The 56,690-nt window shown below is 72.4% G+C and carries 49 protein-coding genes (1 of these 49 cut by a window edge); 25 read left to right on the plus strand and 24 right to left on the minus strand.

All coding sequences use genetic code 11. The features are described from left to right. Positions 1-702 carry the 3' end of an endo-1,3-alpha-glucanase family glycosylhydrolase gene (locus tag ABZX61_RS24655; protein ID WP_355197950.1) on the plus strand. The gene continues 1,254 nt to the left of window position 1, outside the view, so the window shows 702 of its 1,956 coding nt (coding positions 1,255-1,956); the start codon falls outside the window, past its left edge; the stop codon is at positions 700-702. A gap of 65 nt (positions 703-767) precedes the next feature. Here ABZX61_RS24655 and ABZX61_RS24660 read toward each other — a convergent pair whose 3' ends face one another. The 4 genes from ABZX61_RS24660 to ABZX61_RS24675 form a co-directional block, all read right to left on the minus strand. Beyond that, the gene (locus tag ABZX61_RS24660) at positions 768-1,997 is read right to left on the minus strand and encodes a hypothetical protein (protein ID WP_355197952.1); all 1,230 of its coding nucleotides are present in this window, start codon (positions 1,995-1,997) and stop codon (positions 768-770) included. Then, a complete protein-coding gene (locus ABZX61_RS24665) occupies positions 1,994-2,659 on the minus strand; it encodes an ABC transporter ATP-binding protein (protein WP_355197954.1) in 666 nt (221 codons plus the stop codon). The genes ABZX61_RS24660 and ABZX61_RS24665 overlap by 4 nt, the downstream gene beginning before the upstream one ends. After that, on the minus strand, positions 2,652-3,158 hold the full coding sequence (locus ABZX61_RS24670) for a PadR family transcriptional regulator (RefSeq protein WP_355197956.1): 507 nt from the start codon (positions 3,156-3,158) through the stop codon (positions 2,652-2,654). The genes ABZX61_RS24665 and ABZX61_RS24670 overlap by 8 nt, the downstream gene beginning before the upstream one ends. Positions 3,159-3,220: 62 nt before the next feature. Then, a complete protein-coding gene (locus ABZX61_RS24675) occupies positions 3,221-3,787 on the minus strand; it encodes a TetR family transcriptional regulator (protein ID WP_355197958.1) in 567 nt (188 codons plus the stop codon). A gap of 80 nt (positions 3,788-3,867) precedes the next feature. On the opposite strand from ABZX61_RS24675, the gene ABZX61_RS24680 reads away from it, so the two are divergent. The 8 genes from ABZX61_RS24680 to ABZX61_RS24715 all read left to right on the plus strand — a co-directional run bounded on the left by ABZX61_RS24680 (position 3,868) and on the right by ABZX61_RS24715 (position 10,661). Next, a complete protein-coding gene (locus ABZX61_RS24680; protein WP_355197960.1) occupies positions 3,868-4,599 on the plus strand; it encodes an SDR family oxidoreductase in 732 nt (243 codons plus the stop codon). Positions 4,600-4,705: 106 nt separating this feature from the next. Then, positions 4,706-5,281: a tripartite tricarboxylate transporter TctB family protein gene (locus ABZX61_RS24685; RefSeq protein ID WP_355197962.1), complete on the plus strand. Its 576-nt coding sequence runs from the start codon at positions 4,706-4,708 to the stop codon at positions 5,279-5,281. Continuing rightward, complete coding sequence (locus ABZX61_RS24690) at positions 5,281-6,792, plus strand: tripartite tricarboxylate transporter permease (protein ID WP_355197964.1); 1,512 nt, start codon at positions 5,281-5,283, stop codon at positions 6,790-6,792. The genes ABZX61_RS24685 and ABZX61_RS24690 overlap by 1 nt, the downstream gene beginning before the upstream one ends. A gap of 28 nt (positions 6,793-6,820) precedes the next feature. Next, positions 6,821-7,825, plus strand: coding sequence for a tripartite tricarboxylate transporter substrate binding protein (locus ABZX61_RS24695; RefSeq protein ID WP_355197966.1), 1,005 nt, complete (start codon positions 6,821-6,823; stop codon positions 7,823-7,825). Positions 7,826-7,837: 12 nt separating this feature from the next. Further along, positions 7,838-8,428, plus strand: a complete 591-nt coding sequence (locus ABZX61_RS24700) for an RraA family protein (protein WP_350739434.1) — start codon at positions 7,838-7,840, stop codon at positions 8,426-8,428. 37 nt (positions 8,429-8,465) lie between these two features. After that, entirely contained in the window at positions 8,466-9,227 is a 762-nt protein-coding gene (locus ABZX61_RS24705) for an IclR family transcriptional regulator (RefSeq protein WP_350739431.1), read from the plus strand. 37 nt (positions 9,228-9,264) lie between these two features. Next, a complete protein-coding gene (locus ABZX61_RS24710) occupies positions 9,265-10,038 on the plus strand; it encodes a DUF1932 domain-containing protein (protein ID WP_355197969.1) in 774 nt (257 codons plus the stop codon). A gap of 38 nt (positions 10,039-10,076) precedes the next feature. After that, positions 10,077-10,661, plus strand: a complete 585-nt coding sequence (locus ABZX61_RS24715) for a putative glycolipid-binding domain-containing protein (RefSeq protein WP_355197971.1) — start codon at positions 10,077-10,079, stop codon at positions 10,659-10,661. A 218-nt stretch (positions 10,662-10,879) separates the two neighbouring features. On the opposite strand, the gene ABZX61_RS24720 is transcribed toward ABZX61_RS24715, so the two are convergent. Beyond that, entirely contained in the window at positions 10,880-11,782 is a 903-nt protein-coding gene (locus ABZX61_RS24720) for a slipin family protein (RefSeq protein WP_355197973.1), read from the minus strand. 790 nt (positions 11,783-12,572) lie between these two features. Here ABZX61_RS24720 and ABZX61_RS24725 point away from each other — a divergent pair. Further along, on the plus strand, positions 12,573-12,914 hold the full coding sequence (locus ABZX61_RS24725; RefSeq protein ID WP_185077364.1) for an Lsr2 family protein: 342 nt from the start codon (positions 12,573-12,575) through the stop codon (positions 12,912-12,914). 78 nt (positions 12,915-12,992) lie between these two features. On the opposite strand, the gene ABZX61_RS24730 is transcribed toward ABZX61_RS24725, so the two are convergent. Continuing rightward, on the minus strand, positions 12,993-14,183 hold the full coding sequence (locus tag ABZX61_RS24730) for a serine hydrolase domain-containing protein (RefSeq protein WP_355197975.1): 1,191 nt from the start codon (positions 14,181-14,183) through the stop codon (positions 12,993-12,995). Between the two features lie 122 nt (positions 14,184-14,305). Here ABZX61_RS24730 and ABZX61_RS24735 point away from each other — a divergent pair, with 122 nt between their 5' ends. Next, positions 14,306-14,857: a helix-turn-helix domain-containing protein gene (locus ABZX61_RS24735; protein ID WP_355197977.1), complete on the plus strand. Its 552-nt coding sequence runs from the start codon at positions 14,306-14,308 to the stop codon at positions 14,855-14,857. A gap of 165 nt (positions 14,858-15,022) precedes the next feature. Here ABZX61_RS24735 and ABZX61_RS24740 read toward each other — a convergent pair whose 3' ends face one another. Then, complete coding sequence (locus ABZX61_RS24740; RefSeq protein ID WP_355197979.1) at positions 15,023-16,120, minus strand: hypothetical protein; 1,098 nt, start codon at positions 16,118-16,120, stop codon at positions 15,023-15,025. 67 nt (positions 16,121-16,187) lie between these two features. Here ABZX61_RS24740 and ABZX61_RS24745 point away from each other — a divergent pair, with 67 nt between their 5' ends. After that, positions 16,188-18,722, plus strand: a complete 2,535-nt coding sequence (locus tag ABZX61_RS24745; RefSeq protein ID WP_355197981.1) for a LuxR C-terminal-related transcriptional regulator — start codon at positions 16,188-16,190, stop codon at positions 18,720-18,722. Positions 18,723-18,729: 7 nt separating this feature from the next. Here ABZX61_RS24745 and ABZX61_RS24750 read toward each other — a convergent pair whose 3' ends face one another. From ABZX61_RS24750 to ABZX61_RS24780, 7 genes are all read right to left on the minus strand, one after another. Further along, on the minus strand, positions 18,730-20,088 hold the full coding sequence (locus ABZX61_RS24750) for a hypothetical protein (protein WP_355197983.1): 1,359 nt from the start codon (positions 20,086-20,088) through the stop codon (positions 18,730-18,732). Continuing rightward, positions 20,088-21,092 carry a hypothetical protein gene (locus ABZX61_RS24755; protein WP_355197985.1) on the minus strand — a complete coding sequence of 335 codons (1,005 nt, stop codon included), beginning with the start codon at positions 21,090-21,092 and terminating at the stop codon, positions 20,088-20,090. The genes ABZX61_RS24750 and ABZX61_RS24755 overlap by 1 nt, the downstream gene beginning before the upstream one ends. Then, positions 21,089-22,066: a hypothetical protein gene (locus tag ABZX61_RS24760; RefSeq protein ID WP_355197987.1), complete on the minus strand. Its 978-nt coding sequence runs from the start codon at positions 22,064-22,066 to the stop codon at positions 21,089-21,091. The genes ABZX61_RS24755 and ABZX61_RS24760 overlap by 4 nt, the downstream gene beginning before the upstream one ends. Beyond that, the gene (locus ABZX61_RS24765; protein ID WP_355197989.1) at positions 22,056-23,891 is read right to left on the minus strand and encodes a hypothetical protein; all 1,836 of its coding nucleotides are present in this window, start codon (positions 23,889-23,891) and stop codon (positions 22,056-22,058) included. Before ABZX61_RS24765 ends, ABZX61_RS24760 begins: the two co-directional genes overlap by 11 nt. A 2-nt stretch (positions 23,892-23,893) precedes the next feature. Then, entirely contained in the window at positions 23,894-27,004 is a 3,111-nt protein-coding gene (locus tag ABZX61_RS24770) for a tubulin-like doman-containing protein (protein ID WP_355197991.1), read from the minus strand. Positions 27,005-27,011: 7 nt separating this feature from the next. Then, entirely contained in the window at positions 27,012-29,183 is a 2,172-nt protein-coding gene (locus tag ABZX61_RS24775) for a vWA domain-containing protein (RefSeq protein ID WP_355197993.1), read from the minus strand. Between the two features lie 290 nt (positions 29,184-29,473). Beyond that, complete coding sequence (locus ABZX61_RS24780) at positions 29,474-30,091, minus strand: TetR/AcrR family transcriptional regulator (RefSeq protein WP_355197995.1); 618 nt, start codon at positions 30,089-30,091, stop codon at positions 29,474-29,476. A 74-nt stretch (positions 30,092-30,165) separates the two neighbouring features. On the opposite strand from ABZX61_RS24780, the gene ABZX61_RS24785 reads away from it, so the two are divergent. From ABZX61_RS24785 to ABZX61_RS24795, 3 genes are all read left to right on the plus strand, one after another. Then, entirely contained in the window at positions 30,166-31,644 is a 1,479-nt protein-coding gene (locus ABZX61_RS24785) for an FAD-dependent monooxygenase (RefSeq protein ID WP_355197997.1), read from the plus strand. Between the two features lie 100 nt (positions 31,645-31,744). Continuing rightward, positions 31,745-32,275 carry a hypothetical protein gene (locus tag ABZX61_RS24790; protein ID WP_355197999.1) on the plus strand — a complete coding sequence of 177 codons (531 nt, stop codon included), beginning with the start codon at positions 31,745-31,747 and terminating at the stop codon, positions 32,273-32,275. Beyond that, positions 32,272-34,554: a bifunctional polysaccharide deacetylase/glycosyltransferase family 2 protein gene (locus ABZX61_RS24795; protein WP_355198001.1), complete on the plus strand. Its 2,283-nt coding sequence runs from the start codon at positions 32,272-32,274 to the stop codon at positions 34,552-34,554. The genes ABZX61_RS24790 and ABZX61_RS24795 overlap by 4 nt, the downstream gene beginning before the upstream one ends. A 6-nt stretch (positions 34,555-34,560) precedes the next feature. Here the strand turns inward: ABZX61_RS24795 and ABZX61_RS24800 are convergent, their stop codons facing one another. Then, positions 34,561-35,085 (minus strand): helix-turn-helix domain-containing protein, encoded by a 525-nt coding sequence (locus ABZX61_RS24800; protein WP_350739386.1) that lies wholly within the window; start codon positions 35,083-35,085, stop codon positions 34,561-34,563. An 81-nt stretch (positions 35,086-35,166) separates the two neighbouring features. Between ABZX61_RS24800 and ABZX61_RS24805 the strand changes: the two genes are divergently transcribed. Beyond that, positions 35,167-36,540: an MFS transporter gene (locus ABZX61_RS24805; protein WP_355198003.1), complete on the plus strand. Its 1,374-nt coding sequence runs from the start codon at positions 35,167-35,169 to the stop codon at positions 36,538-36,540. A gap of 29 nt (positions 36,541-36,569) precedes the next feature. Here ABZX61_RS24805 and ABZX61_RS24810 read toward each other — a convergent pair whose 3' ends face one another. Then, the gene (locus tag ABZX61_RS24810) at positions 36,570-37,505 is read right to left on the minus strand and encodes an NADP-dependent oxidoreductase (RefSeq protein ID WP_355198005.1); all 936 of its coding nucleotides are present in this window, start codon (positions 37,503-37,505) and stop codon (positions 36,570-36,572) included. 308 nt (positions 37,506-37,813) lie between these two features. Between ABZX61_RS24810 and ABZX61_RS24815 the strand changes: the two genes are divergently transcribed. The 5 genes from ABZX61_RS24815 to ABZX61_RS24835 all read left to right on the plus strand — a co-directional run bounded on the left by ABZX61_RS24815 (position 37,814) and on the right by ABZX61_RS24835 (position 42,428). After that, the gene (locus ABZX61_RS24815; RefSeq protein ID WP_355198007.1) at positions 37,814-39,181 is read left to right on the plus strand and encodes an ATP-binding protein; all 1,368 of its coding nucleotides are present in this window, start codon (positions 37,814-37,816) and stop codon (positions 39,179-39,181) included. A 131-nt stretch (positions 39,182-39,312) separates the two neighbouring features. Next, entirely contained in the window at positions 39,313-39,513 is a 201-nt protein-coding gene (locus ABZX61_RS24820; protein WP_355198009.1) for a hypothetical protein, read from the plus strand. A gap of 76 nt (positions 39,514-39,589) precedes the next feature. Continuing rightward, positions 39,590-40,192 (plus strand): TlpA disulfide reductase family protein, encoded by a 603-nt coding sequence (locus ABZX61_RS24825; protein WP_355198011.1) that lies wholly within the window; start codon positions 39,590-39,592, stop codon positions 40,190-40,192. After that, on the plus strand, positions 40,189-41,976 hold the full coding sequence (locus ABZX61_RS24830; RefSeq protein ID WP_355198013.1) for an ABC transporter ATP-binding protein: 1,788 nt from the start codon (positions 40,189-40,191) through the stop codon (positions 41,974-41,976). The genes ABZX61_RS24825 and ABZX61_RS24830 overlap by 4 nt, the downstream gene beginning before the upstream one ends. Continuing rightward, the gene (locus ABZX61_RS24835) at positions 41,973-42,428 is read left to right on the plus strand and encodes a S26 family signal peptidase (RefSeq protein WP_355198015.1); all 456 of its coding nucleotides are present in this window, start codon (positions 41,973-41,975) and stop codon (positions 42,426-42,428) included. The genes ABZX61_RS24830 and ABZX61_RS24835 overlap by 4 nt, the downstream gene beginning before the upstream one ends. 24 nt (positions 42,429-42,452) lie before the next feature. Here the strand turns inward: ABZX61_RS24835 and ABZX61_RS24840 are convergent, their stop codons facing one another. Both ABZX61_RS24840 and ABZX61_RS24845 read right to left on the minus strand, forming a co-directional pair. Then, positions 42,453-42,935, minus strand: coding sequence for a hypothetical protein (locus ABZX61_RS24840; protein WP_355198017.1), 483 nt, complete (start codon positions 42,933-42,935; stop codon positions 42,453-42,455). 57 nt (positions 42,936-42,992) lie between these two features. Next, complete coding sequence (locus tag ABZX61_RS24845; protein ID WP_355198019.1) at positions 42,993-44,513, minus strand: serine/threonine-protein kinase; 1,521 nt, start codon at positions 44,511-44,513, stop codon at positions 42,993-42,995. A 118-nt stretch (positions 44,514-44,631) separates the two neighbouring features. On the opposite strand from ABZX61_RS24845, the gene ABZX61_RS24850 reads away from it, so the two are divergent. After that, positions 44,632-45,072: a hypothetical protein gene (locus tag ABZX61_RS24850; protein WP_355198021.1), complete on the plus strand. Its 441-nt coding sequence runs from the start codon at positions 44,632-44,634 to the stop codon at positions 45,070-45,072. Positions 45,073-45,111: 39 nt separating this feature from the next. Next, on the plus strand, positions 45,112-45,840 hold the full coding sequence (locus tag ABZX61_RS24855) for a winged helix-turn-helix domain-containing protein (RefSeq protein ID WP_355198023.1): 729 nt from the start codon (positions 45,112-45,114) through the stop codon (positions 45,838-45,840). A 3-nt stretch (positions 45,841-45,843) separates the two neighbouring features. Here the strand turns inward: ABZX61_RS24855 and ABZX61_RS24860 are convergent, their stop codons facing one another. From ABZX61_RS24860 to ABZX61_RS24870, 3 genes are all read right to left on the minus strand, one after another. Beyond that, complete coding sequence (locus ABZX61_RS24860; RefSeq protein WP_355198025.1) at positions 45,844-46,506, minus strand: class I SAM-dependent methyltransferase; 663 nt, start codon at positions 46,504-46,506, stop codon at positions 45,844-45,846. A gap of 299 nt (positions 46,507-46,805) precedes the next feature. After that, entirely contained in the window at positions 46,806-47,762 is a 957-nt protein-coding gene (locus tag ABZX61_RS24865; protein ID WP_355198027.1) for a cyclase family protein, read from the minus strand. A gap of 228 nt (positions 47,763-47,990) precedes the next feature. Further along, positions 47,991-50,321 (minus strand): WD40 repeat domain-containing protein, encoded by a 2,331-nt coding sequence (locus tag ABZX61_RS24870; protein WP_355198029.1) that lies wholly within the window; start codon positions 50,319-50,321, stop codon positions 47,991-47,993. Between the two features lie 152 nt (positions 50,322-50,473). Between ABZX61_RS24870 and ABZX61_RS24875 the strand changes: the two genes are divergently transcribed. Next, positions 50,474-50,695, plus strand: a complete 222-nt coding sequence (locus ABZX61_RS24875; RefSeq protein WP_355198031.1) for a hypothetical protein — start codon at positions 50,474-50,476, stop codon at positions 50,693-50,695. A gap of 41 nt (positions 50,696-50,736) precedes the next feature. Here ABZX61_RS24875 and ABZX61_RS24880 read toward each other — a convergent pair whose 3' ends face one another. The 3 genes from ABZX61_RS24880 to ligA all read right to left on the minus strand — a co-directional run bounded on the left by ABZX61_RS24880 (position 50,737) and on the right by ligA (position 55,087). Then, a complete protein-coding gene (locus tag ABZX61_RS24880) occupies positions 50,737-51,078 on the minus strand; it encodes a hypothetical protein (RefSeq protein ID WP_350739345.1) in 342 nt (113 codons plus the stop codon). Positions 51,079-51,836: 758 nt separating this feature from the next. After that, complete coding sequence (locus ABZX61_RS24885; protein ID WP_355198033.1) at positions 51,837-52,493, minus strand: HNH endonuclease family protein; 657 nt, start codon at positions 52,491-52,493, stop codon at positions 51,837-51,839. Between the two features lie 518 nt (positions 52,494-53,011). After that, positions 53,012-55,087 (minus strand): NAD-dependent DNA ligase LigA, encoded by a 2,076-nt coding sequence (ligA, locus tag ABZX61_RS24890; RefSeq protein WP_355198035.1) that lies wholly within the window; start codon positions 55,085-55,087, stop codon positions 53,012-53,014. Between the two features lie 805 nt (positions 55,088-55,892). Between ligA and ABZX61_RS24895 the strand changes: the two genes are divergently transcribed. Next, a complete protein-coding gene (locus ABZX61_RS24895) occupies positions 55,893-56,663 on the plus strand; it encodes a hypothetical protein (protein WP_355198037.1) in 771 nt (256 codons plus the stop codon). The last annotated feature ends 27 nt before the right edge of the window (positions 56,664-56,690 follow it).

A 56,690-nucleotide genomic window follows, 5' to 3' on the forward strand; every position in this document is an offset into this window, starting at 1 on the left:
ATCAGCTACGGCTTCTCGAACTGGGGCAGCCGCAGCCCCGCGGCCAACGCCGCTCTGACGACGAACATCGACCGCGCGCACGGCATGGGCAAGATCTGGATGCAGCCGGTGTCCGTCCAGGACGAGCGTCCCAACCAGAGCATCTTCGACGAGGCGGGCAACACCGAGAACCTGCGGGCCACCTGGAAGGGGGCCATCGACGGCAAGGCGGAGTGGGTGCAGCTCACCACCTGGAACGACTACTCGGAGAACACCCAGTTCGCCCCTTCCAGGAACGCCGGCTGGACTTATCTCGACATCAGCGCCTATTACCTGACCTGCTACAAGCTCGGCTGCCCGAAGATCACCAACGACACGGCGTACCTGACCCACCGGGTCCAGCCGGTCGCGGCCGAGCCGTCGTACGCGCAGACCAAGCTCATGAAGCTGCGTGACGGCAGCACCGCGGCCCGCGACACCGTCGAGGTGCTCACCATGCTGACCGCGGCGGGCAAGGTGTCGGTCACGATCGGCGGCACGACGCAGACCTACGACGCGCCCGCGGGGGTGTCCGCCAAGACGTTCCCGCTGAAGGCGGGCACCGCTTCGGCCTCGGTCACCAGGAGCTCGGCCGTGGTGGCGAAGGTGGTCTCGCCGTACGCGATCAGCGCGACGCCGTACGTGCAGGATCTGCACTACCGCGCGGCCTCCAGCGAACGCTGACACGGCCCGCCGGATCCCCGGGCATCCGGCCCGGGGATCCGGCGGGTCCACGGCCGGCGCCTCTCTCAGGCGCGCAGCCTCTCCAGGCGGAGTGTGTCGCGCAGCAGCGGGCGTGCCGCCAGGGCCACGAGCACCGCGGTGAGAACCCCGATGCCCGCCATGGCCACGGCCCTGCCGACCGCCCAGCCGAGCCACCCCACCTGGTAGTAGTCGGCGAGGGGCAGGATCACCACCACGGTTCCCCCGACCGCCGCCACGACGCAGATCGGCAGCGCGGCGATGACCGCCTGCCGTACGAGGACCCCGCCCAGCGCCCGCTCCGGCACTCCGGAGGCGGCCAGCGCGGCGAACGAGCGGCGGTGATCGAGCAGCTCCTCGGCCTGGTGCACCACGAGGGCGGCCGCCGACGTCACCAGGGCCACCAGGAGCGCGGCGTCGACGAGCGCATGGGCGTGGTGGTAGCCGATGCCCGCCTGCTGGGCCCCGGCGGCCGCGCCGAAGAACACCGTCAGGCCCACCACGGACAGGGCTCTGGCCCGGGCCCTCGGGTCCGCCTCGACCAGCCGCGCGGCCAGCAGCATCTCGGGCGAGCCGGCCCGCCGGGCGGCGCGGCGCGCGTACACCCTGATCACCCAGGTCGTGGCCAGTGTCGCCCCGAACAGCATGAGCACCGCCCCGGCCGTGAGGGCCACGGTCGCCCCGTACACCCCACCGGGCAGAGAGCGCCCTCTCGTCACGTATCCGAGAAAGAAGAGGCAGGAACCGGCCACGAAGCGGTACAGGTCCGCCGCTCTCGGCCCCCGCAGGCGTGAACGGCGAACCAGGCCCAGCGGTGAGGCGATGACGTTCCGGCCGGCGCGCGCCCCTGACAGGGCTCCGCCCAGTGCCATCACGGCCACGACCACCGGCACCTGGGTCAGCGGCCCGGAGAGATGGGTGACCACGTAGACCGCTGCGCCGGCCAGCGAGCCGGTCAGCGCCTGCCCGCCGCCTTCCAGGGTGCCGAGCAGGCGCACGTCGCCCGGCGTGGCGCCGGCCAGCCGCAGGCCGGCCAGCCGTCGTTCCCTGGTGGCCGTGCCCAGCCGGTTGGACTGGTGCACCAGGCCGGCGACCGGCAGCGCCAGCAGGGCCAGGGCCAGCCCGGTCAGGGAGCCGCCGTCGTCGTTGAAATCGGCCAGGCTGACGGCCGTGCAGACCAGGAACGTCGCCAGCCCCGTGCCGGCGGCGACCAGCCAGGCGCGGGCTCGCTCGGCTCGCGACCGTCCCCTGTTCAGCATGCGCAGGACGGTGATCATTGGCTGATCCCCGTCAGCAGGGCCCCGTCGCGCAGGGCGAGTTCGCGGTCGGCGTAGGCCGCCACCCGGTTGTCGTGGGTGACCAGGACCACGGCGGTGCCGCCGGCGCGGGCCGCGCCCAGCAGCGCGCTCATCACCTGCTCGCCGCCGAGGGTGTCCAGCGCTCCGGTGGGTTCGTCGGCGAAGACCACGCGCGGGCCGGTCACCAGCGCCCGCGCGACGGCCACCCGCTGCAGTTGGCCCCCGGACAGCTCGCCGGGCCGCTGATCGGCGCAGTCGGACACCTCCAGCCGGGCCAGCAGGTCGGCCGCGGCGGTCATCGACTCCTGCCGGCCGTGCCGGTTGAACAGCATCGGTAACGCGACGTTCTCCGCCGCCGTGAGCTCGGGCACCAGCTCCCCGAACTGGAAGACCACGCCGAAGCTCTCGCGGCGCAGCTTGGTGAGCTTCGCCTCGGCCAGCGTGTCGATCCGCCTGCCGTCCAGGACGACCTCGCCGGACTCCGGGCGGATGATCCCGGCCAGGCAGTGCAGGAGGGTCGACTTGCCCGATCCGCTCGGCCCGGTGACCGCGAGGATCTCGCCCTCCGCGAGCCGGAGGGAGACGCCTGTCAGCGCCCTGGTCCTGCCGTACGACTTCACCAGGCCTCTGGCCTCAAGCATCGTTGTCCCCCTTCAGCCGCGACAGTGCGGTCTCGATCCAGCGCAGGTCGGCGTCGAGGTGCTGGAGCGCGAAGTCGGCCGCCAGCACCTGGGCGGGCGGGCCGGCCGCCTTCTCGGCGGTCAGCTCCCGCATGCGGGCCAGATGCGCCTCGCGCTGCCGCAGCAGATAGCCGTCGGCGCTTCGTCCCGCGACGGCGACCCGGGCGAACAGCGAGCTGGCGACATACGGCGCCGGCGGCTCCACGGTGTTCAGCCACCGGGCCAGCTCCTCCCGGCCGCTACCGGTGATCGCGTACATGGTCCGCTCGGGGCCGCCCTCCTGCTGCGTCTCCGCCACCTCGGCGAAGCCGTCGCGTTCCAGCCGCTGCAACGTGGCGTAGACCTGCCCGTAGGCCAGCGGCTTGGCGCCGGCCAGGCGATGATCGTGCTCCTTCTTGAGCTCGTAGCCGTGTTTCGGGCGCTCCGCGAGCAGCCCGAGCATCACATGAGCCGTGGACATGATCGCAACTATACATTCAATGAATAGTCAGGCGAACGGCGGACTTCGAGGAGGCGGACGGCTCAGCCCGCGAGGCCGTCGAGCAGGTCGTCCAAGGCGGACTTCACCCGCTCCACGCCCGTCTCCCCGAGCCGGTGGGCCAGCAGTGGGGCGGCGAGGGGCGCGAGGAGGGCGTCGGCGAGGCAGTGGGCGTCCGCGCCGGGGCGGAACTGGCCGATCAGCATCGACAGGTGACCGTGGTAGGCGTCGTACGCGCCGCCGAAGCGGGCCAGCGGGCTCGCCGTCTCGGCCATGAGCAGCAGGTCGAGCTGCTCGGCCGTCCTGTCCGCCAGGGCCCGCAGGAACGCCTTGGCGCGCGCGGCCGGCTCCGCGCCGGGGCCGAGCGGCGGCGGCCCCTCGATGAACGCCGCCTGGAACTCCCGCTCCCGCCGGTCGATCAGCGCGTACGCCAGCCCGGAGCGGTCGCCGAAGCGCCGGTAGAGCGTGCCGACGCCGACCCCGGCGGCCGCGGCCACGTCCGCCATCTGCAGGCCCTGCACACCGCGGGTGGCCACGATGCCCTCGGCGGCGGCGAGGATCTTCGCGCGATTGCGGGCCGCGTCGGTGCGCTCGCGTGTCACGGCTCCCATCCTGGCACCTCTTGTCAACCGGAACTGATTCCGGTTACGTTGAAACGGAATTGATTCCGCTTCAACGGGATGGAGGACGCATGGCACGGAAGGTAGCCCTGGTCACCGGGGGCAGCAGGGGGATCGGCGCGGCCGTCGCGCGGCGGCTGGCGGGTGACGGGTTCGACGTGGCTCTCACGTACCGGAGCGCGGGCGACCGGGCGGCGGCGATCGTCAAGGAGGTCGAGGCGGCCGGCGCACGGGCGCTCGGGCTACGGGCGGAGGCCGCCGACGCCGGGACGCTGGTCGCGGCCGTGGAGCGGACGGTCCGCGAACTGGGCCGGCTGGACGTCCTGGTCAGCAACGCGGGCATCGCGCCGTACGGGGCTCTGGAGGAGGTGACGCTGGAGGAGGTCGACCGGCTGCTGGCCGTGCACCCCAGGGCCTCGTTCGTGCTGGCGCAGGCGGCGGCGCGGCACATGCGGGACGGCGGCAGGATCGTCCTCATCGGCAGCAGTCTGGCCGAACGCGTGCCCTACCCCGGCTGGACGGCGTACGCGATGAGCAAGTCGGCGCTGACCGGGCTCGCCAAGGGGCTGGCCAGGGACCTCGGGCCGCGCGGCATCACCGCGAACGTGGTCCACCCCGGATCCACCGACACCGAGATGAACCCGGCGGACGGGCCGGACGCGGACGAGGAGCGGCGCCACACGGCGCTCGGCCGCTACTGCTCGCCCGACGACATCGCCGCCACCGTCGCCCACCTGGCGGGAGACGGTGGCGGCGCCATCACGGGCGCGGCCATCTCCGTCGACGCGGGTGTCACCGCCTGACGCGTTACGTCACCTTCCGGTCATCGCCGGAAACCTCCGCGTAACCCTTGACATGTCCGCACGCCTCCCAGCACGCTTGTCATGAAATGGAAAGACTTTTCACTGTGTGAAAAGACTGGAAGGCGGCTACACCCCCATGAGCCATGAACAGGCGTTCGCCGAGCATGCCCCCGCCCCTGACGACCAGGCCGCGGCCGCGGCGGCGCGGGCTTCCGACGCGAGGCTGAGAGCGGGCGCGCACGTGGTTCTTGTCGCGCTCGCGTGCTACGTCGCCGTCGAATCCCTGGGGCTCGGCCTGTGGACCTCGTTCGGTCCCGGGCCGGGGTTCTTCCCGTTCGTGCTGGCCATCGCGCTCGGGCTGCTCGCGCTGGCCTGGGCCGCCCAGACGAGGCGGGCCCGTGCGGACGAGGACGGCCCGGCCGAGCGCACCGACGTGGGCCACGCCGCCGCCGTGCTCGGCAGCCTGGTGGTGCTCGCGGCCGCCATGGACCTGGCCGGCTACCAGATCAGCGTGTTCGCGTTCCTCATGTTCCACCTCAAGTGGCGCGCGGGCCGGAGCTGGGCGCTGTCGCTCGTGCTCTCCCTCGCCGGCAGCGTGGGCATCTACCACGGCTTCGACCAGGGGCTGATGGTGCAGCTGCCGCCGTCGGCGATCCCGCTCCTGGCCGGCTGGGGCCTGTGATGGACGTCCTGGCCGACCTGCTCGGCGGGCTCGCCACGGCCCTGTCGCCGCAGAACCTCCTGTACGCGTTCATCGGCTGCCTGCTCGGCACCCTGATCGGGGTGCTGCCGGGCATCGGGCCCGTCGCCGGGGTGGCGCTGCTCATCCCGCTCACCCTCAACCTGGACCCGACCAGCGCCATCATCATGCTGGCCGCCATCTTCTACGGCACCCAGTACGGCGGCACCATCACCAGCGTCCTGCTCAACACCCCGGGCGAGGCCGCCTCCGCGATCACCACGATCGACGGCTACGCCATGACCAAGCAGGGCCGCGCGGGGGTGGCGCTCACCATCGCGGCGGTCGGGTCGTTCGTCGGCGGCACCGTCGCCACCGTCGGGCTCGTCGTCGCCGCCAAGCCGCTCGGCGACCTGGGCCTGCGGATCGGGCCGCCGGAGTTCTTCGCGCTCATGGTGCTCGGCATCTCCCTGCTCGTCGCGCTCGCCGGCCGCTCGATGACCAAGGCGCTCATCTCCGGCGTGCTCGGCCTGCTGATCTCGATGGTCGGCATCGACCCGGTGGCCGGGGCGCCGAGGTTCACCTTCGGCAGCGAACGCCTGCTCGACGGCATCAGCTTCGTCGCCGTCATCATCGGGCTCTTCGGCCTGTCGGAGATCCTCGTGGCGGCCAGGGGCGGCACCGCCCAGGCGGTGGCCCCAGGGCTGCGGGCGCTCCTGCCGGGCCGTGCCGACCTGCGGCGCAGCGTTCCGGCGATCGCCAGGGGCACCGGGATCGGGTTCGCGCTCGGGCTCGTCCCCGGGATGACCGGCTCGGTCTCCTCGCTGCTCGCCTACGGCGCGGAGCGCAGGTTCAGCAGGCACCGCGCCGAGCTGGGGTCGGGTGCGGTGGAGGGCGTCGCGGGGCCGGAGACGGCCAACAACGCGCACGCGAACGGCGCGCTCGTGCCCCTGTTCACCCTCGGCATCCCGGCCTCCCCGACGATCGCCGTGCTCATGGGCGCGTTCCTGCAGCAGGGGCTGACGCCGGGGCCGACCCTGTTCGCCGAGCACGCCGACGTCGCCTGGGGGATCATCGCCAGCCTGTTCGTCGGCAACGTCATCCTGCTGGTGCTCAACGTGCCGCTGGTCCGGCTGTGGACGTCGATCCTGCGCATCCCGTACCCGGTGCTGACCGCGCTGATCCTCACGTTCATGGTCGTGGGCGCGTACACGATCAACTTCTCCGTCTTCGACGTGTTCGTCATGGTCGCCTTCGGGCTGCTCGGCCTCGTGCTGCGCCGCCTGGACATCCCCCTGGCGCCCCTGGTGCTCACCCTCGTGCTCGGGCCCCTCATGGAGCGTTCCCTGCGCGAGTCGCTGGAGCTGTCGCAAGGCGACCTCACCGTCTTCCTGACCCGTCCGATCTGCGTCGTCCTGCTGGTGATCGCGCTCGCCATCGCCGTGAGCCCGCTGCTGAGCCGGCTGCTGGGGCTGCGCAAACCCGCCGTCCTGGCCGAGGACCCCGAGGCCTGAGGCCACCACCCCCCTAGAAGGAGCCATCGTGAAAGTCAAGATCGCAGCCAGGGCCACAGTCACAGTCGTGGCCGTGGCGACGGCGCTCGCCGCGTGCGGAGCCCAGCAGTCCGGCGGCGCCGCGGGCGCCTGGCCGCGCAAGGGGAAGCCGGTCACGCTGATCGTCTCGTTCGCGCCCGGGGCGGCCGTCGACGCGGCGGCCCGCGTGGTCGCACCCGTCCTGGAGAAGGAGCTGGGTACGAACGTCGAAGTGCTCAACAAGCCGGGCGCCGGGGGACAGATCGGCTACACCGCGCTCACCAAGGCCAAGCCCGACGGCTACACCATCGGCGCCACCGGCTCGCCGTCCGTCGTCGTCTCGCCCCTCGACCCGAGCCGGGGCGCCACCTACACCCGGCAGAGCTTCCTGCCGCTGGGCATGCAGGTGCTCGACCCGATGCTGGTCGGGGTCGCGCCCGGCAGCCCGTACAAGGACCTGAAAGGCCTGATCGAGGCCGTCAAGGCCAAGCCGAAGAGCGTCACCGCGACCACGACCGGGGTGCAGACCGGCGAGCACTTCGCCCTGGCCGACATCCAGCAGAAGACCGGGGCGGAGTTCGCCCCCGTGCACTTCTCGGAGGGTGCGTCGTCGGCCATCGCCGCCTTCCTCGGCAAGCACGTCGAGGCGTACGTCGGCAACGTCAGCGACGTCAAGGACCTCGTCGCCCAGGGCAAGATCCAGGTGCTCGGCGTCATGTCGGCCGAGCGGAGCCCGTTCCTGCCGGACGCGCCCACCTTCGCCGAGCAGGGCTACCAGGTCGAGGGGGCGACCGCCCGCGGCTACTCGGCGCCCGCCGGGCTGCCGGACGAGGTCCGCGTCAAGCTCGAAAGTGCCCTGAAGAAGGCGATCGAGGACCCGGCGGTCGTCGCCAAGATGAAGGACCTCGGCCTGGCCACCGCGTACAAGTCCGGCCAGGACTACAGCACGTACTGGGCCGACCAGGAGACCACGGTCAAGCAGGCCCTCCCCCTCGTCCGCAACACCAAGAGCTGAAAGGCGCCTTCAATGAGCGAGACCTCCCAGGACGCGCTGGCCCGGCTGGCCGCCCTGCCCACCGCCAACATCGGCGACGCCATGGACCGCCTCGGCGTCCTCGACTCCCGGATCCGCCCCATCTGGCCGGGCGCCCGCGTGGCCGGGCGCGCCTTCACCATCTGGACCCGATCGGGTGACAACGCGCTCATCCACCAGGCGCTCGACGTCGTCGAACCCGGCGACGTCATCGTGGTCAACGGCGGCGGCGACGAGTCCCGGGCGCTGATCGGCGAGCTGATCGGGCAGCGCGCCAAGAACAAGGGCGTGGCCGGGTTCGTCATCGACGGGGCCGTCAGGGACGCCGACGGGCTCGGGGAGATGGGCATGCCCGTCTTCGCCCGCGCGGTGACGCCCGCGGGGCCGTACAAGAACGGGCCCGGCCATCTCGGCCGCACCGTCGCGGTCGGCGGCGTCGCCGTCGCGCCGGGCGACCTGATCCTCGGTGACGCCGACGGCGTGGTCGTCGTCCCGCTCGCCGAGGCCGAGCGGGTCGCGCAGGCGGCCGAGGCCGTCTTCGTGACCGAGGAGGGCAAACGGGCTGCCATCCTTGAATCCGCGTGACGACAGGTTCATCCGCGTGCGAGAAAGGGTTCCGCCGATGACCGCCGGACAGCCGCAGCCGTCCATGCGCTCGGTCGAGCGCGCGTTCGACGTGATCGAGGTGCTGGAGCGCAGCGACAAGCCGCTGCGGCTGTCGGAGATCGCGCGGCGGGCCGGGCTGTCCCCGGCCACGACGCTGCGCCTGCTCGGGGTGCTGCAGCGGCGCGGGTTCGTGGTCGCCGGGCAGCAGGCCTACCACCTCGGCCCGGCCGCCCTCGCCATCGCGCACGGCTTCCTCGTCACCGACGGCCTCAGCCGCGCGGCCACCCCCGTGCTCCAGGAGCTGGCCGCCACCACCGGCCTGACCACGACGCTGCACATCAGGTCGGGCCTGGAGCGCATCGTCATCGCCCGCGTCGACGGCGCCGACCCGCTGCGCTACCAGCTCCCCATCGGTCGCCGGCTGCCGCTGCACCTGGGCGCGGGCAAGGTGCTCGCGGCGGCCATGCCGGACGACGAGCTCGACGCCCTGATGGCCGCGGTCCGCGACCTGGGCACCGCGGGCGGCAAGCCGGTCAGCGAGGCCGACCTGCGGGCCGAGCTGGAGCAGATCAGGGAACGCGGCTACCACTTCTCCATGAACGAACGCGTGCTTGGGAGCTCGGGCATCAGCGCGCCCGTGCCGGCCCCGGACGGCCACTCCATGGCGTCCGTGGGCATCTCCGGCCCCGCCGAGCGCCACCCCGAGAGCGAGATGCTCGGCTGGGTGCCCGAGCTGCGCCGCGCCGCCGCCGCGCTCGGCCGGGCGCGCGACCTTTAGCCATGGTTCACATATAAGAGGACTGAAGAGATTGATCATGCGTTGCGCCGTCATCGGACTGGGCGAGGCGGGCGGCGTCTATGCCGCCGCGCTCGCCGCCGCCGGGCACGAAGTGCTCGGGTACGACCCCGGCGACACCCCCACCCCCGAAGGCGTCACCAGGACGGCGACCCTGCGGGAGGCCGTCGAACAGGCCGCGTACGTGCTCGTCCTGACGGGGGCCGCCGCGGCTCCCTCCGTGGCCGAGCAGTGCCTGCCCCACCTGGCGCGGGGCGCCTGCTACGCCGACTTCACCTCGGCCTCTCCGGAGGTCATGGAGCGGCTCGGCCGGATGGTCGGCGAGCGTGCCGACTTCGCCGACGTGGCGATCCTGGGCCCGGTGCCGTTGCACGGGCATCTGGTCCCGCTGCTGGCCAGCGGGCCGGGGGCGGCCGCGATCGCCCGGCTCGTCCGCCCGCTCGGCGGCCCGCGCGAGGTCTCCGTGGAGGTCCTCGACGGGCCTCCCGGGGCGGCCATGGGCCGCAAGCTGCTGCGCAGCGTGTTCATGAAGGGGCTGGCCTCCGTGGTCTGCGAGGCCGTCGCGGCGGGGCAGGCGGCCGGGGACGAGGACTGGATCAGGGGCGAGATCGCCAAGCAGCTCGCGGGTGACGGCCAGGCCGTCATCGACCGGTTCCTGACGGGCACCCGTACGCATGCCGTACGGCGGGCCATGGAGATGCGCGACACCGGCGCCTACCTGGACGTCCTCGGTGTGCCCGCCGAGATGACCCGCGCGGCCGAGCAGACCCTCCGCCGCCTGTCCACCGGCTGACGCGGCTTTTTGTCGGTGGGCGATGACATGATCCGGCCATGACGACCTTCGCGCCACCGCCCGGCACCGCGGCCTGGCGGCACCTCGACGCGCGCACCGGCTTCGAGGTGGTCTACTTCCGGCCGCTGCCGGACGGGCACCGCGTCGAGGGGTGCACGACCGCGGTCGAGGAAGGCCGCACCTGGGTCGTCGACTATGTCATCGAGCTCGACGCGAGCTGGGCCACCCGCTCGGCCCGGCTCGCGAGCCGTTCCGCCGAGGGCAGGCGCCAGATCCTCCTGGAGACCGACGGCGCGGGCCGCTGGCGGGTGGACGGCGCGCCGGCGTCCTGGCTGGACGGCTGCCTCGACGTCGACCTCGAGTCGTCGGCCCTGACCAACGCGTTCCCCGTGCACCGGATGCGCCTCGGCGTGGGCGCCGCCTCACCGGCTCCGGCGGCCTTCGTCCGGGCCGCCGACCTGGCCGTCGAGCGGCTCGAGCAGCGCTATGCCCGGCTGGCCGACGAGGAGGGGCGGCAGCGCTACGACTACGCGGCGCCGGTCTTCGACGTCGCCTGCCACCTGGTCTACGACGCGTCGGGCCTCGTCCTCGACTACCCGGGCCTCGCCGTCCGAGCCGTCTGAGCCGCCTGCTTCGGCTCACCCTTCGGGCTTCGGCTCACCCTTCGGGCTTCGGCTCGCACTCCGGGCGGACCGGCTGACGGCGGCGACGGGGTGGCGCTCTAACGGCGGCGCTCTAACGGCGGCGCTCTAACGGCGGCGGTCTACGGTGGCGACGGGCTGCCGGCCTGGCGGTTGCGACCGGCCGGCGGCCGTGGGTTTGGTCGTCGGTCGCCCCGAGGTCAGGAATCGGGGCGGGTCGCCGTCTCGCGCAGGCCGAGGATCTTGGTGAGCTCGTCCGGCGGCGTCAGCTGCGCAGGCGGCGCGCTCTTCTCGGCCGCGACCGGCCCCGCTGACTCCTCCCGCGCTGACTCCTCCCGCGCCGGGGAGCCCTGCGCGCCGCGGTCGAAGAAGCGCAGCACCTCCACCGGCAGCGGCATCACCAGCGTGGACGTCTTCTCGGCCGCCACCTCGACGACCGTCTGCAGGAGCCGCAGCTGCAGGGCGCTCGGCGTCTGAGCCATGATCGCGGAGGCGTCGGCGAGCTTCTGGGCGGCCTGGAACTCCCCGTCCGCGGTGATCACGCGGGCGCGGCGCTCCCGCTCGGCCTCGGCCTGGCGGGCCACGGAGCGCTTCATGGACTCGGGCAGCTGCACGTCCTTGATCTCCACGCGGTCGATGTGGATGCCCCAGCCGAGCGCCGGGCTGTCGATCATGAGTGCGAGGCCCTTGTTCAGCTCCTCGCGGTTGGAGAGCAGATCGTCCAGCTCGCTCTTGCCGATGATGGAGCGCAGCGACGTCTGCGCCACCTGCTCCACCGCGAACAGGTAGTTCTGCACCTCGACGGCCGCCCGCAGCGGGTCCTGCACCCGGAAGTAGGCGACGGCGTCGACCTGGACCGACACGTTGTCACGGGTGATGCCCTCCTGCGTGGGCACCGGCATCGTGACGATCTGTACGTTCACCTTCTTCAACCGGTCAACTCCCGGGATGAGAAAGGCGACTCCAGGCCGGCGGATCTCCTTCTGTGCCCGGCCGAAGCGGAACACGATGCCGCGCTCGACCTGATTGACGATCCTGACGCCCCCGAACCCGGTCAATATGGCGATGGCCGCGAGGAAACCCAGGATGATCTCGGTAACCATAATGGCCTCCCTCCCATACTTCGAGAGTAGGCCTGCTCGAACGGAAGAGCGTACCGAGCCGGCCGGACCTCCCGGGCGCCGGGGTCCGCCGCTTCCGGCGCAACGGCCACGGTGCCGTCAACCGTCAACCGCGATCGTGCGGGGCGCGGTGGCCCGAAACGGTTGGAAATCTACTTTGTAAAGGGCGGATCCTGCTGAGCCGGCGGATGCGTATCTGGTAAACGTCAGTGCGGTGCGTCAGGATCGAGTTGCGGTTCTTGGCCAATACCTGATATGGCCCGGCAAACCTTTGAATCGAACTTCAACATAGCGGATTCATAGCTATTGACCGCGGGGCGGACGCACTTGCGACTAGGTTGCTGACAGCGGAGCCGGGGCGCAGGATCGGCGCGGGTGCGGGCGGTCCGGGGCAAGGGCGTCCCGCGCTCGCGAGGGCGCGCTGCGCGCGAGAGGAGGCGGGAGGGCGGCCGTGGTCTTGCCATGCCGGGGATGTCGCCGGTTGTTGATGGCTTATCACTGGTGAGAAGGGCAGAAGGGATCTCGTGCAGGTCTTTGGGCGAGCCTCGCGCAGGTCGGGTCCTGGTATGTTCCCCGCCCGGCCATGGGCCGGGGTGGCGTCGATGAATGCCGGGCACGAGAAGCGCGAAAACCGCGTCACAACAGCGAAAGGCGTTGTAGTGCGAGACGCGATCGTGAAGTTCGATTGTGTCAGCACGGCGCCGCAAGGAGGTGCGTGATCTGCTGAAGGGGGCTACAGTACCTGCAACCATAACGTAATCGGAGCAGCATCATGGCGAAACGCATTGTTGAGTCCTTTGTCGATGACATCGACGGCAGTGACGCCGAGGGGACCACAAGGTTCGCTCTCGACGGCACCAGCTACGAGATCGACCTGTCGGGCTCTAACCGGGAGAAGCTGGAGAAGGCTCTCGCTCCCTTTATCACCAAGGCTCGCGCGGTCCGCGCCGAGCGGGGTGTTCGCGGCCGCCGCGGTGGCGCCGGCACCTCGCGGGCCGTCACCCGTGAGAAGTCCACTGAGATCAGGCGGTGGGCGAAGGCCCAGGGGCTGCCGGTGAGCGAGCGTGGCCGCATCGCCGCCACTGTCGTGGAGCAGTACGAGGCGGCCCACTGAGGGAGCGATCCGGCTTCCGGTAGGGCTTTTCAGGACAAGAGCACGGGCGGTCGGGTCCTGGCCGGCCGCCCGGCTCGGTCATCGAATGTCGTCCAGGGCCGCGTACAGCATCTCGACCAGGGAGCGGACGCGGAAGTCGCCGCCTTCCAGCAGTTCGGAGCCGCGGTTGGGGACGTAGCCGAAGGCGAGGCCGCGGTCCGGGTCGGCGAAGGCGAACGAGCCGGTGGCGCCGCCCTGGCCGAACAGCCCGGTGATGTGCCCGGGCGCGGGCCAGAAGGGGCCGCCGGGCACGGCGAAGCCGATGCCCCAGGCGGTGTGGACCCGCAGGGTCTGGTCGATCCCGTCGGCCTGCGGGGTGCGGATCCGGTCGACGAGTTCGGGCCCGAGCAGGCGGATGCCGTCGACCTCGCCGCTCAGGGCGGCGAGATAGCGGGCCAGGGAGTGGGCGGAGGCGACGCCGTCCATCGACGGGCTCTCCACCTGGTACGTAAGGGGATCGTTGGTGCTGTCCCAGCCGATGGCGACGCTGCCGTAGAAGGCGCGGTAGGACAGGGTGGCGGGGTCGTTGAGCGCTTCGGCGAAGTCGGCGAGTTCGGGGACCTCCATGCCGAGCCGCATGGTCTCGGCGTCGGGGACGACCATGGTGGCCATGCGCGGCATGGCGCTGTCGGGGACGCGGACGTGGCAGTCGAGGCCGAGCGGGCCGGTGATCTCGCGTTCCAGGAATTCGCTCAGCGTGAGCCCGGAGACGCGGCGGACGATCTCCCCGGCGAGGTGGCCGATGCTGACGCCGTGGTAGCCGTGCGCGGTTCCCGGGGGCCATTCGGGGGTGGCGGCCGCGAGGGCGTCGGTGATGGGGGTCCAGTCGCGCAGGTCCTCCCAGGTGATGGGGTGGGTGTCCAGGGTCGGCAGGCCGGCGCGGTGGCCGAGCAGCGTCCGTACGGTGATCTCGCCCTTGCCGTTCTGGGCGAACTCGGGCCAGTAGCGGGCCACGGGGGCCTCCAGGTCCACCTCGCCGCGTCCGGCCAGCACCAGCGCGGCCCCCGTGGCGAACGTCTTGCAGGTGGAGGCGATGGGGGCGATGGTGTCGCGCCGCCAGGGCCGGCGTGTCTCCGGGTCGGCGTGGCCGCCCCATAGGTCCACGATCGGGGTGCCGTGCCGGTAGACGGTGAGCCCGGCGCCGACCTCGCCTCCGTGTGTGAAGTTCCGTTCGAACGACTCGCGCACCGCCTGGAATCCGTCGGCGGTGGTTCCTTCGATCTGTGCCATCGTCGCGCTCCTCGCGCCAGAGCCGACCTACCGGTCGGTCGGGTGGCTGGCACGCTAGCCTACCGACCGGACGGTTGGCAACCGGGGTATGCTTTCAGCCTGAACCGAGAGAGGGACGGCGATTGGCACCGAACGAAACCTCCGGCACCCGGTTGCGCATCATCGAGGCGGCGCGGGAGCTGTTCACCGCACAGACCTACCGTGCGGCCAGCATGCGGGACGTCGCCGAACGGGTCGGCATCAGCAAGCCCTCCCTCTACCACCACTTCCGCAGCAAGGGCGAGATACTCGACTGCCTGGTGCGGCCCCCGATCGACCGGCTCGACGCGACGATCCAGGACGCCGCCGCCGCGCCCACCCTCGCCGAGGTGCGGCAGCGCGTGCTCGGCGGCTGCGTCGACGTCATGCTCGGCCACCGCGAGACCATGGTGCTGCTGCTGCGCGACGCCTCCGTCTACGGCGACGAGACCACCGAGCTCATGTCGCGCGTGGTGGGCATCACCAGCCGGGCCGTCGAGCTGCTGGCCGGCCCCGATCCTGACTGGCGCCGGCGCGTGCGGGCCGCCCAGGCCTTCGCCGCGGCCACCGACCCGATCAGCCATCTTCCGGACGTTCCGGACGAGGAACTCCGCGACGAGCTGCTGCGCGGCGCGAGCGCGATCCTGTCGCCGTGACGGCAGCAGCGGCCCTGCGGCCTCCATCTCCGATCGGCCCTGCTACGGCCGCTCGCCCGGCTTGTCGACGATCCCGGCCTCCAGGTGCGCGGTCCATCCGACGGGTCTCGAAGCGCTCCCAGGGGCCGGTGTAGACCAGCGCGATCCCGTGGCGGCCGGCCGCGTCTAAGGGAGCAGGGAGCGTCCCAGGTCGACGACGAACCGGGCGAGCCGGGCCCGCTTGCGGAACAGGTCGTGCAGCTCGGGGGTGGGCTCCTGGCCCAGGCGTTCGAAGGGGATCGCGGTCCAGGCGCTGCGCAGCACGAGGGTGGCGGCGTAGCCGAAGGAGACCTCGGCGGGGTCCGCGAGGCCGGCCACCGCGGCGGTGTACGCGGCCTCGATCGTCTCGTGGACGGCGGGCAGGTCCGCGGGGTCGAGTTCGCCGGTGTGGGCCCGGCCGACGAGGAGCTGGCCGAGGTCGAAGCCGACGGCCGCCGGGTACGGCCAGCTCCAGTCGATGGCCACGAAGTCCGCCGAGCCGTCGGCCGGGATCAGCAGGTTCGAGGGGCTGGCGTCGCCGTGGACGAGGGTGTGGGGGAGGCGGTCGAGGGCGTCCAGCAGCGGGTCGATGTGGTCGGCGAGGGCCAGCAGGTCGGCCTGCAGCAGGGGGTCGGCGTTCGCGGCGATCAGCGGGTGCCGCCACGTGGCCGGGTCGCGCAGGGTGGGCAGGAACAGGTTGGCGAGCGGGCCTTCGCAGTAGTAGCGCAGGCCGTGGTTGAGCGGCTCGCGCGGCGCGGACGTACGGCCCGTGACGGGTTGTGCGGCGGCCAGGCCGCCGAGCCGGTGAGCGGCGGCGCGGTAGCGGTCCAGGTCCCAGGCGGCGGGCGCGACCCGCACGTCCTCCAGCCACATGACGAGCCGGTCGTCGCCCAGGTCGTCCAGCCGGTACATCCGGGGCAGCCGCAGCCCGCCGGGGAGCCGGGGGCGGGCCAGGTAGACGTCCGCGTCGGCCCGCCAGGGGAAGTGCGCGAGCGCGGTGGCGCGCAGCGGCTCGGGGATGTCCGCGTACCAGGGCGAGTGCCTGATCTCGTGGATCGCCTTGACGAAGAACGACCAGGTCACGCCGCCGGTCGTGGTGCCGCGCACGCGGTGCAGCGAGGTCGTCGACAACGCCCCCGGGCCGGAGTCGAGGAGGTCGACGTGCTGGTCCGCGATCTCGGCGAGGGGGTCGCCGAGGCTCTCCCGTACGAGGTCCGTCAGGTCGGTGGTCAGCGCCATGGTCATGGGCCCCAGCATGGCGGGCGGGACAACTCGCTCGCATGAGCATGGCCTACTCAAATACGCTTTCGCCGTGGCAGGCTCCTGGCCGTTCATCGGGCGTGTGACGCAATTGTCGGAGATCAGGTCCGCCTCCAGGGGCGTGGTCGTGGCCGGTCCGCCGGGCACGGGCAAGAGCCGGCTGGCGGCGCAGGCCGTGCACGGTCTCGACGGGGTCGCCTGGGCGCGGGCCACGGCGGCCGCCGCGGAGGTCCCGCTGGGCGCCTTCGCCCCGCTGCTCCCCGCCACGCCGCCCGCCGGCAACCCGCTGGGCTGGGCGGCCGCCGCGGTGCGGGTGCCGGTGCTGGTGGTGGACGACGCCCACCTGCTCGATCCGGTCTCGGCCGCGCTCGTCCACCATCTGGTGACGCGGGACGGCACCCGGGTGATCGCGACGCTGCGCAGCCGGACGCCGGTGCCGGACGCGGTGCTCGCGCTGTGGAAGGACGACCTGGTGCCGCGGCTGGAGCTGGAGCCGTTCTCCCTGGAGGAGACGGCGGCCGTCCTGGAGGCCGCGCTGGGCGGCCGGGTGGAGTCGGCGACCGTGGCCCGGCTGTGGCGCGTCAGCCAGGGCAACGCCCTCTACCTGCGCGAACTCGTGCTGTCCGGGATGCTCGCCGCCGACGGTGGCGTGTGGCGGTGGAGCGGGCCGCTGACGATCACGCCCACGCTGCGCGAGACCATCGCGGGCCGCATCGGCGAGGTGACCGCGCGGGAGCGGGAGGCGCTGGAGCTCCTGGCGTACGGTGAGCCGCTCGGCGCCGACCTGCTGGCCGCCTTCGGGTCGCTCGACGCAGTCCAGCATCTGGAGGACCGGCAGCTCGTCACGGTGCAGCCGGACGGCCGGCGGCTCCAGGTGCGGCTCGCGCATCCCCTGTACGGCGAGGTCATCAGGGACGGCTGCGGCGTGCTGCGCGCCCGCACGATGGTGCGCCGGCTGGCGCAGGCGGTCTCGGAGGCCGGGCTGCGGCGGCACGAGGACGTGCTCAGGGTGGCCGTCTGGCGGCTGGACGGCGGCCTGACCGGCGATCCCGGGCTGCTGCTGGCCGGCTGCGAGCGTGCCAGGGTCATCCGGGACCTGGAGCTGGCCGTACGGCTGGGGCGCGCGGCCGTGGCCGCGGGCGGCGGGACTCCCGCGCTGGCCGCGCTGGGCACGGTGCTGTTCTACACCGACCGGTACGCCGAGGCCGAGGAGGTGTTCGCCACCGCCTGGGCCGCGGAGATGGGCGAGGCGGCCCGGACCGACCTCGGCGTGCAGCGGGCCATGAACCTGGCCGTCGGGCTCGGGGACGTCGCACGGGCGCGAGCCGTCCTGGAGGAGACCGGCGGGCTCGTCCACGAGGTTCAGCCGCGGCAGGCGACGCTCATCATGCGGGCCGTCCTGGCCGCCCTGACCGGCGACATCGCCGCCGCCGAGGACCTGATGGCGCGGGCGCGGGACATGGGCCCGTTCAGCCCGCACGGCGCGCGGATGATCAGCGGGGCGGAGGCGGCCGTCCTGGTGGCGCAGGGGCGGGCCGCGGAATGCCTGGCCCACGTGGCGGAGATCGGCGCGGGCCTGGCGAAGGAGCCGGTCGCCATGCGCAGCCTCTCGGCCGCCTTGGCCGGCCATGCCACGCACGCCGCGCTGCTGCTCGGCGATCTGGACACCGCCGAGCGGTTCGCCGGGCAGGGGTACGGCCTGGAGGGGCCTTTCCACACCTGGACGCGGGCGAACCTGGAGTTCGGCACGTGGACGGCCCGCGTGCTGCGGTTGCGCGGCCGGCTCGCCGACGCTCTCGCGTGGGCCCGCGACACCGCCGCGCGGCTGCCTGATCGCAGCGTGCTGGCGGGGTCGTGCCTGGGTGAGCTGGCGCACGCGTACGCGCTGCTCGGCGAGGTCGCGGCGGCCGAGCAGGCGGTGGAGCGGGCGGAGGCGACGGGGACGCCGATCGGCCCGTCCGTCGTCGTGCCGCTGCGCCTGGCCCGGGCGTGGACCCTGGCCGGTCGCGGCGACGCGGCCGGGGCCGTCGAGCTCTGCCTGGAGACCGCCGAGGACGCGCTGCCGTGCGACGTGCCGTTCCTGCTGCACGACGTCGTCCGGCTGGGCCGCGCCGACCTGGTGTCCGCGCGGCTGGCCGCGCTCGACGTGGAGAGCCCGCTGGTGGCGCTGTTCGCGCGGCACGCCGCCGCCCGCGACGGCGCGGAGCTCGACGCGGTCTCGGAGGGCTTCGAGCGGCTCGGCCTGCTGCTGTACGCGGCCGAGGCGGCGGCGCGGGCGGTGGCCCGCTACCGCGAGTCCGGGCTGGTACGCGGGGCGCGGGCGGCGCAGACCCGGGCCTGGCGGCTCTCGCAGCGCTGCCAGGGCGCCCGTACGCTCGCGCTGATGGACCTCGACGTGCCCAGCCTGACGCCGAGGCAGCGCGAGATCGCGGTGCTGGCCGCGCAGGGGCTGACCAACCGCGAGATCGCCGCGCGGCTCGTCGTGTCCGTCCGCACCGTGGCCAACACCCTGTACGCCGTCTACGACAAGACCGGCGTCAACGACCGCGCCGCCCTGGCCGCGCTCCTGAACCGGCTGGCCGGTTAACCGGTGGTCAGCGCAGGATCGTCGTCACGACCTGGAGGACGAGCACGACCAGCAGCACCGCGGCCAGGACGAGCCAGCGGGGATCGAGCCAGGCGGACCTGACGGCCTCGGCGGGGGCGTCGGGGTCCAGCAGGTCGCGCAGGATCGGGTTGACCTCGTCGTCGGGCAGCAGCCGCTCCAGCTCGGGCACCAGTGCGTGCAGCCGGGAGCGTACGTCGGCCGGCGGGCGCGTCCGCGCCCAGGCGTGGACGTCCCTCAGGATGCCCCGGGCCGCGCCTTCGGTGGTCGCCTCCGCCAGCTCCGTCAGGAAGTAGTCGAAGGCGTCGCGCACCGCGACGGGCTGCGGGTCGGGGCGGGCCTGCGGTGTGACCGGTGCGCGGGGCTCCGGCGCGGGCGTGGGGCGGGGCCGTTCCGCGGGCGCCCGCCTCCGCGGGCCCGATGCCACCGCGGGCGCCGGTTCTGAAGGCTCCGAAGGCTTGGGAGGCTCCGGCGGAGGAGGCGTCCGGGGCTCGTCCGGTACGGGCTTCGGCGGCTCGCGCAGCGCGGCCCCGAGTAGCTCGACCCGCTCCTCCAGCGCCATCCCGTCGTTGATCCGCAACCGCTTGACCAGCTCCGGCAGCCGCCGGCCCGCGTACGCGTCGACGACCATGGCCGCGATCTCGCCGTACAGGTCGCTCTGGTCGGGCGCCCGCAGATCCACGCGCCGCCGGTGCGAGGCCCGCGACGACGGCCCCGGCCACTGCTGCAGGAAGATGACCTCGGCCCCCTGCTTGAGGTCGTCGCTCTCGTAGGTGGAGAACGTCTCCGGATAGCGCCCCAGTACCAGGTCCAGGATGTCCACCAGCCCCCACAGCTGCACGACGGCCTCCCCCTGGGCCACCACCGAGAGCGACTCCCGGTGCCCGCGCAGCGCTTCCGAGACGATCGGCGCGAGCGTCGCCGCCTCGGCGCGGGCCCGCCGGTCGAGTGCCGCGCTCGCGTCGGCATAGGGGCGCAGCAGCACGGCCAGGTCGAGCGGCTCCGGGTCGGCGGGCAGCAGCGAGCTCCAGCCGGGCGCGAGCGCGAGCGCCTGGCGGACGTTCGGCATCGCCGAGGCGTTGGCGGCCGAGCCGCCCAGGTACGCCTGGACCCGGATGGTCCGCCTGCTGTCCGAGCCGCCGGTGCGCGTGCGCGAGAGCACCACGACGCGACCGTCCACCATGAGCCGGCAGACGCTGACCCCGGGCGCGGGACCGGGGTCGAGCCAGGGGCCGAGCTGGTGGTACCAGCCCCGGGTGTCCTCCAGGGAGGAGCGCACGGGGCCGAGGCCGGTGCGGCGCTCGTCCCACTCGAACAAGATCCAGTCGACGCTGGAGTAACGCCCCATCAGATCCCCACCTCCGGATAGCCGCGCAGGACACCGGTCATCGCGAGGAGCGAGATCAGGGGCGCCAGGACGCGTCGCGGCCGCACGCCCCTGGGGAAGCGCCCGTCGGTCGGGGCGCAGCCCGTCGCCGAGACGAAATGCAGGGTGCACTTGCGGCATTTGTCGTAGGGGCTGAGCCACGCCTGCGCGCCGCGCCCGTGCAGGAAGGCGTAGACGTCGCGGCTCTCCCGCAGGACGTCCACCTGGTCCAGCCGGTCGGGCTGGTCGTACAGCCAGGTGTCGACCGGCGACTCGAAGCGCACCGAGTCGCTCTTGGTGACCGCGATGACGGCGGGGATGTCCAGCCGCCCGCCGCTCTTGGGCAGCCGGTCGAGCACGGCGCGGAAGGACTCGTCGCCCATCCTGGCCGACCTGGTGGCGGCGTCGATCACGAAGAGCAGCCCGCCGACGGCCGGCACGAACCTGGTCGCCTCGTGGGTGGAGCTGCGCAGCAGCTCGCCGGCGATGTCGAAGAACGCCACCGCGGTGGTGTGCCGGCCGTCGTTGACGAGCAGCGCGTCGGCCGGCTCGGCGGTGGCCCGGTGGGTGGTGCGCGAGAGCGCGGTCCGCTCGACCATCAGCGGATGCACGTACGTGTTGACGTACTCGGCGTGCCGCTCGATGTCCACCGCGTCCGCGGTCAGCCCGTACGGCCGCAGGCCGCCCTGCTCGATGGCGCCGATCATCGAGGCCAGCAGGTGGGTCTTGCCCGTCTCCGGCCCGCCGACCAGCCCGATCACCAGCGGGCGGCCGTGCCGTACGTAGGTGTAGGGCAGGTGGTGTTCGAGGCTCGGGTCCGCCACCGGCGCCGGGCAGCGGACGTGGGCGGCGCGCAGCAGGTCCTCGCGGCGGGCCCCGGTCGCGTTCTCCAGGGAGAGCGGCTGGTAGTGGCCCGCGGGGGTGCGTTCGTAGAGCTCGTCCTCGCTCCAGGCGAACTCGTGCAGGCAGATCGGGCAGAGGATCATCGGATCACCATCCAGACGACCACGACGAGGGCGGCCAGCACGGCCAGCGGAAGCCAGCGGGCCCACCACTTCTGCGGCTGCTCCTGCGGCACCTGCTCGATCCGGGTGGAGGGCGGAGGTTGTTCCACCTCCTGCTCACGTTTGGCTTCGTGGGCCCGGTCGAAGGCGACGCGGCCCTCTTCGAGCCGGAGGTCCGGTTCGGCGGGGATGGACCGCATGGGGTCCGGCTCCCGCAGCCGGTCGAGCACCTCCAGCGCCGACGGCGGCTGACCGGAGAAGACGTCGTGGATCGGCTGCAGCGCCGGGGCGGCGGTGAGGTCGGGGCGGTCGGCGACCTCGCGGGCGGTGACCGTGCGGTAGATCACCATTCCGGCGCTCCAGAGGTCGTCGGCGGTGGAGGCGCGGCCGGTGCCCGCGCGCTGATCCGGGGCGGCGTAGGGGGCCTCACCCAGCCGCAGCCGGCGGCTGCCGGCCAGCGTGGCGTGGCTGAGGTCGGTGAGCTGTACGGCGGTGCCGTCCCAGCGCACGGTGCCCGGGTCGATGCGCCGGTGGACGATGTCGCAGGCCGACAGGATGCGTACGGCGCGGAAGAGGCTCGCCTGCAGGGCCCGCTGCTCGGCGATCAGGAGCGAGCCGGCGAAGCGGGTGACCGGCTCGCCCCGATGGTCGGAGAGCAGCACGAACGGCTCCTCCTCGTCCAGGCTGTAGCCCATCAGCCGGGGCAGCTCGACGGGGTAGGCCCGCCGCAGCCGGGTGAGCAGCCTGGCGCCCATCCGGGCCTCGTTCTCCAGCAGGTCGTAGAGGTGGTCGCGGTCGCGCCCCTCCGCGCGGGGCACCCGCCGCTGCACGATCTTGGTGCCCGGGACGACGAGGGTCAGCCGGCGCTCGAAGGGGTCGTGGTCCGGCTCCGCCTCCACCTCCCAGGTCACGAGGTCGCCGTCCGGAGTGAAGAAGGTCAGCGGCTCAGGTTCCATCCTCGCTCCAGTTCTCCTCGACCGTCCCGGGGCGCAGCGGCACCAGGCGCAGGGTGCCGGCGTACTGTCCTGACCGGGTCCACACGACGTCGGGCGGGTTGCCCTGCCCCCGCACGGCCCTGGGCGCGAAGCGCACCGCGTACGCCTGCCGCAGCAGCATCGCCAGGTCACGGTCGCCGCACAGTTGCAGCATCTGGCCGTTCGCCTGGGCCCGCAGCGCGCGCACGACCTGCTGGGACTGCCGCCAGACCGCGTCGACGAGCTCCTGGCGGCCCGTGTCGCCGGTGCCGAAGTCGGGGCGTTCCTGGACGCCCCGGTGGTTCAGGTGGTAGCGGTACTGCCGCAGCGTCTCGTCGACCCGGCGTTCCAACCCCACCTGCGCGTCCCGGTAGGCGCCCTGTTCGAGGGAGGTCCAGGCGGGCTCCAGCCAGCTCGTGACCGCGTCGACGAGGTCGCCGGTGATGACCTCGCGCAGCTGGCCGCCGCGGTCGCGCAGCCGTACGGTGACCTCCTCGTCGAGCGCCGGGCTCGCGGCGGCCTGGCCGGTCTCGGCCTTGTTCCAGTCGGTCAGCGTCCAGGACACCTGCGCGCAGATCTCGTTCAGGGCCGCCGCCAGCGTGCGGGACGCGTCGGAGGTGTGCATGCGGGCCTGGCCGAGCATCCACTCGCTGGCCGCGACCCGTTCGAGCATCGAGCGCAGGTCGTCGAGGGCGGTCCTGGCCGGTCCGAGCGAGAGCTGCTCGCGCCACCACGCCCGCGAGCGCCGCCAGAAGACGAAGCGGGGCAGGAACGTGGCGGGGAACTCGGCGGGCGCGTGCAGCGCGTTGAGCAGCTCGTCCGGGCAGGCCCGCCAGAGGTCGCCGACGAAGGCGCGGCTGCCGATGGGCGCGCTGTGGTCGGCCAGCAGGCGGTAGCGCGAGACCATCCGCTGCATGCTCTTGCGCTCGGCCAGGGCCGCCTCCAGGTCGGCGCGCAGCTCGCCGACGATCTGGGCGTGGCCCATGTCGGCGGGGACGGCGAACCTGATCCCGTGCGCGGCCAGCCGCTCGGCGGCGTTGTCGTCGGTGTGGTCGATCTCCTCGAAGAGCCGCGCGACGGTGTCGCGAAACTTGGCGAGCGCCCGCCCCGCGGCGATCACCTTGTCGACGACCGCGGCCCGGGCGCGGGCGTTGTGGATGTAGCCGAGGTCGTCCAGGGCGCGGACCGCCTGGTCGATCCGTTCGGCGGCGCTCCGGTGGAGCCGGTCCAGCGGGCCCTCCGGGACGAGCGCGTCGAGGAGGTCGGAGGGCAGGTCGACGGTGCCGCTGAGCACGGGCAGCGCGGTGGCCAGCGGCGAGCTGAAGGTGGCCGTGTCCTGCTGGACCGGCCCGTCGAAGCGTTCGGCCACCTCGCGGAAGGCCTGGCCGAGCACCTCGGGGTCGATCCGGCCGGCCACGATGCGCCAGCCGGGCGAGGCGGTGCCGTACGGGATGTCGCCCAGGCTGCTGACCACCTCGTCGAAGACCTCCGGCTGGGTGAGCAGGTCGATCAGGATGGCCTCCGCGCTCACCCCGGGCCCGTGGGCCGCCTCGCCGGTGTCGGCGTTCCACAGGATGCCGCAGGGGTCGCTCACCCAGAGCACCCTGCGGCTCTCCCCGTCCAGGACGGGGGGCAGGCGCAGGTCGGGTCCCACCGCCAGGACGAGCACCGACCTGACCAGGCGCGAGCTGAAGACGTCCTGGAGCACCCGCTGGGCGCCGGCCAGGCGTTCGGTGTCGGCCACCACCAGGACCTGGGCGCCGAGCCGCTCCAGCTCACCCTTGCGCAGGTCGAGCACGACGACCATGCTCACTCCCCGAGGAGCGCGTCCAGGTCGCGCAGGTTGTAGGCGACCGCCTCGGCGACCCGCTCGAACGGCAGGTCCAGGGCGGCGGGCAGGGTGTGCGCCCAGAAGGCGATCAGCTGGTCGGCCCGGTTGCGCGCGCCCGACGGCAGCTTGGGCACCATGATCTCCAGCAGGCCGAGCTGGTCGGCGGACATGCCGGTGACGAGGTGGTAGAGCGGGTCCGGCACGGTGGGGGCGCCCGCCAGGCCCTTCGGGGTGGCGTTCATGAGCTGCTCGCTGACCAGGCTGCGGAACTCCTCGTCGCCGCCGATCACCCACTGCTCGTAGGCCCGCAGCATGCTCGGCCAGGAGGAGGCCTTGCCGTACCCGGTCAGCGGGAGCGTCATCGAGCCGCCCTCGACGTCGATCCGGATCCGCGCCGGCGAGCTCAGCTCGCCCTCCACCACGCTGACCCGGCCGTTCCAGAGCAGGCAGAGCAGCCGGTGCAGGATCCGGACCCGGTGCTCCTCGGTCGTGGCCAGGTAGCCGAAGTCGTAGCCGAGCCGCTGGCGCCACTTCAGGTGGTCCTGCGGCCGTTCGTCGCGCAGCGCGTCGGCCCAGCTGTGCAGCACTTCGCGCAGCTCGCGGACCTGGGTGACGCTCATCGACGTGCGCAGCTGCACCACGGTCACCGAGTCGGCGTCGATGTTGCGGTAGTCGGGCACGCCCGGCAGGTCGATCCGGTCCTTGAGGAACCGTTCGAGGGCCGGGTCCTTGGCCGGCGCCGGATAGGAGACCAGCACCTTCAGGTCGCCGGTGCCGTCGGGGGTGAAGCCGCCCGGCACCAGGTCGGCCAGCTTGAGCTGGAACTGCCGCACGTGCGGGTCGTCGCCGCCGCCCGAGGCGGCCTGGGCGAGGATGTCGGCCAGGGAGGGCAGCAGTGGCTGTTCGCCCAGCGCGGCGGCCTCGTCCTGGTCCTTGAAGAGCTTCTTCACCTCCAGCTTGATCCGGTCGCGCACCCAGGTGAGCGCGTCGGCCGGCTTGCCCGTGCGCCAGGCCAGGTCGTAGGCGTGCCGCCAGCCGTCCGGGCCGATCAGCGCGTTGGCCACGGCGGCCTCCCCGTCGGTGGGGCGCAGCAGCTGCCGGGAGACGAAGACGTCGACGAAGCGGCGGACGACCGCGTCGTAGAAGGACTCCGCGCCCGCGGGCGGCAGCAGGTGGTAGACGCCCACGCGGGTCTCGTAGAGCTCGCCGGCCCGGCGCGCGAAGCGCTCGGCGTCGGCCTCGGCGTGCTCGACGAAGACCTGCGTGAACTCGCGCACCTCGCGGATGAGCTGCTTGCGGCGCGGCTCCCAGCGGGGCATCTGGTCGGCCCACGCCCGGTGCCAGAGCCCCTGGCTGCGCCACAGGTACCAGGCGTCCTGGTCGGCGATCGAGGCCTGGACCTCGGGGTCGGTCCACTGCGCCTTGCGCAGCAGCCGGTCGCGCATCGGCCGGGGCTGCGGCGGGGCCTCGGTCATGTTGTCGTACGGCTTGCGCGGCTGCGCCCTGCGGTGGTCCAGGAGCCCGGCGAAGCCCAGCCGGTCGGCCTCGTGCACGTCGCCGGGCAGGCCGACCACCACCCGCCGCAGCCGGAACGGGTCGACCTGGCCGAGCGCCTCGAGCGCGCCGCGGCGCACGTCCAGCTCCTGGGCCAGGGTCGGCACGACGCGGTTGAGCTGCCGTTCGAGTGAGGCCAGGTTGTCCTCCATCGCCCGCATCCGGTTGGCCAGCGACTTCTGGATCTCGGCCGCGCCGGTGGCGGGGCGCACGTCCGGCAGCGGCAGCGGCTCGCGGGTGTTGAGCGGCTCGAGGTTGGTGGTGGTGAACATGCGCCGGATCTCGTCGATGTTGCTCTCGGCGGCGCCCGGCGGCACGGCTTCGAGCTGCGTCACCGCGCGGGCCAGCAGCCGGGAGCTGACGAGGTCGGCCAGCTCCTCCACGGGGACGGTCATGGAGGAGACGAAGGCCGTCGAGACGCCCCGGTTGCCGATGCCGGAGGCCGCCGCCACCTCGCGTTCCACGGCCCGGTTGATGAAGTCGTCGGCGAAGGAGGACTCGCCGCGGTCCTCCATGCCGCCGCCGTCGCCCGTGGCGTGCGGCTGGGTGCCGGCCAGCGAGACGATCAGGGAGGCGATCGAGCGGTGCAGGTCGTCCCGCTCGACGCCGGGCGGCATGGTGAACAGGAACGCCGTCTGCACGGTGCCGGTGGCCAGCCGCACCTCGCCCCTGCCCGGATAGCGCACGCCGAGCTCGCCGGCGATGCCCTGCTCGTCGATCTGCGTGCCGGCGTGCGGCGCGTTCTGGTCGTCGACCAGCCGGAACAGGTCCAGCAGGCCGGCGCCGGCGTTCAGGCGGGCCCGGCGGCCGCCGCCCTTGCCCTCGGCGAAGGCCGACGGCATGACGACCAGCGGGTAGATCCGCGCCCTGATCTGGTTGCGGGCGAAGGCGTCGCCGATCAGGTGCAGGTAGTCGTAGAAGATGCCGCTGCCGGTGCCGCCCGCCACCGAGTAGGCCACGAAGACGTCGCAGGTGCGTCTGAGCCGGCCGCCCAGCCCGGCGAGTTCGCCGCCCGAGTTGCTGATCGCGCCGATGGCGTCGTCGATGCCCTGCACCACCGGCCCGGGGCCGTGCCGCATCCGCTCGAACAGCGCCGCCCTGGCCACGGTGGGCAGCTGCCCGGCGCCGCGCATCAGCGGGGCGACCAGCGGCTCCTGCTCACGCGGCGGCAGCCAGTCCTTGACGTGGTCGCTCAACGTCGCCCGCAGGCTGCGGGCCACCTCCGGGTAGGAGTCGAACTTCGGCACCACGTCGTGGATCAGGTGGGCGGTCCGGGCGGCCGCCGGGAACTCCCGCTCGGTCGGCACCACCCGGCGCCGGGTGCGGGTCAGCTCGGCCTCGTTGAGGTCCACGTAGACGAACTGCAGGCAGGAGGGCAATTCGTAGGGTTGGTAGTTCTGCCAGCTGAAGTTCCTGATCAGGTCCATGCCGTCCGGACCGCACAGCTCGTCCCGCAGCCGCCGTTCCAGTTCCACTCCGACCCGGCAGCCGGTGCCGCCGAGCCCCACGAACATCATCGGATCGAAGATCCTCATGCGCCCCTCACATCAGGTCGTCGCCTGGCATAGGTCTGTGGGTCCTGCTCTGGGACGGCTCCCGCGAGCCGTACACGGGTTGTTCCGCGCCCTTGCCCCGGTCGTCGTCGACGCCGAGGAACATGCCGCCGGTCAGCGGGATCGGGCGTCCCGGGCGCAGCGGCTCCAGCTCCTGTCCGGACGGGTCGCGGACCAGGACGGTCTGGCCGCCGCCCCGGCGGGCCGTGTAGCCGGTGCCGAACGTGCGCACCAGGCGGCCGGCGGAGATCTCGAAGGTGAACTCGGGCCCCTCGCCGAGCGGCGCCTGCATCTTGCTGACGTACGGCTCGCCCGGCCGGTCGAAGAGGTAGAAGGTCAGCTCGCTCGGATCGGCCGCCCGCATCCGCGCGCGCCTCCTGAGGAGCAGCAGCGGCAGGGCCACCGCCAGGATCAGCAGGAGGACCAGGAGGGCCTGGAGCAGCCGCTGCCACAGCGGCGTGGGCGGCTGCACGTCGACGTCGACGAACTCCTCGGCCACCACCTGCCCGGCCGCGTCGACGACCTGGACCGAGCCGCCGACCTGGCCCTTGGGCGCCTCCGCGCCGATGCGCAGCTTGAGGGCGTGCTCGGAGGCGCCGGCCGGCGCCTGGAGCCGCTGGACGGACAGGCTCACCGTGCCCGGGACGTCGACGAGCCGCAGGGCGAGCTGGGCGGGCTCGGCGTCGTTGGTCACGCGTACGGTGCCGGCGACCTCCCCGCCCGGCTCGACGGTGGCCGCGTCGAGCTGCACCTGGGCGCGGAGCCGGTCGGCGGGCCCGGCGACGCGGGTCGCGTACGGGCGCTCGTCGCCGGCCACGCCCGGGCCGGTGACCTTGCCCAGGAAGGACAGGGCGCCGGTGGCCGTGGCCGGGATGGTGACCTGGCTGGAGTATTCGCCGTCGCTCTGGGCGCGGTCGGGGCCGTCGCCCGTGTCGCGCAGGTCGACGGGGAGCTCCTGGAAGCCGTCGCCGGACATCCGGGCGGTGAAGCGCAGGCCCTCCAGCGCCGCCGGGTCGGTGATCGTGCCGGTCCTGGTCTGCAGGCGCAGCCGGACGGCCACCTGCTCGCCCGGACGCGGCCGGGGGTTGCTCAGGGAGATCGAGGCGCGCAGCGCGCCCTGCCAGACGACGGTCGCGCTGACGTCCTGGCGGCTGACGCCCGGCGGCGAGGCCAGCTGGACCCGCCACTTGCCGGGCAGCGGGTTGCGGATGCGCAGCGACTCGACCGGGCCGGCCTCGCCGGCGACCTGGAAGGTCGAGTCGTTCTGCTCGCCCTGTTTGGGCACCTGGTTGCCGTCGGGGTCGAAGTAGGTCACCCGGATGCGCCGATCGCGCTTGACCACCACGATCGAGCCGTCCGTCGCGATGATCGGGATGTTGACCTGGAGGTCGACGGTGGCGTTCGGCTCGAGGGAGTCGGTGACCGACTGCTCGATGCCCGCGCACCGGGCGTAGGCGAACGCCTCCAGCAGCGATCGCTCCACGTCCGCCGAGGTAGCGACCACCCTCGCGCGGGGCGTGGCCGTCTCCTGGTCGCCGCAGGGCTGCCGCCAGCCGCCCGCGGCGAAGGCGTCGAGGCTCGTCTTGTCGGCCGAGCCGAAGCCCAGCGGCCAGATCTGCACGCGCGCCTTCTCGGCGTCCCGCAGGCTCCGGTCGATCTGCGCCCGGGCGTTGCGGTTGCGCGCCTGGGCGTCGGCGCCGTACTGCGGGCTGTTCCTGACGTCGAGGACGCCGTCGGTCAGCAAGAAGACGATCTTCGCCCGCTGCTGGTCGTCGGGCGCGTTCATGATGTCGAGCGCCTGCTCCAGGGCGGCGGCGTGGTCGGTGTCGCCGCCCTCGCCGCTGTTGCGGCGGCGCAGCTTCTCCACGCACCGGCTCAGCGACTCGCGATCCTGGGCCGTCTCCACTCCGGTCAGGGGGCAGGCGATGTCCACGGCCGCCTGGCCCGGGCCGTTGGAGCTGCCGAAGCCGACCACGGCCACCTGCGACTGCGGCGAGAGCTCGCTGAGGGCGATGAGCTGGGAGGCGGCCCGTTCACGGGCGACGTCCTGGCCGGACAGGCTGCCCGACTCGTCGACCAGGACGACCACGCGGACGGGTTTGACGTCGGAGGGCTGCGAAGCGCCCGCGGCCGTAGGTAAGAGCGCCACAGCAGCGGTCACGGCCAGGGCGAGAAGGGACCTGAGGGATGAAGTGACGCGCACATTTCCTCACAGTTGCCGTTTTACCTATCCGCAGAACGGAGAGAGGCCACCAGAAGTTTCTGCCGCAGTTATGGACGCAATGGAAGTCTGATTAATGGGGTCCGAAATTTAGCCTCGACGCAGACATATGGCAATCCTAAGGGGAGAAATGGCGGGTCAGGCGGCAGATGAGCGATGTGTGAATCCGCTGGTCACATTAGCCACATTAGTCACTTGACTCACAAAGCCGACATAAGGGGCATTTCCTGTCAGGGGTGGTGGGCGCGGATGATGAGGTCGGCGGCGTCGGCGGCGATGGCGCGCCGCCGTTCGGGCCGCAGCGGCAGCATCCCGTACGCCGTCTCGACCCGTCCCTCGGTGATCACCAGGTACGAGAACTGGCGCGCCGCCCTGGCCGGGTCCGGGACCCGCAGCCGCCCGTCGGCGTCGCAGTCGCGCAGGTAGTCGGCCACCGCGCGGTCCGCCGACGCCGAACTCCCTCGCCAGGTGCGCTGGAGCTCCGGATGGTGCGCCACCTCCGCGATGGTCAGCCGGTGCAGCGCGGACACGCGGGGTGAGAGCGCGATGTCGAGGATCCGCCCGCCGAGCGCGGTGAGCCCCTCGCGCGGATCCCCGCTCAGGACGATGTCCGCCGTGCCGTCCGCGTCGCCTGCGCTCACCGCCGACCTGGCCTCCTGGATCGCGGCCAGGAACAGCTGCTCCTTGTCCCCGAAATGGCCGTACACCGTCTGCTTGCCCACCCCCGCCACCGCGGCGATGGCGTCCACGCTCGCCCGGGCGTACCCCTGGTCGGTGAACACCTTGATCGCGGCGTCGAGGATGGCCCGGCGCTTGGCCGGGGAGCGTCGCGGGCCGTGCTCGGCCATGGTCTGTACCCACTTTCTCCGGATGAGGGCTAGTCTACGAGACGAGACGGTCTAGTCTAGTTTAGGGAGCGACGATGGACGCCGACGTCATCGTGGTCGGAGCCGGGCCCGTGGGGCTGCTGCTCGCCGCCGAGTTACGGCTCGCCGGAGCCAGGCCGCTGGTGCTGGAACGGCTCGCCGAGCCGAGCGCCGAGCCCAAGGCGCGGGGGATCGGCCCGCTGGCCGCCGAGGCGCTGCGCCGCCGGGGGCTGGGCGGGGCCCTGGAGGCGTACCGGGAGCAGGGGCTCGCCGACAAGGCGCGCGACCACGGCAGCGAGAAGGGGCATTTCGCGCAGATCTTCAAGATCGACCCCGCGTTGCAGGAGGAGCCGGACCGGGTCGGCGCGCCGATCTGGCAACGGGACCTGGAACGGGTCCTCGCTTCGCTCGTCGGAGACGAGGGTGTCATGATGCGTGAGTGCGAGGTCGTCTCCCTGGCCCAGGACGACTCCGGCGTCACCGTCACCGTCGCCACCCCGGCCGGGGAGCGGCGGTTCTCCGCGCCGTACCTGGTCGGCTGTGACGGGGGACGCTCGACGGTGCGCAAGCGGGCCGGGTTCGACTTCCCCGGCACCGAGCCCACGAGCGTCGTACGGCGGGTCCTGACCGACGCCCCCGGTCTCGACCGCCTCCCCGCGTCGGGCTGGACCTCCACGGGCAGGCTGATGCGGGCGCCCGGGATGGTGGCCACGATCGAGTTCGACGGGTTCCCCGAGGATCGCGGGCTGCCGCTGACCGCCGAGGAGATGCGCCGGAGCCTGCTCAGGGTGACGGGCGTGGACGTCGAGATCGCGCGGGTGCGCGGCCCGCTGCGGTTCACCGACGGCGCGCGCCAGGCGGCCACGTACCGGATCGGCCGGGTCCTGCTGGCCGGCGACGCCGCCCACGTCCACTCGCCGAACGGCGGCCAGGGGCTCAACCTCGGCCTCATGGACGCCGTCAACCTGGGCTGGAAGCTCGCCGCCACCGTCGCCGGGCGGGCCCCCGAGGGGCTGCTCGACACCTACACGGCGGAACGCCACCCCGTCGGCGCCGCCGTCCTGCACAACACGCGCGCCCAGTCCGCGCTGTCGTTGCCGGGGGAGCACGCGGCGGCCATGCGCGACATCGTGTCGGACCTGCTCGACCTCCCGGACGTCAACCGCTACTTCGGCCGGATGCTGAACGGGCTCGGCACCCGGTACGCGTTCCCGTACCCGGCCACGCACCCGCTGGCCGGCCGCGCCTGCCCGGACCTGCGGCTGGTGACGACTCCGGGGGAGACCCGCACGATCTCGGAGCTGTGCGGGGGCGGGCGGGCGCTGCTCGTCCACGCGCCGTCGCAGCCGGAGGTCGGGCGGGCGGCGGGGCCGTGGCGCGGGGCGCTGGACGTGGTCGAGGCGACCGTGAAGGATCGCGACGATCTGGCGGCGGCGCTCGTCCGGCCGGACGGAGCGGTCGCGTGGGCGTCCGGCCCCGGTCCCGCCGACACGGTCACGCTGACGGCCGCCCTCGGCACGTGGCTGAGGCCCTGACCGCCACCGCGGCCTTGACTGGGCGTGTCTGGTGGTTTTGGGGTTGATGTCAAGAATGCCCTAGTTTCTCTAGTTTGCTCCCTGTCACTACGATTTCCGCGTGCCTCCTGAGCAACAGAACACGACAGCCGTCTTCGTCAACCAGAGCGGACGGCGTCGAAGGCTGATCATGATCGGCTCGATCGCCGCGAGCGTCCTGGCTCTCGCGCTGCTCGCCGTCGTGCTCGCCGGAATGTTCTCCAGCACCACCCTCTCGGTGAACGGCTGGCCGGGCGACCGCTCAGGAGCCGCGGACGGCACGGCTTCGCCGGATCGCACGCCGACGCCTTCGCCGAAGCGGTCCGAGCGGCCGACCCCCTCCGCGACCCGCCCGGAGACGACCCGCCCGCCGTCGCGCCGGCCGACCCCCAAAGCCACCGGCCAGGTCCGGCCGTCGGCGACGTCCGGGCAGTCCTCGCCGCAGCAGGCGCGGCCCACGCCACGTGCCAGCACGGATCCGGCGCCGAGCAGCGACCCCGCGACGGATCCCGCGGCCGATCCCACCGCCGGACCCACGGACAGCGAGCCGCCCGGCCAGACCAGGATGCCGCCGGGACTCGATCCGGACCGGACGAAGGGCCCGAAGAAGTGAACGGCCCACCCTGGCACGACAAGCTGGTCTGGCCGGCCGCGCCCCTCCCCGCCTGGCAGGACCACACCGCCCGGCAAGGCGACGAACGGCCGCCCGACCCGCCCGCGCCGACCGCGAGACCCCCGGCCGACCCCAAGGGCCACTGGTTCCCGCTCGCCGTCTGCATGCTGCTGGCCGCCGCCGCGCTGGTGCTCAACGGGTATGTGACCAACGTCGGCGGCGAGACGCAGGCGCCCCCGCCCTCCACGGACTCCCCGACTCCGGAGCTGGAGAAGGTCCGGCGCGGCGGCCCCGTCCTCAACATCACGGCGAACGGGCCCGCCAGCGCCCGCCTGCCGGCCAGGACCATCGCGCTGACGTTCGACGACGGCCCCGACCCGGCGTGGACCCCGCAGGTGCTCGACATGCTGAAGAAGTACGGCGCCAAGGCCACCTTCTTCACCGTCGGCTCCAAGGTGGCGCAATACCCCGAGCTGGCGCGGCGGATCGTCGCCGAGGGGCACGAGCTGGGCAACCACACCTACTCGCACGCCGACCTCGCGGCGCTGCCCGCCTGGCGGCTCAAGCTGGAGCTGTCGCTGACGCAGCGGGCGCTGGCCGGGGCGACCGGGCTGCACACGACGCTGGCCCGCCCGCCGTACTCCTCGACCCCCGCGGCGATCTCCGGGCCGCAGTGGGCCGGCATGAAGGCCCTGGCGGCCGAGGGCTACCTCGTCACGCTGACGGACCTCGACACCAAGGACTGGAGCCGCCCCGGGACGGCGAACATCGTGGCGTCCTCGCTGCCGGCCAGAGGCCGGGGCGCCGTCGTCATGATGCACGACTCGGGTGGCGACCGGCGGCAGACCGTCGAGGCCGTCGGGGCCGTCCTGCGGGAGCTGACCGGCAAGGGCTACCGCGCCGTCACGGTGACCAAGGCGCTCGGCATGCCCTCGGCGCACCAGCCGGCCGGCGGCGCGGAACGGTTCGCCGGCTCCGCGCTCAACCTGGCCCAGCGGGCTTCGGAGGCATTCGCCGGCGTGCTGGCATGGGTGCTGCTGGCCGCGGGAGCGCTCACGGTGGGGCGGCTTGGCTTCTTCGCCGTGCTCGCCTGGGTGCACGCAGCCCGCAACAGGGGCGGCAGGCGGCGCAAGGGCCGCGCGCCCGTGTGGTCCGCGCCCCCGCCGGTGACCGTGATCGTGCCCGCCTACAACGAGGCGGCCGGGATCCAGGCCACGGTGCGGTCGCTGGTCGAGACCACCTACCAGGGCCCGCTCGAGGTCCTCGTCGTCGACGACGGCTCGACCGACGGCACCGCCGAGCTGGCGCAGGCGCTGGGGCTGCCCGGCGTACGGGTGATCCGCCGGCCCAACGGCGGCAAGCCGGCCGCGCTCAACACCGGCATCGCCCAGGCCGCCCATGAGCTGCTCGTCATGGTGGACGGCGACACCGTCTTCGAACCCGCCACGATCGGCCACCTGGTCCGCCAGCTCGCCGACCCCGCGGTCGGCGCGGTGAGCGGCAACACCAAGGTCGGCAACCGGCGCGGCATGATCGGGCGCTGGCAGCACATCGAGTACGTCATCGGCTTCAACCTCGATCGGCGCGCCTTCGAGCTGCTCGACTGCATGGCCACCGTGCCCGGCGCGATCGGGGCGTTCCGGCGTTCGGCGCTCGTGGCCCTGGGCGGGGTGAGCGCGGAGACGCTGGCCGAAGACACCGACCTCACCATGGCACTGTGCCGGGCCGGATGGCGCGTGGTCTACGAGGAGAAGGCCCTGGCCTGGACCGAGGCCCCGACCTCGCTCGGCCAGCTGTGGAAGCAGCGCTACCGCTGGTGCTACGGCACCGTGCAGGCGATGTGGAAGCATCGGCGCGCCGCCCTCGAACCAGGCCCGTTCGGCCGCCGCTGCCTCGGCTACCTGACGCTGTTCCAGGTGCTGCTGCCCCTGCTGGCCCCCGTCGTCGACCTCATGGCGATCTACAACACCGTCCTGGGCGATCCGCTCCCGGTCGTCGCGGTATGGGCCGGTTTCGTGGTGGTGCAGGCGCTGACGGGCTGGTACGCGCTCCGCCTGGACGGAGAACGCGCCTCCGCGCTCTGGGTGCTGCCGCTCCAGCAGTTCGTCTACCGCCAGCTCATGTACCTCGTGGTCATCCAGTCCCTGGCAACGGCCCTGCTGGGCGTGCGGCTGCGCTGGCACACCGTACGGCGGGAGGGCACGTTCAGCGACCCCGGGCCCGCGGCGCCGGCCCCGCACGGGATCGACGGCGCCGAGCGGTTCGCGGACGCGAGGTGAGACACGTCAGGCGGTGTGCGGCAGGGGTTCGAGCATGCGGTGCGGACGCCGTAGGGCGCGGCTGACGGGGTCGTCCCGGAGGAGGTCGGCGTCGGGGCCGGGGCGTACCTCGATCTCGGTCAGCTCGGGACGGACGCCGCAGGCCGGGCACATGCCGTAGCCGTCGATCCTGGTGTCGCAGGGCACGTGGCAGAAGATCCGCCGCGGCTTGCCCGACAGGTGGCGTTCGCCCCAGCTGCTCAGGGCGAGGGCGGCCGGCCAGAGCTCCTGCCCCATCTCGGTCAGGACGTACTCCTCGCGCGGCGGCGACTCCTGGTAGCGGTGGCGGCGCAGGACCCCGGCGTCCACGAGCGTGGTCAGGCGCTGGGACAGCACGGCCCGCGGGATGTCCAGGTGGGCCAGGAAGTCGCCGTAGCGGCGCACGCCGTACAGGGCGTCGCGGACGACGAGCATCGTCCAGCGCTCGCCGACCAGCTCCAGAGAGCGGGCGAGCGAGCAGTCCTGGCCGTCGTAGTTCTTGCCGAGCGCCATGACCCCCAGGGTAATTCATTCATTGAACCTTGGCGTGTTAGCGTGTGCCTCTCAGTTCAATGAATGAACCAAGGAGACGCCGTGACACTCACCCGATCGGCTCCCGCCCCGACGACCCCGCACGCGGCGGGCACGGTGGCCGTGGCGGCCTGCGCCGCCGCGCTGCTCGCATTGGTCAACTACACGGTGCCGATGGTCACGCTGTCCCAGGCCGCCGCCGACCTCGGCTCGGGCCCCACCGGTCCCGCCTGGATGCTGAACTCGATCTCGCTCGGCCTGTCCTCGCTCCTGCTGGTCGCGGGCGGGCTCGCCGACGACCACGGGCGCAGGCGCGCCTACGTCGCCGGCACCTGGGCGCTGGCCGCCGGAGCCCTGCTGGCGGCGCTTTCCGTGAACACCGCGATGTTCGTCGTGGCCAGGCTGGTGCAGGGCGGGGCGAGCGCGGCCATGCTGGCGGGCAGCCTGGGCATGCTCGGCCACGCCTACCCGGGCGGCCCGGACCGCGTCCGGGTGACCGGCCGCTACGGCGCGATGCTGGGGCTGGGCATCGCCCTGGGGCCGCTGCTGTCGGGCTCGATCGCCGCCGCCTGGAGCTGGCGCGGCGTGCACGTCCTGATCGCCGTCGCCGGCGCGGTCCTGGCCGTGGCGGCCGGCCGGGTGCTGCCGGAGTCGCGCAGCGAGCGCCGCCGCCCGCACGACCTGCCCGGCGCGATCACCCTGGCGCTCGGCACCGCCGCGCTGCTCGCCGGGGTCACCGAGGGCCGGCTGGGCTGGAACCGGCCCGTCGTGTACGCGTCGTTCGCCGCCGCGGTCGTGCTGCTGGCCGCGTTCACGCTGATCGAGAACCGCCGCCGCGAGCCCCTCGTCGAGCTCGGCCTGCTGCGCCGCCCGCTCTTCCTGGTGGCCACCTCGGGCGCGTTCGTGACCGGGATCGCCGTCATCGGGATGATGAGCTACCTGCCGACCGTGCTCCAGGTGACCCGCTCGCTCACCCCGCTCACCAGCGCCGTGCTGTTCTCGCTGTGGTCGGGCATGTCGTTCCTGGCCTCCCTGCTGGCCCGGCACCTGCGCGTCCACTCGGGCGTCCGCCTCGCGCTCGGCCTGCTCCTGTCCGCCGCCGGAGCCGTGCTCACGCTCGGGGTCGCGGACGCCGCCCCCTGGACGCGGGTCGTCGCCGGCCTGGTGGTGGGCGGCGTCGGCAGCGGGCTCATCAACGCCTCGCTGACCCATCTGGCCATCGAGAGCGTGCCGCTCGCCCGGGCGAGCATGGGGTCGGGCGCCAACAACACCGCCCGGTACGTCGGCTCCTCCCTGGGTGTGGCCGCCATGGCCACCACGATCGGCGCGCTCGGCTGGCAGCACGGCACCGACGTCACCACGGTCGCCTACGCCGCCATCGCGGCCCTCGCCGCCGCCCTCACCCTCACCCTCACCCTCGGCCGCTCCCGCACATGAGCGCGTCGCGCCGTCAGACCGTGGCGGGCTCAGGGGACGAGGACCAGGCGGCCGCGCAGGCCGCCCTTGGCCAGGCGGCGGTGGGCGGCGGCGACCTGGTCCAGGGGCAGGGCCTCGGCCACGCGGAGGGTGAGGGAGCCGGCCTCGACCAGCGCGACCAGGTCCGCGAGGCGGACGCCGTCGGCGCGGATCCAGTGGTCGAACACCTGGGTGCCGCGCAACGGCAGCGGCGCCCCGCCCGCGACCAGCGCGGCGAAGACGCCGCCCGAGCGGACGGCGTCCAGGGCCGCCGCCCCGGTCACCGCGGCGTCCAGCGCCCCGTCCACGCCGCCCGGCACGAGAGCGCGTACGGCCTCGCCCAGCCGCGCCGTACGCGGCACGAACCACTCGGCGCCGAGCCCGCGCACCAGCGGCTCGTCCTCGGCGCCGGCCACCGCGACCACCCGCAGCCCGCGCGCGGCGGCCAGCTGCACGGCGAACCCGCCCACGGCCCCGGCCGCGCCGGTGACCAGCAGCGTCCGCCCGGCGGCCAGCTCCAGCCGGTCGAGCGCCTGCACCGCGGTGAGCCCGTTGAGCGGCAACGTCGCGGCCTCCACCGGCGAACGGCCCGACGGCGCGCGGGTGACCGCGTCCGCGTCGAGGACCACGTACTCGGCCTGGGCGCCGAGCGGCACGTCGAGGCGGTCCGACAGGCCGATCACCCGCTCGCCCGGCACGACACCGGTCACGCCGGGGCCCACCGCGTCCACGATTCCGGCCACGTCCCAGCCGACGCCGATCACGTCCCGGGCCGGCAGCAGGCCCGCCTCGCTGAGCGCCCCGGACCGGGTGGCCAGATCGACGGGATTGACCGTCGCCGCCTCGACCCGGACGCGGACCTGCCGCTCCCGGACTGCGGGCACCGGCACGTCCGCGATCTCCAGCACCTCGGGCCCGCCGAAAGCGTGAATGACGACTGCGCGCATCGATAACTCCCTCATCAGGTTTCGCTGCGACAAACCTACGGAGAGCTGCTCTCCATCGGGAAGTACGCACTTCGAGGTGCGTACCGCACGCGGACGAGCGCGGCTGGCTTCTACGGCCGAACCGGCACCCTCCAGCACCTGCTGATCATGGTCTGTCCCGGACGCGGCGCGCGATGGCCGGTCACCGCTGAACACGGAGAGTATTCGCAAGCGACCCGGTACCCGTATATCCGCAGATCAGCCATCATGTTGGGAAGGGGGTACACGGGTGAGCGTCACCCGTGGTGATACGGGGAGGCCGGAATGAGATGGTGAAACGGCTGTTTCCACGCTCGATCCGGGCGCGGCTGACCACGGTCGCGACACTGGCGGCGGCGGTCGTCTTCACCATCACGGCCGCCATCACGCTCGCCACCGCGCCCGCCAATCTGCGCGGGGCCGTGCAGACCAGACTGGAGCTGGCCGTCCGCCGGGTGGCCGGCGAGCTGGAGTCGGGAGAGTTCCACACGGTGCTGCAGACGCCGTCGCGGGTCCAGCTCCTGCAGGTGGTCTCGGCCCGCGGCAACGTGATCGCGACCAGTCCCGGCGTGAGCAACATCCCGACCCTGATGAGGTTCCGGGCGGACCAGCCCGAAAAGATCTACATGACCGAGCTCACGCTGTCCCCCCATCTCACCGAGCCCGAGGCCCACTACCTGGTCATGGCCCTGAAGGTGAGCTCGCCGATCGGCGTCACCACGGTGTACGGGGCGGCCTCGCTGACCGACGTGGACAAGGCCATCAAGTGGGTGGAAGTCCTGATGTTCCTCGGCATCCCGCTCATCCTGCTGAGCGTGGCCGGCATCGCGTGGGCCGTGGTCGGGGCCGCCCTGCGCCCGGTCGAACGCGTACGGGCAGAGATGGCCGAGATCACCGGCCAGGACCTCAGCAGGCGCGTGCCCGTGCCCGACACCGGCGACGAGATCACCGACCTCGCCACCACCACCAATCACACCCTCGACCGCCTCGAACGCACGGTCGAGACCCAGCGCCGCTTCGTCGCCGACGCCTCCCACGAGCTCCGCAGCCCCATCTCGGCCCTGCGCGCCCAGCTGGAGGTGGCCAGCGCCTATCCCGACGAGACGGACTGGCGGGCCACCGGCGAGCAGGCGCTGGCCGCCGCCGACCGCCTGACCGGCATCATCGACGAGCTGCTGATGCTGGCCCGGCTGGACGCCGGCGCGGTCGGCGAGCGCCGCGTGGTGGACCTGGTCCGCGTGGCGGAGGAGCAGGTCAACCGCCGCGCGGGCGGCCGGGTGCCGATCGTCGCCGACCTGTGCGTCTCGGCGCCGGTCTACGGCTCGCCCCTGCAGCTCGACCGCCTGCTGACCAACCTGCTCGACAACGCCACCCGGCACGCCGCCACCCGGATCGACCTGGAGGTGGCCGTGGACGGCGACAAGGTGACCGTCACGGTGACCGACGACGGCGACGGCATCCCGCCACAGGATCGGGAGCGGGTCTTCGAACGCTTCACCCGCCTGGCCCCCGCCAGGGCCAAGGACAAGGGCGGCAGCGGCCTCGGCCTGGCCCTGTGCCGCGACATCGCCGCGGCCCACGACGGCACCCTCAGCCTCGCCGACCACTCACCCGGCGCCCGCTTCGTGGCCGTCTTCCCGGTGCCCGAGCGCTCCTGACATCGCTGTTCGGAACTTTTCGGAACACGGCGTATTCCTTGTTGGGCCCGGGCACCCGAGCCAAGGTGAAGGTCATCCAGGTTCCCGTACCTCCAGCCATCCGTGCAGAGCACAGGGAAGGAATCACCCCGATGACCGCGACGATCGCAAGACTCGCCGACAAACTACTCCAGCGCCTGGTCCCGCGCGCCGAGGCCGCGGCGGCCTGCCCCGGGTGCGGCTCCGACTGCCAGACCCGCTGCTGCACCACGGGGGCGCGCGTCATGTACATCACGTGCTGCCCGAGGATCGGCAGCACCGGTTGCAACTGCTACTCCCGAGGCGACTGCTGACCGACGAGGGCGCCTGCCGTCACCCGTGCCCGGCACGCGGTGACGGCCGGGTGAGCCCCGGGCTAGCCGGCTCGCCATGATCGTCTCCCGTCTCGACGAGCTCGTGGAGCTCTTCTCGCCCACCACAACGAAGGGGAACAGCATGACCGTGCTCGTCGTCGCCGTGGTCCTGGTGGCAGCGCTCTGCCTGCTGGATCTGCTGCTGACGTTCGGGGTGATCAGACGGCTCAAACAGCACACCGTTCACCTCGAGGACCTGCTGCAGCGCCGCTACCTCGGCCAGGACATGCTGCCGGTCGGCTCGCGGATCGGTGAGTTCGAGGCGGTGACGGCCGACGGGCGGACCGTGTCCGGTGGCACGCTGACCGGCAACACCGTGGTGGCGTTCTTCTCGACGGAGTGCGGGCCGTGCAAGGAGGCGCTGCCGGGCTTCGTGGAGGCGGCGCGGGAGACGCCGGGGCAGGTCCTCGCCGTCGTCGCCGGTGACGCGGAGCGCGCGACCGAGATGGTCGAGCGGCTGGCGCCCGTCTCGCTGGTGGTGGTGGAGGAGATGGGCGGGCCGGTCAGCCGGGCGTTCGAGGCCAACGCCTTCCCCGCGTACGGCGTCGTGGACGCCGAGGGGTACGTGATCGCGACCGGGCCCGACATCATGCGGTCGCCGGTCGTGGCGATCGGGTGAGGTCGACCGCCGGACAGGCCCTGGCGCTGGTGTGGCGGGCCGCCTCCGGCACCCTCCTCGCCTACCTGGCGAGCGTGCTGCTCGCCTCGGCCGTGCCCGTGGTCATGGCGTGGCTGACCAAGCTGATCCTGGACGGCCTCGTCACGGGCGGCGTACTCCTGCCGCTCGCGGCGGGCCTGGCCGCGAGCGGGCTGGCGGGGGCGCTCGCCCTGCAGGCGGGGCAGTATCTGCGGGCCGAGCTGGACCGGCGGGCCGGGCTGAGCGCGCGGGCCGGGCTGTTCGCGGCGGTCGAGCGCTGGCGGGGGCTGGCCAGGTTCGAGGACCCGGCCATGCTCGACCGCCTGCGGCTGGCCGAGCAGAGCGCCGCCGCGCCGGGCCGCGTGGTGGACGCGCTGTTCGGCCTCGGACGCGGGGCTGTGACGCTGGCCGGGTTCGTCGGCTCGCTCCTGGTGATCAGTCCCGCGTTCACCGCCGTCGTGATCGGCTCGGCGCTGCCCGCGCTCGTCGCGGAGCTGCGCCTGGCGCGGGGGAGGGCGCGGGTGCAGTGGGAGATCGGCCCGGCCGAACGCCGCGAGCTGTTCTACGGCACCCTGCTCGGCAGCGTGGACGCCGCCAAGGAGATCCGCCTGTTCGGCCTCGGTGGCTTCCTGCGCGGCCGGATGATCGCCGAGCGGCGGTCGGTGGACGCCGCCGAACGCGGCCTGGACCGGCGGGAGCTGGCCGTGCAGAGCGCGCTCGCGGCGCTGTCCACGCTCACCGCCGGAGGAGGGCTGATCTGGGCCGTCGGGAGCGGGATGTCGGTCGGCGACGTGTCGATGTTCATCGCCGCGGTGGCCGGGATCCAGGGCGCGATCGAGGGGCTGGTCGGCTCCACCGGCCAGGCGCACCACCAGCTGCTGATGTTCGGGCACCACGCCGCCGTGCTGCGCGCCGAGCCCGACCTGCCCTCACCGGAGACGGGCGGGCCGTCGCCGCTGCGGCGCGGCATCGAGCTGCGTGACGTGTGGTTCCGCTACAGCGAGGAGCATCCGTGGGTGCTGAGCGGGGTCAGCCTGTTCATCCCGTACGGCCGGTCCGTCGCGCTGGTCGGCCGGAACGGCGCCGGCAAGAGCACGCTGGTCAAGCTGCTGTGCCGGTTCTACGACCCGCAGCGGGGCGCGATCCTGTGGGACGGCGTGGACCTGCGCGACCTCCCCGTCGAGGAGCTGCGCGCCCGGACCGGCGCGGTCTTCCAGGACTTCATGGCGTACGACTTCAGCGCCGCCGACAACATCGCCGTGGGCGACCTGGCGGTGCTGGGCCGGGCGGCCCCGGTCGAGGAGGCGGCGCGGCGGGCCGGGGTCCACGACGACCTGGCCCGGCTGCCCCGCGGCTACGACACGGCCCTGACCCGCATGTTCTTCGGCGAGAGCGAGGACGGCGAGCAGGAGACGGGTGTGCTCCTGTCGGGTGGGCAGTGGCAGCGGGTGGCCCTGGCCCGCGCCTTCCTGCGCGGTGACCGGGACCTGATGATCCTGGACGAGCCGAGCGCCGGGCTGGACGCCGAGGCCGAGTACGAGGTGCACAGCCGGCTGCGGGAGATCAGGGCGGGCCGGACCAGCGTGCTCGTCTCGCACCGGCTCGGCTCGATCCGCGAGGCGGACCTGATCGCGGTGCTGGTCGAGGGGCGGCTGGGGGAGCTGGGGCGGCACGACGAGCTGCTCGCCCGTGGAGGTCTGTACGCGAGCTTGTGGGCGAAGCAGGCCTCGGGATACATCGACGCGGAGGAGCAGCGCATCCCATGATCTTCATTGTCGTCGCGGCACTCGTGGCCGTGCTCTTCTGGGCGCTCAGGAAGCGCTACCTGGTGGTGACGGTGCGGGGGTACAGCATGCGGCCCTCCTACCTGCCCGGGGAGAAGGTGCTGGTACGGCGGACCGCCGCGGCGAAGGTCCGGCGCGGCCAGACCGTCGTCTTCGAGGCGCCGGGCCGTATGGGGGAGGGGGCGGTGGCGGAGGCCGCGCCGCCGCCGCCCGGCTCCTTTGCCGTGGACGTGGGTCTGCTGATCAAGCGGGCGGTGGCCACGGGCGGCGATCGCGTGGACTTTCCCGTTCCCGGGGCGGGGCCGGTCGTGCCGGAGGGGCATCTGGCCGTGCGGGGCGACAACGTTGACGAGTCCTTCGACTCCCGAGATTTCGGATATGTCCCACCAGAGCGGGTGGTGGGCGTCGTGGTGCGCCGCCTCGGAGCACCTTAGCCACGCGGGTCGCCTTTGCGCCGGTCACTGCCCGCGCGGGTCGCCGCCTGCGCGGGCCAGGTCGGCGAGCTCGGCGATGACCTGGCGGGCCGCGGCCTCGGTGATCGGGTCGGGGGTCCGGCTCGCCGCCGCCACGATGAGCCGGTAGCCGAGGACGGCCAGCTCCTCTCCCAGCGGCCAGACCGGGTCGTCGGGTCGTGAGGTGGCCGGGGTGCGTACGGACCGGGCGGCGACGCGGCGGTGCGCGTCGAGCCAGGCCGCCGTCTCCTCCGCACGGCAGCCGCAGGCCCTGGTGAAGGCCACGACCAGCTCCCGGCGGGGCAGCCGGTTACGGCCGAACGCCGAGGCCAGCGTGCTGTACGGCAGGAAGTCCCCGGCAGCCGCCGCACGGGCTTCGAGCTGCCGGTACGTCAGCCCCGACCACGCCTTGAGGCTGCGCAGCCCCGCGACGAACTCGGCGGGCGTACGCAATCCGATGGACGGGATGGCGGCGGCATGGTCGGTCACGGGTGAAAGAGTCGATCAAGGAATGTTGAGCCCGCGTTGAGCATGCGTCGAGCGCCCTCAGTCCGGCCGGTAGTCGCGCATGTAGCGGGAGACCTTCTCGGTGTAGTCGCGCCACCGTTCGGGGATGCCGCGCGCCCGCTTCAGCGGGTCGACGCCGCTGCGGTAGAGGGCGGCGAGCTTCAGCGCCGGGTCGCCGGGCAGGTCCGCGACCCTGGGGCCCAGCGTGCACAGGAACCGTCCCATCGACAGGATCGACAGCTCCGGGCTGAACGGCGGCACGGGCTTCGGGCTCTGCAGGCCGCCCGGCTGCCAGTACCAGAGCACCGACGGGGTCCACCTGGAGATGCCGTACTCGTCCTTCACCGGATCTGACAGGCCGGGGTCGTAGCCGGACTCCGCCTTGAGCATCGCGGCGATCAGGGCCGGGCTGAGCCCGGGCTCCCGGCAGTACGTGCCCGCCTGCACGATCAGCTCGCGGTACTGGCCGGGGATGTCGGAGCCGTCCCGCAGCCACCGGCTGGTCGAGCCGCTCGCGGGCGGCGTGCTCGCGGCCGCGCGGGTGCCGCCGGGCTGGTCCGGGCTCTGGGTGAGGTTGACGGCCACGACGGTGACGGCGGCCGCGGCCACGACGGCCGCCGCACCCCCGGCGATCGCCCTGCGCCGGCCCTTTTCGGACGGCCGCATATGCGCTTCCCCGCCCGACGACGGCCCCTGCGCTTCCCCGCCCGACGGCCGTACCTGCGCTTCTCCGCCCGACAGCCGCACCTGCGGTTTCCAGCCCGACGGCGGCACGGCGGTGGACGACGACAGGGCCGCGGCGTAGGCGGCGGCGTCGGGCCAGCGGGCCTCCCTGCCGGGATCCAGGGCGCGCATCACGGCGGCGTCGACCGCATCCGGCACCTCGGGACGCAGCGCGCTCGGCGGCACCCGCTGCTCCGGCTTGGCGGGCACCCTGCCGGTGAGCATGTGGTAGGTCAGCGCGCCCAGGCCGTGGACGTCGGCGCGCGCGTCCGGCGCGCCGTCGAAGTAGAGCTGCTCGGGAGCCTGGTAGCCGGGCGAACCCGCGGGCAGCGTCAGCCCGCTCAGGTGGTCGGTGGACCGCGCGATGCCGAGGTCGGCCACCATCACCCGCTCACCGCCCTCGGGACGCGAGCAGAACAGCACGTTCGACGGCTTCAGGTCGCGGTGGACGACCCCGATGCTGTGCAACACGGACACGCCCTGGCAGATGTCGCGCATCAGGCCGAGCGCCTCGTCGACGGTGAGCGCCCCGCCGGACAGGCGGTCCTCCAGCGTGCCGCGGTCGGCGTAGGTCATCACGAAGTACGGGCGGCCGTCGTCGAGTTCCCCCACGTCGAAGACCTGTACGAGCAGGTGGGAGTCGGCCCTGCGCAGCAGCCGCGCCTCCTGGAGGAAGCGCCCGCGCACGTCGGGCTGGCGGGCCCAGTTGTCGGCGAGGATCTTGACGGCCACCGGCGAGCGCAACTCGTCGTCATGGGCCAGATAGACGGAGGCGAACCCCCCGACACCGATGAGCTGCTCGATCCGGTAGCGACCTGCTTGGGACGGAGCCGTCATTCAGCTCATCATCGCCGATCATCGTGGATCCGTCCACGCGCCCTGGTAGCTACCAGGTTACGGAAATGGCCCCGCGCCCCGCAGGATCGACGCGGATACCGACATCGGGAGGAAAAGCATGATGAGTATCCGACGGGCCGCGCTCGCCGCGGCCTTCGGGCTGGCGATCGCGGGGGTCGCCGGCCCAGCTGCGGGGACCGCCACGGCCGCCGCGGGCGACGCCAGCCCGTGCGGGAAGCCGTTCCGGCACGGTAACGACACGGTCCAGAACTGCCCCGACTGGTCGCCGAGCGGGAGCATCCCGGTCTACGAGTCGCCGGCCAAGGGTAAGATCGTCGGCTACATCGATCCGGCGGGGGACGACTGGTACCTGTGCGAGAAGGCCGGGGCGAGCTACACGCTGGGCTCGTACCGGAACTACTGGTGGGCGGCCACCATGGCCGACAACGACAGGTGGGGGTACGTCAGCGAGGTCTACTTCCGCGGGGGCGGCAACGACGAGTCCGACGGCGGCCTGCGGGAGTGCAGGCGCCCGGGTGGCAAGCCGTTGCCCGTATGACCTGGACACCTTCACCGGCACGCGAGTAGGGTCCCGCGGATGCACAGCACCATCTTGATCCAGATGGCGGCGGCGCCTACCGACGACCGGCCGTACTCGCTGGAGCTCGCGCCCGGGGAGCAGGCGCTCTTCGGGCGCGGGGCTCCCGGCTCTCCCGTGGATCTCCGGCTGGACGACGCCGCGGTCTCCCGGCGCGCCGGCGAGATCGTCGCGGTGGGGGACTACTGGCTGCTGTCCAACCTCAGCACGTCGAAGACGTACGTCGTGGAGAACCCGGAAGGGGGCGGGGAGTTCGTCAAGGTGCCGCCGGGGCGGATGGGGGCGCCGATCCCGTTCGAGTTCTCCAGGGTGAGTCTGCCGGCGGTCGACGGCACGGTCTCGTTCCTGGTGTTCGCGCCGCAGCACGTACATGTGCCGCCGCACCGCGCCGACGAGGGCGCGGCCACGCAGGTCGCCTACCCGCTCGACCAGAACGCCAAGTACTTCCGCATCCTGGTGGCGTTGTGCGAGCCGCGCCTGCGCGACCCCTCGACGTCGCGCATACCGACGATCCCCGAGATCGCCGAGAGGCTCCCAGACCTGGAGCTGAGCCGTACCGCCATCGGCTTCCACATCGGCTACCTGGCCGAGAAGAAGCTGCACGTGAAAAGCCCGCAGGGCGGTGAGGGCAAGGCCGACTGGCAGCGTCACGCGCTGGTGTCGCTGGCGCTGAGGTTCGACCTCGTGACCGGCGAGCACCTGGCCCTGCTGCCGGTGCCCGGCCGCTGAGCGTCAGCCCGGCCGGAACGCCCTGACGGCCAGGACGGACGGTACGGGGCGCTCCTGCGGCTCGTACACGCGCCCGACGGCCAGCCCGGCGTCGACGAAGGCGTTCATCAGGTCGGACAGCGGCACGTGGCTCATCCCGACCCGGTCCCGGACCCCGCCCTTGCGCCACCACGGCGAGCGCTTGTGCCACCCCTTGATCCGGTACGTGGGATGGATGATCACCGCGCCGTCCTCGCGGGATTCGATGTGGGGGCCGTTGAAGCACGGGTGCACCCCGTAGAACAGCAACTGGCCGCCCGGGCGCAGGACCCTGGCCGCCTCCCGCAGCAGCCCGGCGAAGTCGGGGATGTCGGTCGAGACCCAGATCGCGGTGACGGTGCCGAACGTGCCCGTGGCGAACGGCAGGGCCGTGGCGTCGCCCTGGAGGAGGGGCGCGGGGTCCCGGCGGCGGGCCAGGCGCAGCTGGTCGGCGGAGCGGTCGAGGCCGATGACGGTCCGGCCGGTGGAGCGGATGGCATCGAGATAGAGGCCGGTGCCGCAGCCGACGTCCAGGCACGGCCCCTCGCCGGGGCCGAGGAGGTCGACGATGTCCTGCGTGGTGATGTAGGCACTGGAGCCGATGTACTCGTCGTACCAGTCGGCCTGGCCGTCATAACGCGCGGTCATGATCTATTGATACCTGCCGTGGCGGGGCATCGGGGGCGTCCTTGCAAGGGCGGTCAAGGAAAATTACTCACCAAAGCTATACAAATCGGACTTAAGGCCATAATCTCGACATGCCCCAGCCCGGGGAGCTGGCTGGGGCACCAAAACCTCATGGCGGGTCACCGGGAAGCCGAGTGGATCGCCCGCACCATCGCCTCGGAACACCGGCAAGCGGAGGCCATCGCCTCGATCGCCGAGGTCGCCGTCCCATCCCGGCGCCTGCTCGCCAAGGTGGCGTCGCACCTCCGCGTGAACCGCGGTCAGAACGTGGCGATCGGGTTGACCGGACTGCCGGACGTACCGGCGAAGCGGACCGGCGCGACTGCGAGGTGGAAGTCCCACTGGCCGAGCTCGGCGGCCGTCGTCGCGCACGCCTCCAGGTCGCAGTTGTCGAGCATCCACAGACCCATGGCGACGAGGCTCACGGCGTGAACCGGCATCAACACGTCGTCGTATCCCGACGGCTGAACGTCCTGGGGGGTGTCAGCGCCGATCAGCGCGACCTCCCGTTCATGCAGCCATGGCAGGCAGGACGCGTGCCACCCGGCCTGCGTGAAACCGTTGACCGCACCGCTCTCGTGCCGGGCGCGGCCGTAGCCGGTCCGCAGGAGTACCGCGTCGCCGGGTCGCACCCGCACACCCTGGCGACGCTCGGCCTCCTCGAGGTCGTCGGGAAACACGCCCTGTCCCGGTTCCAACCACGGCACATCCCGCACGCTCGCGATGTCCAGCAGGACACCACGCGTGATGATCCCGTTCGCCGCCGCCGTGACGGACGCCCACGCCGATCCCGTTGCGGCGTCGACCAGCGAGTGCGACCGCCCGTTGTACATCGTGCCGTCCCAGAAGATGTGGCACGGCGAGTCGATGTGGGTGAGGGTGTTGCCGTGGAACGTGATGCCGAGCCGCTCGGACGAAAAGCCCCAGCGCCGGTCGTTGTGGAATGCGGCCACCGGCATGTTCTCGGCCCCCGGCATGTCGGCGGCGCATGGGCACGTCGTCGTCGACCGCTCCATGTCTTCCGGTACGGCGACCTCCCATGCGCACGACACGCTCCTGCCGTGGCGCACGGCCCGCGCCGCCGCCAGCCGGACGTCGTCGGTGATGTGGTTCAGAGTGCCGAGCTCGTCGTCGTCGCCCCACCGTCCCCAGTTCGACAGCGTGTCGAAGTATCCGAGCACGTCGTCCTGTGTGGGCATCGGTCGCTCTGCCGTCATCCCAGCATCGACTCCTCCGGTCACGTGGTTCGAGGCACCGCAGGCAGGGTATCCCGCCCTATGACCTCGCCGGGGCCGGAGAGACGGTGTGACCTCGATTCGCGTCTGAGGGCGACCCCGACCTCCGAAAGCACCCAGCAGGAAAGATCATCCAGGCCATCGCCGTGACCTTCTCCGCCATGGTGCTCGGCGTCGCCCTCCTCGCGGGTCCGGGCTTCGGATGGTGGGTTACCTGGGGGACATGACGGCGATGTCGTCACCGAACGCGACGACCAGCCGGCCGCCCGACGCGACGGCGACATGCGACACCGCGCCGGGCAGATCCGCCTGTCGCAGCTGGCGCCCGCTGCCCAGATCCCACATCCGGACGGTTCGATCCGCGCCGCCGGTCACCACGGCGGGGCGGCCGTCCAGTTCGGTCACGGCCACGGCCTTAACCGGTGCCGTGTGCCCGATCAGGGGGTCTCTGACCAGTTTTCCGCTGTTCAGGTCCCACACCCGGACTGTCTGATCCGCACCGGCGGTCACCGCGACCGGGGCGCCGTCCAGGTCACTGATCGCGACGGCGTTCACGGCTCCGCTGTGACCTGTCTCCGGCTGACAGACCGGGCGGCCGCTGGACAGCCACCACACCCGGATCTCGGGCGTGTCGGATCCGTGTCCGGCGGTGACCGCCACGGCGCGGCCTCGAAGCGAGCCGACGGCTGCGGCGGTGACATGGGTGTACCCGCCGCCGCGCCCGGCGACGGCCGTACACATGGAGCCGCTGTCCAGGTACCACACGCGCGCCTGGTTGTGCCGTCCGCCGGTCACCACCACGGGGCGGTCGGTCAGCCGGCCGGTGGCGAGCGCGGTGATCCGGCCGTTGTGGTCCTGCCGGTAGTCCGAGGTGGTGAACGTGATGTCCAGCTCCTGACCCTCAGGCAGTCGCAGCAGCCGCGGCACGAATCGCTGATTACAGGTGATCACCGCTACGGGGTCCCCGTGGAAGTCGGCCAGGGCGAGCTGTGTCCGTCCTTCTCCGGTGGGGATGGCGGGGGCCACCGCAGTGCCGTCGGCCAGGTCGGTGACGCACACGTACCCCTCGCCCCATCTGGGGTCGTCGGCGGGGCCGTCGTGGTGGGCCGTGACGATGACCTCGCGGCCGTCGACCTCGCAGACCGTCAGGGCGGTGATGTCGCCCGGCAGGCCGCGCGGCGCTCCGGCGGCTGGTGCGGCGCACGCGGCGGTCAGGTCCCACGCCTGCACCACGGACGAGAGCATGCCGCTGGTGACGGCGATCGGACGGCCGCCGGCCTCGGCCACGCGGATCGCGTCAGGTTTTCCGCGCCCCGGAGGCAGGGGCGCGCACAGCGGCTCTCCTGTGGCGAGGTCCAGCACTCGTACGCGCCCTTCGCGGTCGAGGGCGACCACGATCGAGCGGCCGTCGAGTTCGGCGGCGGCGAGCGAACTGCTGCCACGCGCCAGCACGTCCTCGGGCAGCAGTTCGCGAACGAGAGTCCCCTCGCGCAGATCCCGCACTTCGACCGGCCCGTCGTAGCCGCCGGTGACCACGACGGGGCGGCCGTCGAGAGACAGGGCGAGCAGGCTTTCCGGCCGACCGGAAGTCTTTGTCGGCGCTGCGACCTCCGTCCCGTCGAGGGGATCCCACACACGCACGAAGCCGTCGTAGTCACCGGTGACCGCGACCGCGCGGCCGTCCAGGGTCGTCGTGGCGATCGAGATCACCCTCGTGTCGCCGTGCGCCTCGAACGGCCTGCCCAGAGGGCGCTGCGCGAGCAGGTCCCAGACTTTCACCGCCGATCCGCCGGAGATCGCCACCGGACGGCCCGCCACCGTGGTGACGGCCAGCGGATCGCTTACGTGGCCTTCGGTGACGAACGGCGAACCGACGCGCTCCCCGGAGCCGACGTCCATCACCCAGACGCTCGCCCGTACGAGGTCGTCGACGATGCTGTACCCGCTGACGACCAGCGATCGACGACCGTCGAGCACCACGCTCTCCAGGGCTTCGACTCCTCCGTCGTCGAACACGGGCCTGCCGACGCAGCTGCCCGACGCCAGGTCCCAGGTCCAGCCGTCACGGCCGAAGGCCGCGACCGTCACCACGGCTTGGCCCGGCGACCCGCCGGCCGCCATCGCCCAGACTGCGGCCAGCCCGAGCCTTTCGTGGTCCGGCAGATCGGCCGACCACAGCAGCGCGCCCTTCAGCGACGTGCCCGTCGCCCACTCCACCCGGTACGGAGCGGCCGCGCCGTGCTCGTCCGGCGCCTCGGCGAGCCGCCGCCCCAGATCATCGGCTTGCCACCGGGCGGCGTCCACGGTCAGGACCTGACGGCGCGCGGCGGGAGGCAGGTCACGATGCCGGCCGGCGGACGTGCGGTAGACCGCCGCGGCCAGTCGCGCCTCGGCGCCGTCTGCTCGCGACGCGAGCGCCATCACCTCGTCGGGGTCGGCGTGGATCAGGAAACGCGGATCGCCCAGCGTCTCGTCGGCCGACGCCTGGCCCGAGGCATGTGCCTGGCCGGGGCCGGGTAAGTCATGATCGCCAGTAGACACGACGAGCAGGCTAACACCGGCCCGCGCCGCTGGTGCCCGGATGCGGCAACCACCCCTCGTCCACGACCTCGACGATCGACTCGCCCGGCACCGCGCGCAGCCGGATCACGATCCCTCGCCCTTGCCCGTGGCGCGCTTACACCATCAAACCCTTGCGCCTGCGCTGTGCGAGCCGGTCAGTGCGCCTTACGCGCCTGAAAAGATCGTCTCGCTTTGACCTGCAAGGAAGTCGTGTCCTCATCAAGGCCGCCGACCCAAGCCGCGACACCCGCTGTACGGCGGTGCCGGAGAACCTCAGGGAGACGATCACCATCGCGATCAAGACCTGCGCCTGCAAGGGGCAGCAATGCCGCGACGAAATCATCTCGCGCTGACGCCGACCGATGCCGGGTGAAGGCTGCCCCGAGAGTGAGGGTCAGCCCGCTATGCCCTCCTCCTCACCCGTGGGCTCGGTGCCCGTCATGAGCCCGGCGTTCGTGGTGCCGAACTCGTACAGATAGACCGGCTTCTCCTCGCGCAGCAACTGCAGGATCCCGGTGAGCTGCGACAGGTTGAGATGGATGAAGATCTGGCCCGCGGCCGCGTCGATCACCGGCGGCGCCAGCGGGGTGCCGTCGGGGTAGAAGTAGGCGTAACCGCGGTAGGCGCCGCCCTCGTACAGGTAGATCCCGGTGACGGCGACGCCGGGGCTGAGGTTCGTGGTCGGCCTGGAGGACCAGACTCGCACGCTGTAGCTGTCGATCGTGTAAGTGGCCATCGTCTCGCTCCTTTCCGCTCCTTAGGAGGGACGCCCACGACGGCTGATACGTGATGCGTGTCCGCATGCGGCCAGGACACGCGGCGCTGGACATCTGTGGCGGCAGCGGCGGCGCGGTCACAGGACGACCTCGGAGATGCCGACTGTGGTGGCCTGCCAGCCGCGGCGGGCAGGCTGTGGCGGGCAGGCTGTGGCGGGCCGGCCACGGCGGGTCGGCTGTGGTGGGGCGGCCACGGTGGGTCGGCTCCAGTGGGTTGGGTGCGGTGGGTTGGCTGCGGTGGGCCGCCCGGAGCGCGTTGACGCCCTCGCCGCATCTCACGTCGAGTGCCTGGCACGGCGGCAAGATCCTCGGCCCTGGCTACGAGCACGCCGTTGGGTTGGCACTGAATACCTGGTCACGGCTGCGGTGCATCGTGTCCGAGGGCTGGGTGCTCATGTCGCGTGGACCTTGCGTGGGACGTCGGGGGTGCTCGCGTGTTGTGTCCGCTACCGCCCCGACGACCCCTCGCTCCCTCTGAACTGCCCCGCAGACGCCTGCGACAAGAGCCCCGAGCCTTGGACGTCCCCCCGCCGAGCGCCTGCTGGAGGCCTTCCTCGGGGCCGCTTCCCTGGACACCACCGCCCCGTACTTCCGCGCCGGTACCGCCGAACAGGCCGCCGTCGCCGACCGCATCTTCGGGCAGCGACAGCCCCTCGGGCCGTACCGCCAATTCCTGCGCGGTTCCTCCTCGATCCCGAGTCAGGTCACAGGCGATGTGTCAACGTCCCCGGCAGGTGCGGAGCATGTTGAGCAGAGCCTTCTTCTCCTTTCTTGTCACGAAGAGCCGGTAGTGGTGCTTCACGGTGATCCATGAGGTCGCGTAGCGGCACCAATAGGCGCGGCGCGCCGGACGCCAGCTCTGCGGCCCCTGGCCGCCCTTGGCGATGTTGGCGGAGTGGCTGACGACGATCAGCTCGGGTCGGGTGAGGTCGTTGGCGAAGGCGCGCCGGCGTGCCTGGCTCCACCTGCTGGCGCCGGAACGCCAGGCGTACGACAGCGGCACGACGTGGTCGACGTCCACATGCTTCTCGCTCTTCAGCCACTTGCCGTCGTACGGGCTGTACCAGAGGCCCTTGACGGGGTAGCACGTGGCGTTCTTGCGCACGCGTCGCGCGTCGCGGGCCAGCACCGTCTCCCGGGTGTCGCACTTACCCCTGTGGTGCGCCCATCGGGGCAGGAAGCGCCGGTGGGCATAGCCGCGGATCGATAACGCCCTGGCGACCTTCAACTGGGACAACATACGGCGGGCGAGCGCGGCGCCGGCTTCGGCCTGCGGCCGCTTGCGGGTGTCGGCCGCCGCCGGCGGGATGGCGATGATCGGGAGGACCAAGAGGGCGAGCACGGTCACGTGGATTGTCCGCCTCAAAAGGATCATGGTTCCATCCATACCCGGTAACTCCCCGTTGCGGGCGGCGCTACTCAGTGCGTCACGTTCCTGTGGCGCGGCGGCACTGTGCCCTGCGAGGCTGATCAGTACGGCCCGGTGAAGACGGCCCCAGGACACCTGCGCAGCCCTCATCCCCGCTGAGCGCCCGACTTTTCGGCCGCCGCCCGCCAACCCGTGCCCAGCGCCCCCCCACGCCGCCCCGAGCGCTCCAGCCAAGGAGGCGCCGGTAGCGCATTAGCCTGGCACGGCGGCTCGTCGAGATCACCAAAGTTCATGTCCATATCGGGCACTTCTGCGTTGACGGGCACAAGATGGGCGCGGGGCGGCTCAGGTGGGGTCCACGGGGTGTGCTTCCGGTGAGGGCGACGCCGACGCTCCAGCTCACCCCGCCGAGGACTGGGCTGCGCTGGGTGCTCATCCAGTCAGTCGTAGTCGCGGCGCGAAGAGCCGTACGGTCCTCGAGCCGGCCAGCCGGGACACCGCGTTCCGGCGTGGCGCCAGGGTGCTCACAGGAAGGCGCTGACCTGCGTGGCGAACTCCTCCGGATCGACGATCCGCACGCCCAGGCTCTCGGCCTTGGCCCGCTTGGACCCGGCCTTGTCGCCCGCCACCAGCAGCGACGTCTTGGCCGAGACGCTGGAGGACGCCTTGCCGCCCGCGCGCTCGATCAGCTCGTTCATCTGGTTGCGGCTCAGCGCCTCCAGCGCTCCGCTCATCGCGCCGGTCACCACGACGGACATCCCAGTCAGCGGCAGCTCGGACGCGCCGTCGGCGTCCGCGTCACCAGGCTCGGCGGGTGGTGTCCAGCCCGGCTCCGTCATGGAGACGCCGGCCTTGACCAGCTTGTCGATCAGCGGGGCCAGCTCGATCAGCTCGGCCACCACGACCGGGGCCTTCTCCGGGCCGATGCCGTCCACCTGCTGGATCGCCTCGGCGTCGGCGGCGCGAATGGCCTGCATGCTGCCGAAGTGCCTGGCGATGCGGCGGCTCATGGACCGGCCGGTGCCGCGCACCCCGAGCGCGCAGAACACCCGGCTGAGCGGCTGGCCCTTGGCCCGATCGAAGGCGGCCAGCAGGTTGTCGGTGCTGGTCTCGCCCATGCGCTCCAGGCCGAGCAACTGCTCGCGGGTCAGGAAGAACAGGTCGGCGAAATCGGCGATGAGGCCCGCGTCCAGCATCTGCTTGATGCGGTTCTCGGCCAGGCCCTCGATGTCGAGCTGGTCGCGGCCCGCGGCGTAGACGATGGAGGCGATTGCGCGGCACTGGCGCCCGCGCACGCACCGCCACCGCTCCTGCGAGTTGTCGATGGCGTCGCCACAGGACGGGCAGGCCGCCGGGATCTCGATCGGCTGCTCCTCACCCGTGCGCAGATGCACGACCGGCGCTTCGACCCTCGGGATGACGTCGCCCGCCTTGTAGACGGTCACGCTGTCACCGAGCATGAGGCCACGCCGGGCGATGTCGGCGGGATTGTGCAGGGTGGCGTAGGTGACGATGCTGCCGTCGAGCTCGACCGGCTCCAGCACGGCGCGTGGGGCGATGATGCCGGTGCGGCCGGTGTTCCACTCCACGGCCAGCAGCTTGGTGATCTTCTCCGTGGCGGGCAGCTTGTAGGCGATGGCCCAGCGGGGCGCCCGCGAGCTGAATCCGGCCTCGGCCTGGTCGGCCGCGAGGTCGCATTTGATCACGATGCCGTCGATGCCGAACGGCAGCTCGGCGCGGACCGCCGCGATCTCCCCCACCCGCTCCTGCACGCGCTCAACGCTGTCGGCCACTATCCCGGCGACCGGCGTGACGGCGGTGGTCTGCACACCCTGCGCGGCCACCCAGTCCATGATCTGGCTGTGCGGCAGCTCCCGCAGTCGTACCGCCAGTTCAGAGTGGTCGTCGGGCGGCGGCACCACGCCGTAGCCGAAGAAGGTCAGCTCGCACACGTACGGCCGGTCCTGCGCGCGCAGCGTGCCCGCGGCCGCGCTACGCGGATTGGCGAACGTGGTGCCGTCGTGGGCTTGCCGCTTGGCGCAGGCCTCCTCGAACTGGGAGGCGGTCATCATGACCTCGCCGCGCAGCTCCACCGTGACCGGCTCGGCCAGCCGATCGGGCAGCCCGACGATGGTGCCGATGGCGTGCGAGACATCCTCGCCCGCGCTGCCGTCGCCCCGCGTGACCAGCTGGGCCAGGCGGCCATGCCGGTAGCGGGCCGAGATCGCCAGCCCGTCGAGCTTGGGCTCCACGCTCCACGCCGTCACCGGACGGCCCAGCCGGCGCTCCAGCGAGGCCGCCCAGTCGGCCAACTGCTCGGCGCCGAACACGTTGTCCAGGCTCAGCATCGGCACCGTGTGCGGCACGTCGCCAACCACGGCCCCGCCGGCCACCTTGCCCGTCGGCGAGGACGGCAGCACCGCCTCGGGGTGGGCCTCCTCGTACGCCTGGATGCCCCGCACCAGCCGGTCGTAGGCGTCGTCGTCAAGCGTGGAGGTGCCGTCGGCGTAGTAGGCGGCGGCGGAGTCAACGGCGAGCTGAACGGCCTCGGCGTAGGCCGTGTCATCGGCGAGGACGGTGAAGGGCGGCGTCTCGGTCATGGCACCACCATGCCGGTAGCCACCGACAATTCCGAGACCCAGATCCTCTCCAAACCGGCGATCGGACTGCGGCGCTACGGACGCTGCCCCGACACGGATCGGCGGTCATGATGGCGCAGCAGCCGCCAGGCCACCCCGCCCCCTACGCCAGCCCGAAAAAGTCTCCTCATGCACCATGAAGTGGTTTGCGATGGTGACACGGTGCGAGGTCCATCGGTGCTGCGTGACGACAGGTTCGCGCCCGCCTTGATCGTCGGTTCCATCGACTCACCCGACATGGTGATGGTGAATGTGCCGACAACTCCGCAACCAGCAGTGAATGCCAGTAAGAGGAAGAGGGATAAAGCGGTTGTAGGTACGCAAATCACCGGGGCATTGTCCCGAACGGTGAGCCCGCGAGGGCTATGCCACGGCCACGCCTGCCGAACCGCATGGTGACTGGCTCACTGACCGCGAAAACCCACAGCAACCTGGCCGTGGCCAATTTGCGGTTTTCGCATTCAACGCCTGATATCTGGGGCACGGCTCGGCAGATCCGCGCGGCACGACAGCGAACAGGTCGGCTGCGACGGCGGCCTCGTGGTGCCCGGCCGCAGGTACCGGGGCGCAGGGTGACGGCGGTGATCAAGCCGGTCACGAATTCAACGGCTGGGCGGGCTGCTCGTGACCGTGCAGGAGCCTGCCACCGACAGGATCGACCAGCCTGTATCTGGTGCTGACTGCGATCTGCCGATGAAGGGCTCCGCGTTCACCAGGTCGTGATCAAGAAACGGCAGAATCTGCGATCTCCATGGAAAGGAATCTCATGAATCGGATGATCGTGGGGGCCGTCGTGTCCGCCATGACCATGCTCATAGCCGCTACTCCCGCCCAGGCCGCCGCGGCGGACCCGGTCAAGACGTTGCAGGGCAAGCTGAAGGCGGGCAAGGGGGTGAAGTTCACCGACGTCACGTCCTTACTGCAGGACTCGGAGAAGATCACGTTCCTTCGGCGGTCCGGGAAGTGGCAGTTCGGCAAGAAAGGCATCGCCGCGTCCGACATCACCACCGACTACAACAAGCACACCGGCGGCATCTTCGACCACATGTACTCCCTGAGCGGCGGGCGTACGATCTGGGTCGACGGCAAGAGCTGGACCACGCACCCGATGTACGGCGAGGTGCCCGATGGCAAGAAGTACCTCGTGGACCCCCTGCGCATGACAGGCAGCTACATCGGCACCTTTTCCCAGCTCGTGAACCCGGCCGAGCCCGCCACGCTGAAGGTCCTGCTCAAGGGCAAGAAGCAGGGCCGTACGTACTCCGGCAAACTCACCTACGCGGCACTGGCGAAGGCGTCACCCTGGTTCCGCGCGTCATCGCCGCTCAGCGAGGGCGACAAGACCGTGGTGGAGTACAGGCTCACGCTCGGCCCTGACAATCTCCCTCGCAAGCTCCTCACCTCGCACCTGGCCTCCACCCACGTCGCCGACGGCGTCGAGGTAGGGGACGGGCGCTTCAGCACCGAGACCAGCTACTCGGGATGGGGCTCGAAGGTCAGCGTCTCCGCGCCACCGAAAAGCCAAGTCGCCGGCTGAGCCCGGAACCGGCTTCGCTACTTCCGG

The organism is Nonomuraea sp. NPDC003709 (genome assembly GCF_040610775.1).
GTDB lineage: Bacteria > Actinomycetota > Actinomycetes > Streptosporangiales > Streptosporangiaceae > Nonomuraea > Nonomuraea angiospora_A.

Bases quoted from the DNA above. Each gene is read 5' to 3' on its own strand.
- ABZX61_RS24660 (WP_355197952.1), bottom strand. From the start codon at position 1,997: ATGATCACCGTCCTGCGCATGCTGAACAGGGGACGGTCGCGAGCCGAG.
- ABZX61_RS24665 (WP_355197954.1), bottom strand. From the start codon at position 2,659: ATGCTTGAGGCCAGAGGCCTGGTGAAGTCGTACGGCAGGACCAGGGCG.
- ABZX61_RS24670 (WP_355197956.1), bottom strand. From the start codon at position 3,158: ATGTCCACGGCTCATGTGATGCTCGGGCTGCTCGCGGAGCGCCCGAAA.
- ABZX61_RS24675 (WP_355197958.1), bottom strand. From the start codon at position 3,787: ATGGGAGCCGTGACACGCGAGCGCACCGACGCGGCCCGCAATCGCGCG.
- ABZX61_RS24680 (WP_355197960.1), top strand. From the start codon at position 3,868: ATGGCACGGAAGGTAGCCCTGGTCACCGGGGGCAGCAGGGGGATCGGC.
- ABZX61_RS24690 (WP_355197964.1), top strand. From the start codon at position 5,281: ATGGACGTCCTGGCCGACCTGCTCGGCGGGCTCGCCACGGCCCTGTCG.
- ABZX61_RS24700 (WP_350739434.1), top strand. From the start codon at position 7,838: ATGAGCGAGACCTCCCAGGACGCGCTGGCCCGGCTGGCCGCCCTGCCC.
- ABZX61_RS24705 (WP_350739431.1), top strand. From the start codon at position 8,466: ATGACCGCCGGACAGCCGCAGCCGTCCATGCGCTCGGTCGAGCGCGCG.
- ABZX61_RS24710 (WP_355197969.1), top strand. From the start codon at position 9,265: ATGCGTTGCGCCGTCATCGGACTGGGCGAGGCGGGCGGCGTCTATGCC.
- ABZX61_RS24715 (WP_355197971.1), top strand. From the start codon at position 10,077: ATGACGACCTTCGCGCCACCGCCCGGCACCGCGGCCTGGCGGCACCTC.
- ABZX61_RS24720 (WP_355197973.1), bottom strand. From the start codon at position 11,782: ATGGTTACCGAGATCATCCTGGGTTTCCTCGCGGCCATCGCCATATTG.
- ABZX61_RS24725 (WP_185077364.1), top strand. From the start codon at position 12,573: ATGGCGAAACGCATTGTTGAGTCCTTTGTCGATGACATCGACGGCAGT.
- ABZX61_RS24730 (WP_355197975.1), bottom strand. From the start codon at position 14,183: ATGGCACAGATCGAAGGAACCACCGCCGACGGATTCCAGGCGGTGCGC.
- ABZX61_RS24740 (WP_355197979.1), bottom strand. From the start codon at position 16,120: ATGACCATGGCGCTGACCACCGACCTGACGGACCTCGTACGGGAGAGC.
- ABZX61_RS24750 (WP_355197983.1), bottom strand. From the start codon at position 20,088: ATGGGGCGTTACTCCAGCGTCGACTGGATCTTGTTCGAGTGGGACGAG.
- ABZX61_RS24755 (WP_355197985.1), bottom strand. From the start codon at position 21,092: ATGATCCTCTGCCCGATCTGCCTGCACGAGTTCGCCTGGAGCGAGGAC.
- ABZX61_RS24760 (WP_355197987.1), bottom strand. From the start codon at position 22,066: ATGGAACCTGAGCCGCTGACCTTCTTCACTCCGGACGGCGACCTCGTG.
- ABZX61_RS24765 (WP_355197989.1), bottom strand. From the start codon at position 23,891: ATGGTCGTCGTGCTCGACCTGCGCAAGGGTGAGCTGGAGCGGCTCGGC.
- ABZX61_RS24770 (WP_355197991.1), bottom strand. From the start codon at position 27,004: ATGAGGATCTTCGATCCGATGATGTTCGTGGGGCTCGGCGGCACCGGC.
- ABZX61_RS24780 (WP_355197995.1), bottom strand. From the start codon at position 30,091: ATGGCCGAGCACGGCCCGCGACGCTCCCCGGCCAAGCGCCGGGCCATC.
- ABZX61_RS24785 (WP_355197997.1), top strand. From the start codon at position 30,166: ATGGACGCCGACGTCATCGTGGTCGGAGCCGGGCCCGTGGGGCTGCTG.
- ABZX61_RS24800 (WP_350739386.1), bottom strand. From the start codon at position 35,085: ATGGCGCTCGGCAAGAACTACGACGGCCAGGACTGCTCGCTCGCCCGC.
- ABZX61_RS24810 (WP_355198005.1), bottom strand. From the start codon at position 37,505: ATGCGCGCAGTCGTCATTCACGCTTTCGGCGGGCCCGAGGTGCTGGAG.
- ABZX61_RS24815 (WP_355198007.1), top strand. From the start codon at position 37,814: ATGGTGAAACGGCTGTTTCCACGCTCGATCCGGGCGCGGCTGACCACG.
- ABZX61_RS24820 (WP_355198009.1), top strand. From the start codon at position 39,313: ATGACCGCGACGATCGCAAGACTCGCCGACAAACTACTCCAGCGCCTG.
- ABZX61_RS24825 (WP_355198011.1), top strand. From the start codon at position 39,590: ATGATCGTCTCCCGTCTCGACGAGCTCGTGGAGCTCTTCTCGCCCACC.
- ABZX61_RS24835 (WP_355198015.1), top strand. From the start codon at position 41,973: ATGATCTTCATTGTCGTCGCGGCACTCGTGGCCGTGCTCTTCTGGGCG.
- ABZX61_RS24845 (WP_355198019.1), bottom strand. From the start codon at position 44,513: ATGACGGCTCCGTCCCAAGCAGGTCGCTACCGGATCGAGCAGCTCATC.
- ABZX61_RS24850 (WP_355198021.1), top strand. From the start codon at position 44,632: ATGATGAGTATCCGACGGGCCGCGCTCGCCGCGGCCTTCGGGCTGGCG.
- ABZX61_RS24855 (WP_355198023.1), top strand. From the start codon at position 45,112: ATGCACAGCACCATCTTGATCCAGATGGCGGCGGCGCCTACCGACGAC.
- ABZX61_RS24860 (WP_355198025.1), bottom strand. From the start codon at position 46,506: ATGACCGCGCGTTATGACGGCCAGGCCGACTGGTACGACGAGTACATC.
- ABZX61_RS24865 (WP_355198027.1), bottom strand. From the start codon at position 47,762: ATGACGGCAGAGCGACCGATGCCCACACAGGACGACGTGCTCGGATAC.
- ABZX61_RS24880 (WP_350739345.1), bottom strand. From the start codon at position 51,078: ATGGCCACTTACACGATCGACAGCTACAGCGTGCGAGTCTGGTCCTCC.
- ABZX61_RS24885 (WP_355198033.1), bottom strand. From the start codon at position 52,493: ATGATCCTTTTGAGGCGGACAATCCACGTGACCGTGCTCGCCCTCTTG.
- ligA (WP_355198035.1), bottom strand. From the start codon at position 55,087: ATGACCGAGACGCCGCCCTTCACCGTCCTCGCCGATGACACGGCCTAC.
- ABZX61_RS24895 (WP_355198037.1), top strand. From the start codon at position 55,893: ATGAATCGGATGATCGTGGGGGCCGTCGTGTCCGCCATGACCATGCTC.